Genomic DNA, 41,310 nt, shown 5'->3' on the forward strand with positions numbered 1-41,310 from the left:
GGTGAACGCGAAGCAGGTGACGGCGGAGTTCGTCGGCGGCGACACCGTGGCCGTCTCCGGCGACGGCCTGCGGTTCGCCGCGCCGGGCCTGCGCAGCAACGCGGCGGCGGCGCTGCGCGTCAAGGTCGGCTCGATCGTGCGCTTGACGAAGGACGCGAAGGACAACTGGCAGATCACGCAGTTGCCGCAGGTGGAAGGCGCGCTCGTCTCGCTCGTGCCGCAGGACGGCGCGATCCGTGCGCTCGTCGGCGGGTTCGACTTCAACAAGAACAAGTTCAACCACGTGACGCAGGCATGGCGCCAACCGGGTTCGAGCTTCAAGCCGTTCATCTATTCGGCGGCGCTCGACAAGGGGCTCGGACCGGCGACGATCATCAACGACGCGCCGCTCTATTTCCCGCCGACGACGCCAGGCGGGCAGGCCTGGGAGCCGAAGGACGACGACCAGCCCGACGGCCCGATGTCGATGCGCACCGGCTTGCAGCGCTCGAAGAACCTCGTGTCGATCCGCATCCTGTCGTACATCGGCACGACGTATGCGCAGGACTTCGTCACGAAGAACTTCGGCTTCGATGTCGACAAGACGCCGCCCTATCTGCCGCTCGCGCTCGGCGCCGGGCTCGTCACTCCGTTGCAGTTGAGCGGCGCGTATTCGGTGTTCGCGAACGGCGGCTATCGCATCAATCCGTATCTGATCGCCGATGTCGCCGATGCGCGCGGCACCGTGATTTCCCGCGCCGATCCGCTGACGGCGGGCCGCAACGCGCCGCAAACGCTCCAGCCGCGCAACGCGTACATGATGAACAGCCTGTTGCATACGGTCGCCACGCAGGGCACCGGCGCGGGCACCAACGCGCTCAAGCGCAACGACCTGCAGGGCAAGACCGGCACGACCAACGACGCGAAGGACGGCTGGTTCGCCGGCTACCAGCATTCGCTCGTCACCGTGGCGTGGATGGGCTACGACCAGCCCAAGTCGCTCGGCAGCAAGGAGTTCGGCGCCCAGCTTGCCTTGCCGATCTGGGTCGACTTCATGGGGCGCGCGCTGCGCAACGTACCGCAGCAGCAGATGCCGATGCCCGATGGCATCACCACCGTCGACGGCGAGCTTTTCTACGCCGACAGGACGCCGGGCAGCGGCTTCATCGCGAGCATCGGCATGGATGCGGCCGATCCGTCGGGCGCGGTGACCAATACGTCGGGCGGCGTCGGTCCGGGCGGCATGCAGGCGCCGAACGTGGACGCCGACGAGCGCAAGCAGATCATGGATCTCTTCAGCAAGCACTGATCGTTCTTGTACTCCTCATGAAAAAAGCGCGCCGCAGGTGACTGTGGCGCGCTTTGTTTTGTGCGCCCGGCATGGGCGCGATCGTGGTTTGCTTCAGCTTCGCCTCAGTTGCCGAGCGCCGATGCCGGCTTGACCGTGCAGGTCGTGCTCACCTTCGAATGATCGGCGAATGTGAGCGAGAGCGGAATCGTCGAGCCGACCTTGAGCGGCTTCGACGCGTCCTCGAGCATAAGGTGGTATCCCTTCGGCGCGAAGCGCAGCGTGCCGTGCGCGGGCACGTCGGCGGACTCGACGTGCGACATCGTCGCGGTGCTGCCGTTGTTTTCCGACTTGTGCAGCATCGCCATGCCGAAGGCGGGTGTCTCGGCGCCGACGAGCTTCGCGGGCGCGTTGCCATTGTTGGCGACGACGAAGTATCCCGACGAAGGCAGATTCGATGGCATCGAGCGAATCCAGCAGTCGCTCACCGAGAGCGTGGCCGCGTGAGCGAACGAGGCGCCAAGCAGCGTGCCGAGAAGGGTGCCGATGAGTACGGTGATCTTTTTCATGCGGGCCTCACTTGACCATGAAGTTGTATTGGCCGTGCGTGCGATGGCCGTCGTTGGCGACGGCTGTCCACTTCACGCGATACGAGCCGGACGCGAGATCGCCGAGTGCGACGCTCATGCGATTCTTGTGGTTCGCATCGACCTTCGATTTGGCGGTGTTCACCGCTTTGCCCGATGCATCGGTGACGACGAGCGTGCTGAACGACGGTTCGAGCGCTTCGCCGAAGTCGATCGCGACTCCATGCGGGGCGCTGACGGTCGAATCCGGAGCGGGGGATTGCTGTTTGGGCGTCGCGTGCGCAAAGGCGCATTGCGTGGCGACGGCGAGGGCCACGGCGAACACGCCGCGCTTCGTGAAGGATGGGTTCATATCGGTGTTGTCGCCCGATGGCGCAGACATTGGAACATGGGAGAGCCGCGCGCTTTGCACGACGTCGATGACGTGTTCATGCGCGCGCGGACAGATGAGCGATGTCAGGCGAACGAGGGCGGGGCGCGTGGCTGCGCGGCGATGATGGCCGCGCGGGGCGGCGCGATGGCGGTGACCGACGCGATCCGCGCCGGGGTCGCCTGCGATGCGACGCGATGCACAAGCGCCGGCGGCGCCATCAAGGGTGTGTGGGCGGCGAGGTTGCAATAGCCGCACGCCTGCAAGTGGGCCAGCGCCGGTTCGCTGTGGGTGTCCTTGGCTTGACCCGCTACATCAGCCGAACAGTACGACGCAAGCATCGATTCGATGCGCCCACGCTCGAGCATCTGCGATGCGGCGGGGGCGAGCGTCGTCATGAGGATCGCAAGCAATCCGACGATACCGCCGATCTTCCGTATCAGGGCGCTGCGCATGAACGCGTCGAGATGCATCGAGTGGGGGAAGGAGCCGGCGATTATGCCATGGGCGATGAAGGTTGCCCGAGTCTGAGGCAAAGGGTCCGATAAGATCCGAAGGGGTCGGAAAAGCAAAAAGCCCGGCTGAGTGAGCCGGGCTTTTTGCTTTGAATCGCTTCGAATCTTTGTTGGTTGCGGGGGAAGGATTTGAACCTTCGACCTTCGGGTTATGAGCCCGACGAGCTGCCAGACTGCTCCACCCCGCGTCCGTTGAAGAGAATATTATAGAGGATCGGCAACGGCGCCGCAAGCTTTTCAAGATTACGTCGGCTTGTCGCGAGATTGAAGCTTCTGCGTCGCGCCGAATTTCAGGAAAAGCCTGCGATGCTTTCGGGTCTGAACCCGACTCAGAACCCGAAAGCCACGCCGGCGCCGCCCGTCGTTTCCTCGCCCGTCGTCGATACGCCCAGCGTCATGACCGCATCGCGCATGAAGCGGCGCTGAAAGCCGACAGCGAGCGCGCTCTTGTCGCGATACACGCCGACGCCCGCCGCGAAGCGATTGTCCTTGTCGACGATGGCGGCCGCGCTGCCCGTCATCAGCGCCATCGCGCTGCTCATCGCGCCGACGCTTTCGAGGTGGTTGTTGGTCTTCGCGAGGCTGCTGTTCACGTCGCGGCGCAACGCATCGGTGTAGTTGTTCGCCTGCTTGACGCCCGTGTTCACCGACCGGTTCATCTGGTCGAGATTGACCGCGTCCGTACCGCTCGTGCCCGCTGCCACGTTGACGATCTGGCGCTGGCCGTTCGCTGCCGACGAGCCGACCGAAACCGTATTCGCGCGATCCGCGACCGAATTCGCGCCGAGTGCGACGGCGTTGTCGGCCTTGGCCGTGGCGCTCGAACCCACTGCGACCGAGCCCTTGCCGCTCGCGACCGAATCCGCGCCCGTCGCCACCGAGTTCGCGCCCGATGCGACGGCCTTCGCGCCCGCCGCCGTCGAGCGCGTGCCGCTCGACGTTGCCGCATCAATGTCGCGGCTGCCGTCTGCGCTGAAGAGCGGGTTGTACGCGTTGTTCGCGATGTTGGTCACGCGGCCGACCGCGTCGTTCAACTGCGCGACGTTGACGGCATCCGTGCTGGACGCGCCCGCGGCCACGTTGTGCAGCGTCGTGCCGTTTGCCGCCTTGCCGCCGCCGAGCGTCACGCTCGCGTAGTTCGACGAGCCGTCCGCGTTCGTGTCGTACTTGACGGCGCTGCTGTCGAGCGCGTTCACCGAGCTTGCAACCGACTTCAATTGCGCGACGTTGACGGCATCGGTTGCCGACGTGCCCGCCGCGACGTTGGCGATCTGGCGCTCGCTGCCAGCGGCGCCGACCGAGACGGTGTTTGCACGATCGGCGATCGAGTTGGAGCCGAGCGCGATCGCGTTGTCCGCCGATGCCTTCGCCGCGCCGCCGATCGCGACGGCGTTCTTGCCGGTGGCCGTGGAATCAGCGAGCGTCGAGTTGGTGTGGAAGTACTTGATGCCGCCGCCGTTATTGACGTTGTTGACGAAGCCGGAGAGGCCGGCGACGGTCTGGTTCGTCGCATAAAGTTGCGACCCGTTGACTGCGTCGGTGCTCGTCGCCGACAAGTCGCCGGCTTTGAGGTTCGTGATCGACACTGCGCTCGATGCGCCCGTGCCGCCGAGCGTGATCTTTTGCTTCGCGCTGTCGTCGTAGGAGACGAAGTTGTTCGTCACGTTGCCGTCCGTATCGACCATCATGCCGCCGTTCTTCAATTGCGCGACGTTGACGGCGTCGGTGTCGGAGGTGCCGCGCGCGACGTTGACGATCTGACGTTCACTGCCCGCCGCGCCGACTGAAAGCGTGTTCGCACGATCGGCGATCGAGTTCGAGCCGAGCGCGACGGCGTTGTTCGCAGAAGCATTGGCCGCGCCGCCGATTGCCACGGAGTCGGTGCCCGTCGCGGTGGAATCGGCGAGCTTCGAGTTCGTGTGGAAATACTTGATGCCGCCGCCGTTGTTGATGTTGTCGGCGAACGATTGCAGCGAGGTCACGTTCTTGTTGGTGGTGTTCAACTGCGAGCCGTTGACGGCGTCGGTGCTGGTGTCGGAGAGATTGCCCGCCGCGAGATTGGTGATCGAGACGGACTTCGACGCGCCCGTACCGCCGAGGCTGATGCGTTGCTTCGCGCTGTCGTCGTAGGAGACGAAGTTGTTCGTCACGTTGCCGTTCGTATCGACCATCATGCCGCCGTTCTTCAATTGCGCGACGTTGACGGCGTCGGTGTCGGAGGTGCCGCGCGCGACGTTGACGATCTGACGTTCGCTGCCTGTCGCGCCGACTGAAACTGTGTTCGCGCGACTGGCGATCGAGTTCGAGCCGAGCGCGACGGCGTTGTTAGCAGAAGCATTGGCCGCGCCGCCGATTGCCACGGAGTCGGTGCCCGTCGCGGTGGAGTCGGCGAGCTTCGAGTTCGTGTGGAAGTACTTGATGCCGCCGCCGTTGTTGATGTTGTCGGCGAACGATTGCAGCGAGGTCACGTTCTTGTTGGTCGTGTTCAACTGCGAGCCGTTGACGGCGTCGGTGCTGGTGTCGGAGAGGGCGGCTGCCTTCACGTTCGTCAGCGCGACCGGTGCGCTCGCCGTCGCGCCGCCGAGCGTGACCTTGTCATGCGAGGGGCTGTCATAGGCGACGCGATTCTGAATCGATGCGTCGAGGGCCGTGATGGCGGCCGACACGGTCTGAAGCGGCTGCGCGGCGCCCGTGACCGCGTAAGACGGTGCCTGCACCGTGCCGTCGGCCTTGATCTTCGCACCGCCGCCGAGGAGCGTCGTGACGTCCTGCAATTGCGTGACGTTGACGGCGTCGGTGGCGGCCGTGCCGCGCGCGACGTTGACAATCTGACGCTCGCTGCCCGCCGCGCCGACGGAAACCGTGTTCGCGCGATCGGCGACCGAGTTCGAACCGAGCGCGACGGATCCCGCAGCAGTCGTGGACGCGCGCGCGCCGATCGCGACTCCGTTTGCCGCCGTTATCGACGAGTTGGAGCCAACAGCCACCGCGCCCGGGGCGTTCGCCACGGTGCCTGACAGGTTGATCGAGTCGTTGGAGTTCGACGTCGTGGCGTTGGCGGCGTCGGCGGTGCCACCGGTGCCGTAAGGGTTGAAGACGAGCGAATGCGACGAGTCCACCACGGCGCCGCCGTTGGGCGCGATCAGCGCGCTGCCTTGCGAATTGGCGTCAAGCTTGAGGCCATTGCTGCCGAGCGCGAGCGAACCGACCGCTGCATTGTCGATTTGCGAACCGAGCGACAGGGCGTCGTTCGCCGTGCTCCGGACTTGCTCGCCGATTGCGATCGCGTTGTAGGTTCCGGCCGCTGCTGCAAGATGCCCGATCGCCACGTTGCCTTCTCCGCTTGCAGTCGAGCTTGCGCCGATGGCGACCGCCGAAAGACCGCTTGCCACCGACTCGGAGCCGAAACTGGCCGCGTTCTGTCCGCTTGCCGCCGACTTCGCACCCATGGCGACACTGTTCGTGCCCGTTGCCGTGGCGGCACGGCCGACGGCGATGGCGTCGTTGGCTTCGCCGCCAATGACGGCGGTGCCGACGAGCGCATCCTGGCCGAGCGCGATGCTGCCCGTGCCGTACTCTTTCGCGCCGTGGCCAATGGCGACGCCGCCGGATACGCCTGCCGGATTCGTACCGATTACGCCATCGGCGATGGTGTCCACGCCGATCGCAATGTTGCCGTTGTCGAACGCAGTGGCCGCACCGCCGATCGCGATCGATTCGCTGCCTGCGGCGCTCGAATCAGCGAGCGTCGAGTTGACGTGGAAGTATTTGATTCCGCCGCCATTGTTGATGTGGTCGGCGAATGTCTGAAGCGATGTCACGCTTTTGTTGGTCGCGTTCAGTTGCGAACCGTTGACGGCATCAGTGCTGGCGTCGGAAAGCGTGCCGGCAGCAACGCCGACGATCTTGTTTGCGGTACCCGATGTCGTGCCGTCGCTGAAAAGGCTCAGGCCGCCGTGAATATAGGCGGCCGGCAAGCCGCTGGACACGCCGGAACCGAAGACCTCGAGGCCGCCATTCACGAATGCGCCGTTGATGTTGGAGATCAGGTTCAGGCCTGTGGAAGGCGTCACTCCGTTCATGCCGAGGGCGGTCGCGCTTTTGGCACTGCCGAGACGCGCCCCGCAGGAGACTGGATTGGCGTCAGAGTGCCTAGTGTAGATTGAGCTGCCGTCGGCGACGGCCGTGCATGCGTCGTCGTCGAAGTCATTGAACAGGGCAGCATTGAAAGTGCCCGTCGGGATTGGCGCGGCAAGCGCCGACGTCGATGCCAGACCCGCACCGAGCAGGGCCGCGACAGAGAGCTTGCGCGACAGGCGCCGGCTTCGCGATGGAGCCTTGCCTCTCGCGCTCGCAGTCTCGGGCACTGCGACGCTCGCGCCACTGGTGGAGTTCGTGATCGAGCGGTGGATCTTGTTCATTCTTAAGTAGTCCCGGTTGGTCTTATGTTTTTCGTACGGAAATCGCTGCACATGAATCGTCATGAACGGCACACAGTTAGGATTCCGCTATAAAGAGGCCGGAAGTATAGGCAGCGACGATTTTCAGTTCCGCTAGAAAACTCCTAATGATTGCCCGAGTAGCCTTTAAACGACACGTCGCAGCATGTCGCTTGCGCGCGGTTCGGCCGCGGCGATCCCGACGGAAGGCGGGTGGCTGTGCACGCGCGGCGCCGCTCGTCTGACGGGCGCGTGCGATAAGCTGGGGCGACGCACCCGCCGCGCCTGTCGCTTTAAGCCAAGTTCGCGTTCAATGCAGGATGGAACCGTGCGGCCGGCGTGTCAAAATGACGCCTTGATTCTCCTTCGCGACGCGTGGGTGCATCCCGTGCTGCTCGCGCCCATTGACGACACTTCCCGAAACTCGCCTGCCATGGACATCCCCCACGACCTCCAAGCCATCGCTCATCAGGAAAAAACGCTCGTCTTCCCTCAGTTCGATTGCGATCGCGCGTGGCAGATCGGCTCGCAGTTGCGCGAGATGGCCTACGCGCGCGGTGCGGCCGTTGCCATCGACGTGCGCACGTTCGGCCGCAATCTCTTCTTCGCCGCGCTCGACGGCACGACGCCGAACAACGCGTCGTGGATCGAACGCAAGTCGCGAACCGTCGAGCACTTCCGGCGCAGTTCATACGCGATCGGGCTCCTGCTCGAACAGCAGGGCGCGACGCTCAGCGACAAATACGGTCTGTCCAACGCCGAGTTCGCGTCGCATGGCGGCGCATTCCCGCTATGTGTCGCGGGCGCGGGCGTGATCGGGTCGGTGGCGGTGTCGGGATTGCCGCAGCGCTCGGATCACCAGATGGTGGTCGAGGCGCTGTGCGCGGTGCTGGGCAAGGATTTCGGCGCGCTCGCGCTGACCCGGGAATAACGCGCATGCGTTCATTCGCGTTTGGGCTGCTCGCGGTGGCGATCGTCGCCGAGGTCGTGGCGACGTCCGCATTGCGCGCCTCCGACGGCTTCACGCGGCTCGTGCCGTCGTTGATCGTCGTGGCGGGGTACGGTCTGTCGTTCTATTTGTTGTCGCTCACGCTGCGCACGCTGCCGGTCGGCATCGTGTACGCGATCTGGTCGGGCGCGGGCATCGTGCTCATCACGGCCGTCGCCGCGTTTCTGTTCAAGCAGGTGCCCGACTTGCCGGCGGTGCTCGGCATGGGCCTGATCGTCGCGGGCGTCGTGGTGCTGAACGTGTTCTCGAAGGTCAGCGCGCATTGACACCGCACGCGCGGCGAGAGATGAAGGCCCGGCTTACTTGCAGCGCACGACCATCGAGCGGTTCTTGACGTTCGCGGAGACCACGTTGGTGATGCTGCCGCCCGTCGGGCCACCTTCCTCGTTGTCTTTCGAAACGATGTCGTAGCCCGTCGCGCCGCATGCCTTTCCGGCCAGCACGTAGCAGCTTCCCCAGCTCGACGACGCATCGGCGCCGCTGCAGTTGATTGCGTAGCCGGTTTGCCCGTCGGGCAGGTTGATTAGCGATGCGTTATTCGACGACGCGCAACTCGCGACACCGGCCGTGACGGTGGCGAGCAGGGCGGCGCAAAGCGGCAATCTCCACGACGTGCGGCGCACGCGCCGCGCAAATTCCTTCATTTCTACCTCATGGCTTGTCAAAACGGGATCGGGGGCAGTTTGCCCGATCGAACGCTGCATTTTCCCACACCGACGCGGCACGACGCGTAAGCGGTTGTTAGCGCGGCGCCATGCGGGCGCGCGGCTTGCGAGCGTGTAAGCAGGAGGTCGCAGCAGGACGTCGTCACGGCATTTGCCGGCAGGGTTTTCCGCACGAACGCGCCGATGACGCGAACTATTTGCCGAATCGCGAACCTTACAGAATTGGCAACGCACCGCGCAGCCGGCCGAACCAGGAGAACCAGATGGCAGAACGAGTGACCGGCCCCTATCGGGGCTATTACATCAGCGCATCGGCGAGGCTGACGCAACCCCACGACAACGCGACCGGCCAGGCCGAAGCGCCGATCTACATCGGCTCCGTGAGCCTCGCGCAACACGGACCGGACGATGCGCATCGCTTCGAGGCGCTCGTCGATCTCGGCGGCGAGCAGCGGTTTGCCACCGAGGACGAAGCGCTCGCGCAAGTCGAACAGGCTGCGCGCGACTATATCGACCGGCTGCTGCCCGTGCCCTGATGCGACAACTGAACGTCCGCCACCCGCTGTTGCACGAGATCGCGCAAGGTCTGCTCGATCTCTTTCCGAGCAACGCCGACGTGAGCGAGGTCGGACCCGAGCTGACGCCCTCGCTGTTCGTGAGCTGGCGCACGAGCGGCGTCGCCAATCATCCGGGCAACGTCGCGTGGGGCGTGCATTATCGGTTTGACCCGCAGTTGCTGCGCGCCGCGCCCGAATTCACCGACGAATCGCGCCTGAGCGCGTGCGACCGCGTGCGCGAGATGAGCCGCCACCTGCGTTTCGACTACGCCGATCCGCGCGCCATTTCGCTCTTCGTCGTCGACGTGCCCGCCGCCGTTTTCGACGCCTGATTGTTGTGATGGTTATGATCGTCGTGCCGGGCGCGCGCTGGACCGCGCGCCTCGCTCGCGAGTACCATAAGCGCCGGGCCGATCATGACGCGCCGTGTGCCCGCGAATCCGGCGTCACGGTCTTTTCCGTCGAGTCACGAGGTGATCATGAATATTCAGTTTCCCCCGGACGCTCCCGACTATCGCAGCGCCAACCTGACGATCGCCTTCGACGCGCTCGTCGACGGCGAGCGCGTGCCGTGTGCGATTTCGGTCGAGGCGCTCGAAGATCACTTCGACGCGCAGAGTTTCGACAGCGGCGGCTGGATTCGCGCCTTCGACGCTGGCCGTCCGCGCATCGAGGCGGTCGCCCGGGAGCATCTTCGCGTGAGCCAAGGCACCCCGGTTCTGCTCAAGAGCGGGCATTTCCCGCCCGGCAAGGTTATCGCCTGAGGCTTGGTCGCTGCTTCCGTCGACGTGCGCTTCGCTTAACCCATCCATGTCCTTGTAAGCCCTTCCTCCAGTCCGTGCTGCGGCCGTCGCGGCCGCCCCGGCCGTTCGAAACGCCCGCGCCGGAAAAGCCGCGCGCCAGGTCCACGCGCGGCGCTCGATTTGCGTTTACCATTCATCTGCGGCGAGCCGCGCAATGCGATTGGCGCGGCACGTCGCTTGCTCCCTGAAAAACGTTTTCACGGGAAGCAACACTATAAAAATCGCGCGGGGGTTGTCATGTTTCATACCTTGGTGAGTTCGCTCGTCGAATTCAATGCGTTCTGGCTGATCTGGGCAGCCGTCGGCGTGTTGATCCTGGCCGCTTGCATCGTGATCGCATCGGCGATCACGAGCGAGACGACAGAACCGTATTTCAGCGCCGCGCGGCGATCCGACGATGAGCGCAAAATGATCGTCTGAAGCGCCCGGCCGGGCTGAACGATCGTCAGTCCGGATTCACTTTCCAAGAGTGCCCGCATGGGAATCCAGGAACGACGGACGGAACAGCGGCAGGCGGTGCGCGAACGCATACTGGATGCGTCGCGCGAGATCGTCGGTCGCGAGGGCTTCGCCGCGCTTTCCATGCGCAAGATCGCGGAGGCGATCGACTATTCGCCCGCCGCCTTGTACCTGCATTTCAAGAGCCGCGCCGACATTGCCCACGCGCTCTGCGCCGAGGGCCACGCGCAATTGCTCGCGGCCTTCGCACCGCACGCGACCATCGTCGATGCCGCAGCGCGGCTGAAGGCGATGGGCCGCGCCTATGTCGAGTTCGGACTCGAGCACCGCGAGACCTATCGCCTGATGTTCATGGAGATGTCGAGCGCCGCCGATGCCGTCGATTCCGTCAGAGCCTTGTCGCTCATGACCGATGCTTTTGTCGAACTGCGCGCGGCCGGCCGCTTCGGCGCGCACGCGCCGGCGGCGGCCTACGCCGAGGCGCTGTGGGCGAACCTGCACGGCATCGTCGCGCTCACGCAATCCACGCATTCCGCTCTTTCAACGCATTCCACGAATTCCACGCATGGCGCGCTGCCGCAGATGCCGGCTGAAACGCTCGCCGAGCTGTCGCTCGACGCGTGGTTCGGCCATGACGGCGACGCGCGCATGAAACCCGAACAGAACCCCTTGCACCAATGAGAACCCACGACATCCATATCGAAACCGCCAACGGCATCGGCTTTATCGCGCTCGACCGGCCGCAGGCGCTCAACGCGCTCACGACCACGATGCTGCATGCGATCCGCAACGCGCTCGGCGACTGGCGCCACGATCACGCGATCCGCGCCGTCATCGTCTACAGCCCGCACCCGCGTGCGTTCTGCGCGGGCGGCGACATCCGCTTCCTGTACGAAGCGGCGAAGGCGGGCGAGCGCGCCGCGATCGACAAGTTCTTCACCGACGAATACCGGCTCAACCACATGGTCTTCACCTATTCGAAGCCGTATGTCGCGGTGACGAACGGTGTCGTGATGGGCGGGGGCGTCGGCATCTCGCAGGGCGCGCATCATACGGGCGGCCTGCGGGTCGTGACCGGATCGACCCGGATGGCGATGCCGGAGACGCGCATCGGCCTCTTTCCGGACGTCGGGTCGAGCTGGTTTCTCGCGCGCGCGCCGGGCGCGATCGGGCGCTATATGGCGGCGACCGGCGCCACGATCGGCGCCGCCGATGCGCTCTACGCGCGTCTCGCCGATGCGTATCTCGACGACGCCGCGTTGCCCGGCCTCATCGAGACGCTCAAGCGCGAGCGCTTCAACGACGCCGTCGAGGTGATGCGCTACATCGAGACCGAGTGCGTGAAGCACAAGGTGTCGCCGACGCCGGACGCCAGCGCGCTCGCCGCGGCCCGCGTGCAGATCGACAAGCATTTCGCCACGGGCGACGGGGCGGCGATTCTCGCCTCGCTTCAGAAGGAAGCCGACGGCGGCGCCGGTGCGGAGTGGGCTGCGCGTACGATCGCCGAATTGCGCGAGCGTTCGCCGCTGTCGATCGAGATTGCGCTGGAACTCGTCGACCGTGCGAAGCTTTCGACGATGGCCGACACGCTGCGGCGCGACCTCGACCTGACGCGCAATGTGTTCGAGCGCGGCGATGTGGTGGAGGGGATTCGCGCCCGCATCGTGGACAAGGACAACCTTCCGGCGTGGAAGGTGGCACGGGTGGAGGATGTCACGCGTGAGGAAGTGAAGCGGATGTTTGACAGTCCGTGGTCGCGGGATAGTCATCCGTTGAAGCAGTTGAGGGATTAGGAGGCGGGGTGGGGGATGTAACCCAAAACCCGCCCGACCTACTGCCCCACCTCCGGCGCCAGCAGCCCGCTAGCGCCGATCGCCCTCGGCCATGAACGCGCGCATGAACACGAGCGCCCCCCATCCCCACATCGCGTTGGCGACAAACCCGACCGCGAGGCGCGGCAGCAAGTTGCCGCTCGGCCAGATGCCGCGCACCGGATCGACCACGAACACGCCCGCCGCAGTCAGCACGATGCCGCCGAACACGAGCGCACCCACCCAGGGCGCACTGCGCTCAGGCGCGACGCGCAGGAGCCACGCCATCAGAATCCCGAAAACCGAACTCCACAGCGCGTTGGCGATGAACTCGGGGATGCCGAGCGGCAGGAACGGCGCGGTGGAGTAGCCAGCGAAATCGACGACGCCCGCCGCGTGCAGAAGCGCAATGGTCGCCTCGCGGAAGAACAGGGCGGCGAGAAAGCCCGAAACGAACGGCAGAATGACTTTTTGCATTGAGAACACCGCGTAAGGCGCGGAGCCATCGCTCGCGCCAGTTTTTCAAGATGAGCGCCATTATAGGGGCGCAAGCGGGCCGTTCCTTCCCGTTTCGGAGCAGCGCATAGCGACGCAGGAGCGCTCCCCGATGGATGCTTAAGCGTCGGCCTAATCACGAAAGTGGAAAACCTAAGCTCGAAAAAATCGTTCTAATCGATAGGGGGCATCCCTAGACTGTTTCACGAGGGAGACGGACGGGCCGTCTCACGCCAACGCGCAGCAACAGCGAAAAGCGCAGGGAAACAGCAGCGATGTCCTATGTAGTGTCGATTTCCGGTAGTCCCGCCGTCCAGTCGCGCAGCACATGGCTGCTCTCGCTTGCCGAAAACGCGTTGCGCGCGCGCGGTCTCACCGTCCGGCGCATCGATGCGCGCGCGCTGCCGCCCGCTGCGCTGATGCACGCCGACTTCGCGCATCCGGCGATCTGCGAGGCGCTGGAACTGATCGAACACGCGCAGGCCGTCGTGATCGCGACGCCGCTCTACAAGGCGTCCTACAGCGGCCTCGTCAAGACCCTGCTCGACCTGCTGCCGCAAGCCGGCCTCGCGGGCAAGATCGTGCTGCCGATCGCGACGGGCGGATCGCTCGCCCATCTGCTCGCGCTCGACTATGCGCTGAAACCGGTGCTGTCGTCGCTTGGCGCGCGACATCACCTGCCTAACGTGTTCGCATCCGACGCCGACCTGCCCGCAACCGAGGCAGGCTACACCGTGCTCGCCGAGACCGCGCAGCGCGTGACAGCCTCCGCCGATGCGCTCGCTCACGCGCTGCATGAGCAGGCGCAACTGCGCGAACTGCGCACGAAAGCCGCGGGTGTCGCGCTGGCCGGGGCGCCTCGTCAGAGCCAGATTCAAGGTCAAAGTCAGAGCGCGGCGGCGGCCGCGCTGGTCCGCTGCGCGACCTGACGCGCGCCGTTTCACCCCCACGTTTTTTCAGGCCCGCTCGACGTCTCGTCCCGCCGCGCCGCATGGCCTCATTCCAATATTGACCAGCCCGCAGGAGCGCTCCGATGAATGTTTTCTGGTTCATTCCAACCCACGGCGACAGCCGCTATCTCGGCACGACGCAAGGCGCGCGTGCCGCCGACGCCGATTACTTTCGCCAGATCGCCGTCGCCGCCGACACGCTCGGCTACGAAGGCGTGCTGCTGCCGACCGGCCGCTCATGCGAGGACGCATGGGTCGTCGCGTCGAGCCTGATTCCGGCGACCAGGCGCCTCAAGTTCCTCGTCGCGATCCGGCCGGGGCTGTCGGCGCCGGGATTGTCGGCGCGCATGGCGGCCACGTTCGACCGGCTCTCGGGCGGCCGCTTGCTGATCAATGTCGTGACGGGCGGCGACCAGGCGGAACTCGAAGGCGACGGCGTGTTCCTCGATCACGACAAGCGCTACGAAGTCACCGACGAGTTCCTGCATATCTGGAAGCAACTCCTCGAAGCGTCGCATTCGAACGATTCGATCAACTTCGAAGGCAAGCACCTCACGTCGAAGGGCGGCAAGGTGCTTTATCCGCCGGTGCAGGACCCGCATCCGCCGCTGTGGTTCGGCGGGTCGTCGGCGGCGGCGCACGAGATCGTCGGCGATCACATCGATACGTACCTGACCTGGGGCGAACCGCCCGCCGATGTCGAGAAAAAGCTCGCCGACGTCAGGAAGCGCGTCGCGGAGAAGGGCCGCCAGATCAAGTTCGGCATTCGCCTGCACGTGATCGTGCGCGAGACCGAGGAAGAAGCCTGGGCCGACGCCGACAAGCTCATCAGCAAGCTCGACGACGAAACCATCCAGCGCGCGCAGGCGAGCTTCGCGAAGATGGATTCCGAAGGCCAGCGACGCATGGCCGCGCTCCACGGCGGACGGCGCGACAAGCTCGAGGTCTATCCGCATCTGTGGGCGGGCGTCGGCCTCGTGCGCGGCGGAGCGGGCACGGCGCTCGTCGGCAATCCGGAGCAGGTCGCGGGGCTGATGAAGGAGTACGCGGCGCTCGGCATCGATACGTTCATTCTCTCGGGCTACCCGCATCTCGAAGAGTCGTACCGGTTCGCCGAACTGGTCTTTCCGCTCTTGCCGCGCGAGCAGAAGGAGCGCGTCTCGGGGCCGCTATCGGGTCCGTTTGGCGAGGTCGTCGGCAATTCGTATCTGCCGCGCGCGTCGCAAAGCTGAAAACGCCGGAAGGAATCCGAACATGGCTCATATCGATATCGCCCGGCCGGCCGCTTCGCGTGACGCCGGTCATGCCGCCCAGCTTCTCAAGCGCGTTGCCGCGGACGCCGCGCCGTGGCTCGTGCCGCTCGCGGTGCTTATCGCTTGGGAGCTTGCCGCGCGCACCGGCGGACTGTCGGCGCGTGTCTTGCCCGAACCGCTCGCCGTCGTGAAGGCGGCGTGGTCGCTCGTGCAGTCCGGTGACATGTGGGCGAACGTCAAGGTCAGCTCGTGGCGCGCGGTGACGGGGTTCGCGCTCGGCGGCGGCATCGGCTTCGTGCTCGGCCTCGCGACGGGTCTCTTCAGGCCCGCCGAGACCGCGCTCGATTCGACGATCCAGATGATCCGCAACATCCCCGCGCTCGCGATGATTCCGCTCGTGATCCTGTGGTTCGGCATCGGCGAGGAGGCGAAGCTTTTTCTGGTCGCGATCGGCGTGTTTTTCCCGGTCTACGTGAATACGTTTCATGGCATCCGTTCCGTCGATGCGAACCTGATCGAGATGGCGAGGAGCTATGGGCTGTCGGGCTTCGCGCTCTATCGCGACGTGATCCTGCCGGGAGCGCTGCCGTCGATTCTCGTCGGCGTGCGCTTTGCGCTCGGGCTGATGTGGGTGATGCTGATCGTGGCGGAGACGATCTCGGCGCAATCGGGCATCGGCTACATGACGATGAACGCGCGCGAGTTCCTGCAGACGGATGTGGTCGTGGTCGGCATCCTGCTCTATGCGCTGCTCGGCAAGCTCGCCGACATGCTCGCGAAGGGCATCGAGCGGGTCACGCTGCGCTGGCATCCGGCCTATCAGAAGAGAGGGGCGAAGCGATGAACGCGATCACTTCCTTGGGGATCGCAGGCATCGCCGGCGACGATCTCGAAGCCGAGTTGCGGCGCGCCCCGGCCGAGGTGGCCGACGTGACCGGCGATGCGCCCTCGCATGGACGCACGCGCACGGTCGGCGACAGGCAAGCGGCGCCGCTCGGACGCGAGGCCGCACGCGCAGACGACGCCGATTTCGCGATCGAACTGCGCAACGTCGACAAGCGCTACGGCGAGCGCCACGTATTGTCGAACTTCGATTTCTCGATCGAGCGCGGCAGTTTCGTGTCGATCGTCGGACGCAGCGGCTGCGGGAAGTCGACGCTGCTGCGTCTGATCGCAGGTCTGGAGGCGGTGAGCGGCGGCACGCTCGCTCGCCGATCCGCACGCGAGCACAGCGCGTTGCAGACCCGCATCATGTTCCAGGACGCGCGACTCCTGCCGTGGAAAACCGTGCTGCAGAACGTGATGCTCGGACTGCCGAAGTCGTCGCGCGACGCTGCACGCGCCGTGCTCGCCGAGGTCGGTCTGAGCGAGCGCGAAGGCGACTGGCCCGCGCAGCTTTCCGGCGGCCAGCGGCAGCGCGTCGCGCTGGCGCGGGCGCTGGTGCATCGGCCGGACCTGCTGCTGCTCGACGAACCGCTCGGCGCGCTCGATGCGCTCACGCGCATCGAAATGCACGCGCTGATCGAGCGCCTCTGGCGCGAGCATCGCTTCACGGCGCTGCTCGTCACGCACGACGTGCAGGAAGCCGTGGCGCTCGGCGACCGCATCGTGCTGATCGAGGAAGGCCGCATTTCCTTCGATGCCCCGATCGGTCTCGCGCGGCCGCGCTCGCGTGCGTCGGCCGCGTTCGCGGCGCTGGAGGGCGCGGTCCTCACGCGGGTGCTCGGCAATGCGCCCGGCGAATCCGTTCGCGATGAGGCTGCTTCACAAGAGGTCCATCCGCTGTCGATCCGCTGGGCCGTCTGACAATCTCACAAGCAACCCGCGCACTCAAGCGCTCACCAGGAGCTACGAAATGGGCATCACCGCAATCAACGTGCGCAATCAGTTCAAGGGCAAGGTCAAGGAGATCATCCGTGGGCCGGTGGTGTCGGAAGTGGACGTCGATACGCCGTTCGGCATCGTGACGTCCGTCATCACGACACGCTCCATCGACGAGCTGGAGCTCAAGGTCGGCGCGGAAGTGGTCGCGCTCGTGAAGTCGACGGAGGTGTCGATCGCGCGGCTTTGAACGCGCGCTGCTAGTTGGCGATCATCAGGCGATTATTTGGCGATCGCGTCGCTCGCCGGGCTATTGTGCAGCATGCGGTCGCTGGCGGGTGGGGGCGTCGGGCGCTTCACCGGCATGTTGTCGGGATTGTCGGGGCGCGTCGTGCTCGCGCCGGCGGCGCCCGGCGGCTTGACCATCGACGCGCCGGCGTCGCCCGGCAGCGCTTTTTGGGCCAGGACGACCGTGCTTGCGGTCGCGGTCAAGGTCGAGCAAACGAGCAGGGCGGCTGCGGTGAATGTCTTCGTGGTCATGTTTCGCTCCCGGAATCGGCGCCGCCGCGGGTTATCGCGTGTGCCGGTTTCTTCGTGTGACCGGCGCGCGGCGGGAAGATTCGTTTCCTCCGGCCGCGCGAAGGAGCCGCAAAACCCGTTCCTATTGCCGAAACCGCTTGGACCCCGCACGAACTCCTCGACGAACAACTGCGGCTGTTCCCAGGCCGCGAAAGTCGAAGGGTGACTCCCAATCAAAGCGCAAGGCGAAAATTCCCGTGTTGGTCAGCCAGTCGAGCATAACGATACAAGACGCCGGTTCCAACGCCAGGATGAAACCCGGTGAAGCGACCGATTTTTTGGTCTGACGATATTGATTATGGGTTTTCTTTGCTCGGATAACCACTTGATACTCCGGGAAAGCGACATCCTTATGCGCTTGCGTTCCTCCGCCTATTGGACCAAAGTCTGATGGCGTCAAATTGTCGGCCAAGTCGATTCATCGCATCGATTCATCGAAGGACCAAACGCGGCGGCCAATGCCTGCTCCTCAGCGCGAGAACCGGCATAGCCGCGGCACTTCAGGATTTTTAAACGATCTAGCCTGACTCACCAATACTGGAGCGTGTAATGAACTCAATCAAGACACTCAAGTTGACTGGCGGCGCATTGATCATATTGGCGTCCATCAATGCGTGGTCACAAACGAGCGAGTCAGCGGCCGCGTCGGCTTCGACCGGCGCGACGACGTCAAGCGAAGGAAGTTCGAAGTCGAGCATCAGAAAGGCGAATCGGGCACTCAGCAAGAAAGTGCTGCAGTCGCTCACGAAGGGCGGTGTCAATACCGCCGGCATCAACGTACTGGTGAAAGGCAGTGCGGTGACGCTCGCGGGACACGTTGCGGACCCCGCCGACATCGACAAGGCCGGCACGATAGCGAAGGGTGTGAGCGGCGTAACGTCGGTGAAGAATGCACTGACGATCAACCAAGGGGGGCAATGATTCCTCCCGGGTGATCGATGCCGGCCGACATGATGGTGCACGACGTTGATTGATGTGCTGAACGGTAGCGCCAGGGCTTCCGGGCATTCATCGGCGCTGCTGTGCGTCGACTTTCCAAGAGCACCGGCCGCGTTGGAACCGCGCGGCGACCGGCCCGGTCGACGAAGGTCTTCAGTCGTTCGACGGCCGTCCCGTCTTTACCGTTTCGAGCTCCTTGACGGTGGCAAGTAGCTGCTCGGCGGGCGCGGCGTCGAGCATCGCCAACGCGGCACGAAGCAGTTCGCTCTTTTTGACGCGCACGCCATTCTCGTGGCATTTCTGCTTGAGCGAAGCAATCTTCGCGTAGTCCGATTTCGGCATGGTGAAGCTGTCGCGCACGACCTTTTCCTTCTTTGGTCGTTTGCCTTTTCCTTCGTTCGATGCCGGCAGCGCAACTGCTTCGGAGGTTGCGGCCTGCTTCGATCGCGCGGACTTGGAAGCGCTCGGCTGGGTGCTCTTTGAAGCGGGAGTCTTCTTCCGTGGGGGCGCTTTCGATTTCGCCTTGGCGACCGGCTTTGTCTCGACCGTGCCCTTTCCTGCGGCGCTCTTGGGGAAATGGAAAGCCTTCTTAGTCGGCGCCTTGATATCGGGTGTGGCCATGTGTTTCTCCTGTTCTTGTATGCGAAAACAGTATATACGGTTTCGGACGGCCGGATGCAATGGTCAGGACGGCTTCTACGGTCTCTGGCGGAGACCTGGGGCGGTCGCAACGGGGAGCGCTTTCAAGCGGAAGCCGACAGTCGTGAATGGCGACTGATAAGGACCACGTGGCTATCGACAACGGCCGTCAAGTCCTTGGTCAGTCTGGATGTCAGGACGTCCGTTCCATCGTCTGGTCCGCCATTCGCGCAAGGGGACGTTGTCGGTCCGACGCGGCCGGAATGGGCCGAGCCGTTAGCGTCGGTCGCTCATGAAGCATGAGGAGGAGCGCGCTTATCGCCCGTCGACGCGCAGACGGTGTTCGAAGCGGCTTCGCTTTTCATTGCGGATTCGCGTCCGGACGTATGCGGAACGCATGCCGCTCGGTTCCCAATACGGGAATTTCGACGGGATTCGATGCTGGAGATTTAACGAGGGTGCGCCGGAAACGCTGACGGGAATTTGGGGTGGCTGATGGGACTCGAACCCACGACGACAGGAATCACAATCCTCTTAGAGTTCCATAGCCTCGCATGGCGGGGGATGCGAGCCGACTTATAAATTCATAAAAAACAATGGTTTAACGCCTTTCGTGTTCTTCAGAACGATGGCGTTTGATGGCGCGATATGGATATAATGCGCTTACACCAGCACTTACACGAAACCAAGGGGGAGCGGGTAAGCAGCCGGGGGAGCGAACATGGCAAGGGTCAAACTGACGGCGGCGCGGGTACGCGATTTCCAATGTGGATCGGGCAAAGCGCAATCTTTTCTCTGGGACACGGTAGAAGAACAGATGGCGGTGCGCGCCACGGCGAAGGGCGCGAAAGCTTACATATTTCAGGCCCCACTGGGCGACGGGCGCGAGTTGCGTATGACTATCGGCAGCCCTGCCGACTGGGACATTGCCCACGCCCGCGAACGTGCGCGCGAACTGCAACGGATGATTGACGAGGGCCGCGACCCCCGCGAGGAAAAGCGGGCGACGATGGAAGCCGACCGCGCCGCCGCCGAGGCGCGCCGCCATGCAGCGCAGCGGGAAGCTGTGACCTTGCGTGACGCATGGGACGTGTATGTTGCAGAGCGCCGCCCCAAATGGAGCGAACTGCATTATCGCGACCATGTCACGCTTGCCAGCGCTGGCGGCGAACCGAAAAAACGCGGGAAGGGCCTAACAGAGCCGGGACCGCTCGCCGCGCTGCTGGGCCTGCGACTGGCGGACCTCAGTGCCGACTGTATGGCCGAATGGCTGGCCGTGGAAGCCGAAAAGCGCCCAGCGCGCGCGCGCCTTGCCTTTAACCTGCTGCGCATTTTCGCGGCGTGGTGCGAATCAAAGGCGGACTATCGCGGCCTGATTGACCCGCAAGCTGTCTCAACGCGGCTATCCAAAGACGCACTGCCGAAACGAGGGACCAAAACCGACGCCCTGCAACGGGAACAGTTGGCTGGATGGTTTGCCGCCGTCCGCCAGCTTGAAAACCCGATGATGGAAGCGTATCTGATTGGTCTGTTGGTAACGGGCGCGCGCCGGGAAGAACTGGCCGGGCTGCGCTGGGACGACGTGGATTTTCGCTGGCGCAGCCTGCATCTGGCGGACAAAGTGGAGACCGAAAGCGGGCGCAGGATTCCCCTGACGCCTTATTTCGGCTCGCTGCTGCGGGAACTCAAACGCATAAACGAGACCCCCCCGAACGTGCGGCAGATGCGCCGCCTTGCCGCAAAGGGCGAAACGTGGAAGTCGTCCGACTGGGTGTTTTCCAGTAAGACTGCCGCCGATGGCCGACTGGCGGCCCCAAACAATGCCCTGCATCGCGTTTGCACGGCGGCTGGCATTCCGGCTGTAACCTTGCACGGCCTGCGCCGCTCGTTTTCCAGCCTTGCCGAGTGGACGGAGACGCCAACCGGCGTAGTCGCGCAAATCATGGGGCACAAGCCCAGCGCGACCGCCGAGCGGCATTACAAGGTGCGCCCGCTCGACCTGCTGCGTGCTTGGGCGGACAAACTGGAGGCGTGGATTCTGGCTGAGGCCGGAATCGACTTCAAGCCCGAGCAGGCGACGCCGGGCCTGCATGCTGTGAAATAATCGCGTGAAGCGGCGGCGCGTCTAGTTCGCGCTGGGCGCGCCGCCTAGCCCATCCAACCCCCGTCTGTTTGGGAGACGCGGCAAATGGCTGCTGACGATGATACCGCGCGCCCTGACGTAACGCCGGCGTTGACATTCACGAAAGCGATGCGTCGCGCGACCTGCGTGCATGAGGCTGCGCACGCGGTTTTCTACGCGTTGGGCGGAGTATCCGTTTACCGGATGGCTGTTGCTCCTGAAGGATGCACCGACTGGAGTATCGAATCCTGGAAAGGTGACCTTTGCGGATGGTGCGAGGCGTCGGAGTTCTTCGGCCTGGACTACCTGAGTTGGTGCCCAGATGAATACGGCGGGGCCTATCGCCCGAGTCTTAACGCTTGGCGCTCACTTCAATCGCAGATTCCGCTGAGCGGTCGCCACGAGTCCAACCGCATAACGCGCGCGCACATCTGCGCGTTGCTCGCTGGGCCGATAGCCGGAGGCATATTGGACAACGCAGTTGACGGCGACGAGTTTGAGGCCGTGGACTACGACGATTTCGAGGCTGTGGACTACATCGGTGGCTACGTGCTTGCGGGTGGGCTACGGCGCGGTAACGATATCGCCATAGCGGAGGGATTGGCGACTCTGCTTTATTCGCGCAACGAATATGACCATCTGGCTACGCTGACACTCGCCACGCTACGCCGTCCAGACGTGTGGGCGATGGTGTTGCGTCTGGCTGGCAAACTGGAGCGGCTGGGCGATATCGTGGAATTTCCCGGACTGCTGCCCGAAGCGGTACCCCACTGGCCGCCCTCACCACGAGCAAAGCGACGCAATTTCGCGCTGGTGGCAGTGTAAGTACGATTGAAGGCGATTCATGAAAGCGGCGGCGCGTACCGTTGAAGCGGTTAGCGCGCCGCCTGACCAATACCCTGTCTTCGGGAGACACGGCGATGGCTGCCGACGATGATAGCGCGCACCCTGATGCATCTGCGGACAATGCACCCCGAAAAAAACGTTGGTGGAAGCGGCTGCCGCCTTCTGATGTCTATCCACCGCGTCGCGCGCGCCTTCTGGTGCTGCCGGGCGAAGTTGAAATGCTTACCATCCGCGAGGCAGCGGACTGGCTCGCCCGTGTCGCTGCTGAGGAAGCAGACCCGGAGCAACGACAAACCTTGCGCGGCAAATACCGGTTCATGTATGGGCATGCGTTGTGTGAGCTAATCCGGTCCGGCGACTTTCAGTTGGTCAAGCCGCACACAGTGTCGCGCGAGACATTCGAGCATTTCGCGCGCTGGTACGGCTACCACCTGAACTGCGACCCGGACGAAAGCCTGCCGCAGGAATCCGGCGTTATCGTGCCCGAGGGACGGACGCAGGCATTCGGCCTGGGTGAGCCGGGTACGCGCAGGCTCTATCTGCCAGCCGGGGCTAAGGTTGTGGAGCTTTTCGCAGTCCCTGAGCTTCTGGCACGAGCCGTTAATAACGATGCGCCGCCAGAGATGCACGACGATACCGCGTTACTGGCTGAAACGTTCGAACGCCGCCTGCGCGACGAACTGAGCGCCGGTCGCATTGTGACGCTCTGCTGGGACTCGCGGGACTCACGCGAACCGATGCCGGGCTCGTCTGCGTGGGCGGTGCTGACGAAGGCAGCAGTTATCACCCGCGCCCACCTAGAACAGTTCGCAGCGCTATGCGGCGTTCCGGTACTCGATTTCCCTGCTGGCGACGACGCGCAGGCGATGTCTGCGACTGCGAACGACGGAGCCAAGCCCGTGCAACGGCAGGCCGCGCAGGAAGCCCGCATCCTCGAAGAGATACGCAAGCTCGGTTATGACCCGCTAGCGCTACCGCCGAATCCTCGTGGCAAGGCGGGAGTAAAGGCCGAAGTGCGCGCTATTTGCGAACGGGACCAGAGTCTGTTTCCCCCGGGGAAGAAGGGTAAAAAAAGCAAGACGTTTGACCTTGCGTGGGAGCGGTTGAGCGCGGCCAAAAGCATAAAGTACAGGAAACAGCAGTGTCCCTCGCCGGGTATCCCTCAAACTGAGGGATAGAGGGAGGGTTGCGGCGAGGGATAGTTGCGGGCGCTTAATCGTTTGTGACGCCATCACTTGCGATGGCGCAGGAGCGACGAACGATGCAGACCTGCCATCCCCCCGAAGTTGCCGCGCTTGCCGCGACCCTGCGTTCCACGTTGCCCGCTATGCCGGACGGCGTGCCGCGTGCGCTGGTGCAACTGGCTCTGGCCGTGCTGGCCGACACGGAAGCGCGTACCAGTCGCGTCGCGACGCCCGAAACGTACGCGCTGCACGCCAAGCCTAAGCCGTTGACTACTGCCGAACTGGCCGCCGCGCTGAGCCGCGAGCAAAGCACAATCCGTCGCCGCCTCTGCGATACCGGCAGCTATTTCGGTCTGACGCCGACGAAACTTCCGTCCGGGCGTTTGCTCTGGCCTGCGGACTCGCTAGAGCAACTGACAGCAGCAGGCAGTGCGAAATGAAAAAAACGCCCGACCCCCTTGACGGCGAATCAGCAGGCGCACTCGTTACACTCGCTGCCCATCCTACAGAAGTCCTGCCGAGTCCGCGCGCCGCTTTTGCCGGAAGTGACAACCCCCGCCATCTGCGCGCGATAGCCCGCCTACGCGTGCGTTCGCAAACGCGCGAAGCCATCGACCGCGCGACGGGCTGCTCGAACGGTCCTGACCTTGTGGCCGAACTGCGCCGCCACCATCTCGGCATTCCCTGTACGAGCATTCCCTGTTACGACCGCGACGGGCGCGAGGTCCAGCGCGGCGTCTATCACCTGATGTACGCCGACCGCCGCAAGCTGGCGCGCTGGCTGTCGCGCGTCTGCATCCAGGGAAGCAAGGGGTTATCGTGAGCTTCGAAGCGCTTCGCTCCGTCGCAGCGATGACAGCGCGCCTGGGCACGGCGCTGCCCGTCGCCGTAATACTGGCCGACCTTGCCGACAGGAGTGGCTGCGCCTACCCCTCGATTCCGTATCTGTGCGAGCGCAGCGGGCTCTGCCGTAGCACGGTCAAGCAGGCGTTGCGCGAGCTACGCGTCAGCGGATTGCTTGTCGATACGGGGGAACGCGTTGGACGTACCGGGCAAATCCCCGTCTACCGCCTATCACTGCCATCGTATGACGCATTGCGGAAAGAAACCGGAATGCGCAACGGCAACGGGCACCCAGAGCACCATGACGCAGCCGCTTCAAAGAGGGCAGCCAGCCGACCCGTTAAGGATACCAAAAGAGGTCGGCGCGCTGCCCCCTTGAACGGGGCCAAAGGGGGCAGTTTCATTGACGGAAAGGGGGCAGTTTCACTGACAAAAATAGGGCAGCCCGCCGACCCCGGAATCAGTAAAGGCACACAGGAAAATCACACAGGGGCCTGTGGCATAACAGCAGCCGATGGCGCGAAAGTTACGCCTGCATCGAAAAGTGCAATCCTGGGCAGCGAAGATTCACGGGCTGAAGTGGCAAGAATGATTGCGATATTGCAACGCAAGGTGAAGCCATGAGCCAATCGCCGCCCGGTCTGCAATGTGTCGCCAACGGCTGTCCCGCACCGGCTGCCTACCGCAGCGGTGGCGGGTGGATTTGCGCTGCGCACCGGGACGCGCCGCCCGACAAGTGGGGTGCCGTCACGACATGGTTGCATGAGCACCATTGGGGCTTTCGTGCTGCTGCACGCGCCGAGGGCCTGTCCAGTTTCGACTGGGTCGCGGAAGCACCGATAGCCGCAGAACTCTGCAGGCGGCGCGGCTATCTGCAGTGGGCACCGGCGGTCCAGCGAGTCGAGCAATGCGTGCACGACCGCATTACCGGCAAGGCGATTCGTGCGGTACGCGAGATTGATGAACGCGCGCGCAACAGGGCATGGGCCTGTCGCCTGCGCAACCTGTTGTACACGGAATGCCTGCGTGCATGCGGGTGTGTATCTGCGCGCGACGACAGAGCGCATGCCATCAAAAGGCAATACGAAGTCGACGTACCAAACGGGTTCACGCCGCGGGCGAAATTCGTTGCTGCTGGTTTGCAGACGGGCTGCCGGTCTGTTCCGTTGGGCCACGGCGACGAGGCCGTTGGTGGACCAACCGCGCCATCCTTTTGCAAGGTTTCCGACGACGGCGAAGCGACCCTGAACCGTGACCCTTGAGCACGGAGGCCGAAACGTGGGTGCGATGCAGCGGCGAAAAGGCGGCGACGGCGAGCGCGAGCTTGCGGCGTTGGTGCGCGAACTGACCGGCTGGGACGTGCGGCGGCGCGTGCGCCAGCACGAAGGCGACAGCGACGTCGAGGGCATTCCCGGCTGGTGCTGCGAGGTCAAACGCCATGCGCGGGCGACGCGCGCGGACCTGCGCTGCTGGTGGGCCCAGACCGCGCGGCAGGCGGCGGCGTGTGCCCAGCGGCCCGTGCTGTTCTACCGGCTCGACCGGGACTGCTGGCGCGCGCTCTGGCCGGTTGCGGTGCTGGCCGACGTCTATGTCGCGGGCGGCTGGCTCGATTACGACATGACGTGCGAGGGCAGCGTGTCCGCATGGGCTGCTGTGGCTCGCGAATGCGAATCCGCGACTCTGGAGGCGACGCCGTGATTGACGCATTCGTAGCAGGCAAGCTGATCGCTGAGTCGGTAGCGCTGCTGGTGGCGGCGAACTACGGCGCGACGCCCTAACATGGTTGGGCTCCGGTTTGACAACAATGCGCCACGTGCGTTTTGGCGTTGCAAAAAACCGACTCCGTAGCCGCTCACAGGACCGTTTGGCAATAGGAGATCTCACTTTTAACGGCGCCCTCACTAGCTGCAGAGAGCGCGACGCCGCGTCCGCGATAGACGGTAGTCGGCCAGGAACGGACCTTCGAGAATCACGTCAAGATCGTCGACAATTCGCATGCCCACCTTGAGCGTGAAGTATGGGCGTTCGTTAGCCTTGGAGCAGACGTCGATTGCTTCATTCACCTGGCGCTTATGAAACCGACCCGTCTAGCATGCAGGGATATTCCACGCGAATTCCGCCGCGACACTCTCGTACGTCTGTCCTTCCGGGTTCATCTTCGCCCCCGCTATTAAAGTAACTCGGTGGTTAGTCCTGAAGCCCCTTAGGCGCTTCGTAGCGGGCGAATCCGTTGTATTCGGTGATTCGCTCAGCGCTGGCGAGCGGCCATGAATGTCGGGCGTTCGGAACGCCGCCGTCCACACGGATCACTGTTCCATTAATGAAAGCCGACGCCTCCGAGAGTAGGAAAACTGCGGCGCTCGCGAGCTCAGATTCAGTACCGAAACGTTGCAGCGGCACTTTATGCTTCAGCTGTCGGAGCAATGCCAGGTAATCTTCGTTATAGCTATTCATGCCTGCGGAGGCGATCCACCCCGGCGCCACAGCGTTCACCCGGACGCCGGCGTGCCCCCATTCACAGGCTGCCGTCTCCGTCAGATTCCAAACGCCCGCTCTTGCGGCGCCCGAATGCGCCATGCCGGGCATTCCCCCCCAAATATCCGCGAGCATATTCACGATCGCACCACCGTGACTGGCCATCCACTGGTTAAAGCACTCGCGCGACATGAGGAATGTCCCGTGCAAGTTGTTACGGACCACAGCGTCCCAGCCATTCAGTGAAATATTTTCCAGCTTTGCCGGGAATTGTCCGCCTGCGCAGTTGAATAGGCCATCGATGCGACCGAAGTCTGCGAGAGCCGCAGCTACCGTCTGTTTTACGCTGGCTTCATCGCGAATATCACAGGCATATAAACCGATTCGATCCGCACTTTCCGGATAGTCCGCGTTGAGCTCGTCGCGAACCGAAGCCAATTTGTCCGGATTCCGCCCGACCATGATCAGCGTCGCGCCCAGCGAGGTAAGTTCATGCGCCGTGCAGCGACCAAGGCCACTTCCAGCACCGGTCACCATCACAACTTTTTGATCGAACAGGCCAGGCCGAAACACCGAACGGTAGTGATCCCTGGCTGATTCATTTACGCGGTCCTTCACATCGTCTCTCCGAATTGGCGACGCATTGATCGCGCCGGGGTGCGACGGGGCTTCCCTGTCACATTCCTCTTGCTGTTATAAATTGAGTGTTACTCAATAAACTGTGTAAAATATAGCACAAAGTTGAGGCGTATTCAACTTAGGGGCTGCGGCGGGCTCGCGACGCAGCGAGTAACGCCGACGCCTGACGTCAATAGGAGGTCCATGCAGCGCCCGCTAGCAGCTTGCTACACTGATGCCGAGTTACTGATCAATTCCTCCCGACATGAATATCGCAAAGCGCGCCAGCGTTCGACGGACACCTTCTTCTGTGAAGTCCGAAGAACGCATTAAAAACATCCTGAAGGTTGCGCGTGAAGTGTTCTCCGAAGTTGGCTACGCGGCGGCAACAACCATTGAGATGGCCCGCCGACTTGGCGTGTCCGAGGCCACGGTATTCACGTATTTCAACGGCAAACGCGACCTTTGCGTCCGTGTGATCTGCGACTGGTATGACGAGATCATTGGTGAAATAGAGGCGAGTTTGCCGTCAATTTCAGGGACTCGCGAGAAATTGAATTTCCTGATTCACGCGCATCTTTATCACCTGATGATCGACGGCCCAGGCCTTTGTGCGCTGATTCTTTCCGAAGGACGTGCGAAAGACGATGCCTTCGGGGACGAGATAGTGCGTCTCCAAAGGCGTTACACCGCTCCGATGATGACCGTGCTGGCGGACGGCGTCGCGGCTGGCGATATCCGTGGCGACCTGCCTCTCAGCCTGTTGAGATCCTCTATCTACGGTCCAATGGAGCATGTCCTCTGGGACGCAATAAGCAAGAAAGGCGTAGACATTGACGCGGTCTCGCGGCATTTGTCGGAGTTTTTATGGCAAGGGCTTCAACCGCCCAACCCACGGCTGGCCGCACTCGGACGCCTGCACCGCGACGTTTCGGCGGCACTTCAGAGATTTGAGACCCCATCTTCTACGAAGGCGAAGTCGTTCCAGTGAGGGCAATATCCTCGCGACCCTATTCGCAGCTACATGGACGAGAACTTTCAACGGCGAGCGGCCGTTATCGGCAAAGCTGAGTGTCTCTTCCGGGTCGACTTCTGCCCTACGCGGACCGATCAATGGCGGAGCACTCGGCTGGTTCAACGTCGGACCGGATTCGGCCAGTTCCTGCCATTCGCTGGCGTTCGTGGACGGTCGCTCGAATGGCCGCTCTGCCCGTCTAACGGACCCTCGTTCGCCGACCATGTCCTTCGAATCGTCGGTCGAAGCTGCGCTGACAGGGCTATCAGGGCGGGGGGCGAACGTCCGTCATCAAGGCAGCCGGACGGCTCCTTCTCGCCCGCGCGGTCATTAATCGCAAGTACGGGCTTTTCGCATAGGACTCGATCGGAGGGTTGAGAGCAAGAATTGCGCACATCGCCGTTGTTCGCGACTGCGTCTATATACTCGCCGCCCCACGCGCGCGACGGAACCGATCGCAAGAACGGCGGCAGTGAATGCCTGCGGCGTGCCAGCCGGCGCAACCCGGCCGACTGCCGAGAAACCGTTACTGGCCCATCATTTTAAGAGATAGTGCATTTTTCACCGACGTAACTCCCGGCACACTCTTCGCTACCTCGCTGGCTTTATTGATTTGGGTTGACTCGGGGACGTGTCCGGCAAGCACAACCGCACCACCTTTAGCGGTTACGTTGATTCCGGACGTGTTGACACCTCCATTCGAGAGTGCATGAAGCACCTTCTTGCTCAGGGCGCGATTCGCCTGTTTGGTCGCCTTCGCACTTGGCTCATTTGCTGGCGCCATGCTGGACTGAGCAGGCGTGGCAGCAGGTTCGCTGGTCTGCGACCATGCAGCAACGGATGCCGCAGCCATCAATGCGCCGCCAACCAGCCTGAGTGTTCTGATAACTTTCATTGCTCGCTCCAGTTGTCAAGAGTCATGGCAGATCCCGACAGGGATCTGGTCCGCTAAGACGGTAAGACCGTTCGCGCTTGTGGGTGGTCGTTTGCTACCTCCCTTGTTCATAACGAAACGACATCGAATACGGTTGACAGCTTCGTAAGCACCAGCAGGAGTATGTACGGTCCTCAATCAACTGCCCGATTTTTCTGGACTGCAGTCCAGGAGATTTGCACAGTGTTTTCTTTAAACAAAACAATCAGAAAGTCGCGACACTTCGCAGTGGCGACGCAGAGCTATCGTTGAATCTGGTGTATGCGGCGTAGGGAAGCAGGAGAAGGCGGTGGCGATTGAAGGAGAATGTTGCTTACCAAGGTAACACTTCCCCAATCGGACTCCACCGCCATGGCGAAACGTACGCAAGAGACGAACAGCAGTCAAGCAGCAGAAGTCGAAATCAAGGGTGCGCCCGGTCTGGACGATCTGATCCAGCAAGGCGCGCGGCGTATCATCCAGCAGGCCATAGAGGCGGAACTGGCAGCAATGTTCGAGCAATATTCGAATGTGAAGACGATCGATGGCCGTCGGGCCGTTGTGCGCAACGGCTACCTGCCGGAGCGCGAGATCGTCACGGCTGTTGGCCCTGTGCCAGTCCAGGTGCCGAAGGTGCGCGACCGTTCGGGCTCGGGCATCAAGTTCAATTCGGCGATCGTGCCGCCCTATGTGCGCAAGTCGCCGCGCGTGTCGTCGTCGCTGCCGTGGCTGTACCTGCGCGGCGTGTCCACAAGTGACATGGGCGAGGCCCTGTCGGAGCTGCTCGGTGAGCACGCCAAAGGGTTGTCTGCGGGCGTTGTGAGCCGCCTGAAGGCCGTCTGGGCCGACGAGTATGAGCAGTGGAAAAAACGCGACCTGTCGAGCTCGCGCTGGGTCTACTGGTGGGCAGACGGCATCCATACACAGGCGCGTACCGAGGATTCCGACGGCCAGTGCCTGCTCGTGATCATCGGTGTAAAGCCGGACGGCGAGAAGGAGCGCGTCGCGCTCAGTGACGGCTATCGCGAATCGAAAGAGTCGTGGATCGAGCTGCTGCTCGATCTGAAGGCGCGCGGCCTGCAGGCGCCGCCGTTGCTGGCCGTTGGCGATGGCGCGATGGGGCTGTGGGCGGCGCTCGAGGAGGTGTTCCCGCAGGTTCGCCATCAACGCTGCTGGTTTCATAAAATCGGAAACATACTCAACGCCTTGCCCAAGTCGCAGCACGGGCGTGCCAAGGCGGCGCTCGGAGAAATCTGGAATGCCGCGACACGCGCTGACGCGATCGTCGCGTTCAACCAGTTCGTCGACACCTACGCGGCTAAGTATCCAAAGGCCGTCGAGAAGCTCACCAAAGATCGCGACGAGCTACTCGCGTTCTATGACTTTCCTGCCGAACACTGGCAGCATGTGCGGACCACGAATCCGATCGAATCGACCTTCGCGACGGTGCGTCATCGCACCGGGCGCACACGCAACTGCCTGTCGCGCGCAACGTTCCTCGGTATGGCATTCAAACTGATCGAAGCAGCTGAGCAATCCTGGAAGAAAATCCGTGGCGCCGACAAGATCGGGCCACTCCTGCAAGGCATCCCCTTCAAAGACGGAACCCCGGTGATTGAAAGCACACCGGCTCCTCAAGCGCTGGCCGCCTGATTATGCCGACCGCCCCGCGTACACCACTCTTGACGATTTCTCGGCGACGCAGCCGTCGTCGTGAAACTGGCAACGTTCGTAAGGACTTCCGCAGTCTCGTGTCATCTCTCTCCGCGCAAGTGACGCACGCCAATCAACAAGACGACCGCGTACGCGACACTGGCGAGTGGCAACAGTTGCAAGGTGGGCGTGAGCCCCAGTCGATCCGCCAATATTCCCGTCACAACGGAACCTAGCGCCAACCCAAGCGGGTTGAAGGCCAAGGCGAGCGTTCCGACTGTCGCAAAAATGACCCATGCATAAACGCGAATGCGCTGCGACCGCTCGCCGTCATAGCACGCCGTTTTGCATATTCACTGCCACAATTCTGTCTCCTGTTATTGCTGCTGCTGCTGGTGCCTCCTGTGCGCAGCGCTCTCTTTTCATCTCGGGCGTCCACGGGGGCGTGTGCCAAGTTTTCCCTCGGCCACTCATTCATCCTGGAGGCTCTCAGGGAAGTGAAACTTGCCCTTTGCTCAAGCTGTCATGTCGCTGGACGCCCCGATCTGGGCAGCGCAGCCGGACAACCTGGACGCTAGCTCTTGAACTGCCCGAGAAATTCCAGGAGCAATTCGTTAACCTGATCAACGCTTTCTTCCGCCGCAGCGTGGCCCACGCCGGGGAGCAACACCTTCTTCTGCAGTCCGGGTAGATAGCTATCGAGTCCGTCGTAGACACGGCGGATTTCGACCGGCTCGAGGGAAGGGTCGGCGGCGCCACCGATGAACATGCTCGGCTGGCGGACCACCGCACCATCCAGAAACGAAGTGATTTCCCAGTTCCGGTCGCGACAGCGGTAGTAGTTAATGGCGCCGGTAAATCCCGTGCGCGTGTATTCGTCGACGTAGTAGTCGATCGCCCGTGCGCTCAACCATGACGGGAACTCCTTCGGCTCAGTGAAGGCGTTGAGAATGGGCTCGCCGGCTTCGACGAACAGGCGCCAGCGTTCGGCGCCGACGGCGCTACCGGAGACCGAGTAGAAGACGCTGCGCAATGTCTTGCGCGGATCACTGGCGAACTCGCGATCCGGCTTGTCGATCTGCTGGAAGTACAGGTGGTGGTACACCCGGCCCTTCGCCATTTCCCGCAAGCCGATGGTCGGCTGGACCTTTCCGCGCGGTGGCACCGGAGTATTGAGCATCACGAGGCCGCGGAACAGATCCGGCCTTAGCATGGCCGCCGCTTGAGCCACCCATGCACCCAGGTCGTGTCCGACGATCACCGCAGACGTCTCACCCAGAGCCTTCATCAAGCCAACCATGTCTCCGACTGACTGGCCAATGTCGTAGGCTTCGATGGAATCTGGCCGATCGCTTTGCCCAAATCCTCGTTGATCGGGGACGACGACTCGAAAGCCGGCTGCGGCCAAGGCTCCGATCTGGCGCCTCCACATGTACCACAGGTATGGAAAACCATGCAGCAGAATAACGAGCGGGCCCTGCCCCTCGTCGATGTAATGCATGCGAATGCCGTTGACTTCGGCAAAGCAGTGGTTGAATGCGGTGGGGTCGTCGGCATCCACTTGCCCCAATGCGGCGGGAGGTTGACCGACGTGCATTGCAGCGTTGGTGTCCATTGTCTGTCTCCATCTGTTGAAGTTCTCGGCCTCTAAGGTAGCCCTGATAGGCAACTTGCACTAAGCTTGTCAGGACATACTCTTATGAAATTGGGACAGTCCGTGCATACCCTGACGCGAAGTGCCAGCCTTACCGACTATGAGCACGTGGCCCGTTCGGTGGGACTCGACCCGTTTCGTATGCTGCGGATGGCCAGACTGCCGGCCCGGGTCCTCGACGATCCAAATCTGATGATCAGTGCCGATTCGGTGGGGTATCTGCTGGCGGAGTCGGCCCGCCTGTCCGGCCAGGAGGCTTTCGGACTGTTGCTTGCGGAGACGAGAAGCCTGGCCAACCTGGGCATGCTGGCGCTGGTTCTCCGGGAAGAACCAACGTTGCGCGCAGCAATGAAATCTTGCGTCCGCTATATGCGACTGCACAACGCCGGGGTGCAATTACGGCTCGACGATGCAGGCGACGCCGTGCTGCTGCATGTGGGCGCGAATATCCAGGGGGGTCTGGCGTCTGGCGTCAAACTATCGAAATGTCGACCGGGATCGGATTGCGGATGTTTAGCATGCTGAGTCGCAATACCTTCCGGCCGTTAAGGATCAGTTTCACCCATGAACGGCCCGCCAGCCTTGAAGTGCATCACCGCGTGCTGGGCACGGCTATCGAGTTTTCACAGGAATGCAATGCCATTGTCTGCCGCGGCCCGCGATCTAAATATGCCAATCCCTGCCGCAGATCCGACGCTGAATCGCGAGGTGAAGCGATCGCTGGACATGCAGCTGGCCCACGTCGACGACGAGCCGGCGCAGCGGGCGCGCCAGATCGCCAGGATGCTGCTACCAAGCGGACTTTGTTCCGTCGACCAGGTCGCCCAGCATCTTGGCATGCATCGACGCACTCTTAACCGGCACCTCGCGGCGAACGGTGAGAGTGTCACCACGATCATCAATGCGGCACGTGCTGAACTCGCCGAGGAGTATCTGGCCAGCAGCAAACGCAGGTTGTATGAGGTCGCCGAACTCCTCGGCTTTTCCTCTGCCGGTGACTTTTCGCGCTGGTTCCGAGGCCAGTTTGGCGAGACACCGTCGGAGTGGGCCGCCCATTACCGAGAGAGCAAGGCGACCGCCGGACCCGTCTCGCGTAACTAGGAGAGGCAGGTCCCGGGGGTCGGTCGGCTCACGCGCCCCTCCGTCATCCGGTCGGCCGCACCGCCTGAACCAGCCGCACCCACACGTTCCAGACGCTACAAATCTCCAATCCCGCGATTGCCGGCGTTGCCGCTTGGACTGCGCGGGAGCTGTTGCCACCGGCCTTCCCGTCGACCTCGCGGCCTCAAGGCCCAACATGCTAATAAATTGTCCCGTAAAGCGAATGGTGTCGCGGCCGCAACACGTACTATCAATTCCGTTGTCCGACGGGACAGTGCGCTGCTCCGCTGACAGGGCCAGCTACATCCGCCGGATGCATATATTGTTCGCCGCCGCACAGGCACAGATTGGAGACATCAATGACAGCAACCACCCTCACCCAAGACACCACTTCCCAAACCACGCCCATGGCACCGGCCATTATCCGACCATCGGTACGCCAGCACTCGATCACGGTGGAGATTTGCACGCCCGCCATCGGCGCCGAACTCAGCAACATCAGCCTGGCTGATGCCGCCCAGGACCCTGACGCCATTGCCGAAATCCGGGCGCTGTGGCTGAAGCATAAAGTCTTGTTCTTCCGCGATCAGAACATTACGCCGATGGAGCAACAGAACTTCGCCGCGCAATTCGCCGAACTGGAAGCCCATCCGCTTGCCCCGAGTCATCCGGAGGCAGACAAGCTGCTGATGCTGTACCGCAATCTCGACCCGAGCAAGCCCAACTTCGTCGAAAAGACCAGTCGCGAAAACGCCTGGCATGTCGATGTCACCTACAAGAAGGCGCCGCCCCGCGGCGCGGTGTTGCGCTGCGAAATGGGGCCGGAGACCGGCGGCGACACCATGTGGTCCAACATGGTGATGGCCTATGAAAAGCTGCCCGACACCATCAAGCAACGAATCGACGGCCTGTACGCAAAGCACAGTGCCGAACACATCTTTCTCGCCCAGATGCCGATCGAAGAACGTCACGCGATGGCCGCGAAGAACCCCGGCGCTGAGCACCCGGTTGTGCTTATCCATCCCGAGACGGGCGAAAAGGTCCTGTTCGTCAACTCTGCGTTCACGACCCATTTCGCGAATTTCTTCAACTTCGAGGACATCCGGTACGGCCAGGACTTCATGCCAGAGTCGCATCACCTGATGAACTATCTGACCTCGCAGGCCGCGATTCCGGAATACCAGGTACGTCTGAAATGGAGAACCAACACGGTTGCCATGTGGGACAACCTGCAGGTTCAGCACTACGCAGTGGCGGACTACGGCAACGCGCCACGAAAGATGCTGCGCGCCACCCTCGCGGGCACCCCGCTGGTTTAAACCGAACGGGTCGCTCCGCCAAATCCAGGCTTCCACCAGTCTCTGATAGCGGCCAGCCCTGGCACGTTTTTCGACCACATCACACAAACTAATGGAAACAACTATGCTCTACGAACAAATCGACACCGCAGTCATCGCTGGCGAATCGCTGCCGTGGGTACCATTGATGCCCTATTCAGAAGACATCCTGCTGAAGTATTTCAAACTTGACCCGATCCGGGGTGAATGGATCGTATTGATGAAAGTACCGCGCGGCGCACAATTGCCCAAGCACCACCACACCGGTACGGTCATGGTCTACACGATCGAAGGGAAGTGGAAATACAAGGAGCACGACTGGGTCGCCGGACCCGGCAGCATCGTGTACGAGACCGCCGCATCGACCCACACGTTTGAAGTTGTCGCGGAAGGCGAAACCGGATATGTGCTCACACTGGTTACGGTGACCGGCGATCTCTTGTTCCTCGACGATAAGGACAAAGTCGTCGCGCTCGAAAACTGGAAGACCGGGCTGCAGCGCTATCTTGCCTATTGCGAGCAGCATGGACTCAAGCCGAAGGACCTCACGGCATTCAACTGATCTGAGTTTCATGCGGACTCTCGATATCCGGGGGCCCGTGTCTTTCCACTTCACCCGCAAGACGCTGGAAAAGGCACGGCCATGTCAACGCTTGGGCACCACGCCGAGTCATCGCAAGTCAATGGCGCTGAGAAGCAGGCTGCGTGCTCCGTGACCACGCAACCCACTTCACATCGCGCGCTTTCGCTCCCGTCGCCAGAATTGTTGCCTGATCACAAAGACCCAGCAAAGCGGAAACACGCGGTCTCAGTTCGCGCCCTTGAAGCGGAACCTGACAGAGGGGGCGGCCATGTGCCCGCTCCCCGATCACAGACATTACGAACGGAACGACGCCATGAACGGCTTGATGATGTGCAAAAGCAGTTGTTGATCTCCTCACTCATTGTGCATGCCGACCGCCATCATGGCGATACGGAGATCGTGTCCCGGCGGGTGGAGGTCGATATCCATCGCTACATTTTCCGTGACAGCTACCGTCGCGCGCGGCAGATGGCCAACGCGCTGACCAGCCTCGATGTCAAGCCCTCCGACCGGATCGGCACGCTGGCATGGAATGGCTACCGTCACCTGGAGTTGTACTACGGCGTCTCCGGTATGGGTGCCATTCTGCATACGATCAACCCTCGCCTGCATGAAGACCAAGTCGCTTACATCGCGAATCATGCCGAAGACCAGTACATCTTCTTCGACTTGACCTTCCTGCCGTTGATCAAGGCCCTCGCCGGCCGCTGCAAGACGGTCAAGGCGTTCATCGCCATGACCGACCACGCTCACATGCCCAACGACGCCGGCATTGACAACCTGCTGTGCTATGAAGATCTGATCCAGCAGAGTTCGTCCGTTTACTCTTGGCCGATCCTTGACGAGGACGCCGCCAGTACGCTCTGCTACACCTCTGGCACAACGGGCAATCCGAAAGGAGCCTTTACGGCCATCGATCGTCGATGCTGCACGCCTATGCGGCCGCGCTGCCTGATGCGCTGAACTGTTCGGCGCGCGACGTGATTCTGCCCGTTGTGCCGATGTTTCATGTCAATGCCTGGGGACTTCCGTACATCGCGTGCATGGTCGGGGCCAAACTTGTATTCCCGGGGCCGGGTTCTGGACGGGAAATCGCTGCATGTCACGATGTGCTTTAGCCGCCTTGCCCAAGCCTTAAGTGATGGCAGCATCTAGCGATTGGAGGCAATTGCGCCCGGTGGTCTGCTACCACCACTAAAACCAAATCAGCGAGTGGCGCACGTTCTGCACCCGGGAGATTGGCCTGGGGGGGCCGCAATGCTGCTGATCGGTCTATGCAATTACCGGCCACGCTCCTCACCACCCCGGCGGTGTCGAGGGTCGATGCCAGTGGTGCTGGTCAGAGGGCCTTGCGGCAGCGTCACCGGCGGGGTGCGCGTTTTGGATTAGAGTAAAGGCCAATTGACGCTACGACGGATTTCGTTCACCGTAATTCGGTTCGAAGCAGCATTCGATATCAGGTGTGGTTTGGGGGACACCCATGGCTCGCTGACTCGCGGTCGCGAGACCTGGCGTGAATCGGAGGCCAGGGCGAATCCTGATTCGAGCCTAGACTGCCTGTGAATCCGAGAACGACCGCGACGATATGCGCCGCCACGGCATCGATGGCACTTGCTTGAAGCCGCTGATCCGTGGGGGTCGTCACGCTGCTGGCGGCATTGATGGCGTCGTCCGGGACCGCGCGCATGATGCAATGACTTGGCCCAGGCAAGGCGCCACGTCGCGCGCTTGGAAACGCTGGTGTCTCTCTAATCTTATCCACATTCGTGTCTGCGGAGAACGGGGTGATCAACGTTCGAAGCCTCGTGGCCGCATTAGTCGTCGTCCTGCTGACTTCATGCGCAAGCCTTCCATCGCAGGTCGGCCGCGCGCCCACCCACGCGCTCACCGATACAGAAACCACGCGCCTCGGCGCAGCGTTTACACCGCGAGAGCAGCAACATCCGGACGACAGCGCGTTCCACCTATTGCCCGATTCCGTCGACGCACTCGTCGCACGCATGGTGCTGATAGAATCTGCTGACCGCTCGCTCGACCTGCAGTACTACATCTGGCACAACGACCTGACTGGCCACGCACTCGCCGCGGCCTTGCTGAGAGCGGCGGACCGCGGAGTGCGCGTGCGCGTCCTACTCGACGATCTGGGCGCGAGTGCGGACGACCAATTGCTGCTTACGCTCAGTTCGCATCCGAACATGGAAATCCGGATCTTCAATCCTGTCGCGAACCGCAGGTTCAAGTTTTTCGGTATGGCCACTGAGTTTTCTCGCGTCAACCGCCGTATGCATAACAAGGCTCTGATCGCCGACAACCAGGGCGCAATTCTCGGCGGGCGCAACATCGGCGACGAATACTTCGGCGCGGAGAGTACCGTTACGTTCGGCGATCTGGACGTGCTGGTGCACGGACCCATCGTGCGTAAGGTTTCGACGGCATTCGACGAGTACTGGAACTCCAGCGCGTCGTACCCAATCGAGACCCTGCTTGGCCACCAAGCCGATCCGTCGGCGCTCGCGTCGCTCCGCGCGAAACGGGAGGCTTGGTTTGAGTCTCAAGAAAATAGTGCATATGTGCAGCAGGTGAGAGCGCGCCTGACGCAGGCGATCCACTCACGCGATGCCGAGTTCTCGTGGGGTAAGGCGACGCTGCTCTACGACGACCCGTCAAAGATCACGCGTGCACCCAGTGACGCCGAAGGGAATCTCATCTCGCAGTTGAGGGCGTTGAGCTTGCAACCAACCCAGCAAATGTTGGTCGTTTCGCCGTATTTCGTTCCCGGGAAACGCGGAGTCGCGTGGTTGAGCGGCCTCACACAGCACGGCGTGCATGTGACGGTGCTGACGAATTCGCTGGCGGCAACGGATGTTACCGCGGTGCACGCCGGCTATCAGCGCTACCGGAAAGCATTGCTGGAAGCGGGCGTGCAACTGTACGAACTGAAACCTGGTGCCACAGCCAGCGGCACCGACGAAAAGAAGAAGTCGGTGTTCGGTTCGTCAAAGGCGTCGTTGCATGCGAAAACGTACGTGTTCGACCGCAAGAGCATCTTTATCGGCTCGATGAATCTCGATCCGCGTTCGGTCGAGCTGAACACTGAGATCGGCGTCTACTGCGAAAGTCAGAGTGCAGCCCAGCAAGTGACCGACCGTGTCGAGTCGAACCTAAACCGTGTTGCGTGGCGGCTTGAGCTACGCACCGATCCGAACGGCACAAGCCATATCGTCTGGATGGAGACGGCCACGGACGGCACGATGACGGTATTTGATTCCGAGCCGGAAGTGTCGGCGCTGCGCAATATAGGCATCTGGTTTCTTGGCATTCTGCCGATCGAATCGCAGCTGTGAACCCAGCAGTCCCGCCTTGCAGAGCGCGCTTCCAAAAAACATTCTCCAACGTCAATTGCCCGATCTTCGCATGCAGCACCTTCACGTCGACTGGCGGTGCGCATCGTGAACAGATCGCCCGGATGGGTCGAGGCAAGCCGGTCCGGCACAACCCGGCTGTCCGAGCACGTGATGAAGAGCGCATCAGGTGTCTGCGCGAGCGCGAGTTTGCTGAACTGCTGCGCGTATTGCGGCAGCATTTTCTCGCGGAATTCAACGATGCCGATTATGAGTTTGTCCATGACTCGCGTCCGAAAGGGCTAGTCGTTTGCTGTCGAAGTTGCCGAACCTCCAAGCCCTTGCGAGTCGGGGATACGGGCCAACGCCAGGTCCTCGGGAAATGGGTGCATCGAGACGATCGCGCGATCGAGCAGTGCCAACTCGACGCGCAATGCGTCATGACGATGTTCCGGCAGGGCCTGGATGAGGTTCTCTATCGCCGCGCGTAGACGCCGCGCGATTTGAATGCTGTCCGCGCCGTACTGTCGTATCTCGCGAAAACTGATATGTACGAAGTCTGCCCAATTGGGCGTCCGCAAGATCACGCGCACCCGCCCCGAGCGATCCACAATCTCTTCGATATGCAGAGATCGCTTGCCCACCACACGCAATAGCCGGTGCACCTGGTCGATCGCAAGCACGGCCGTGGTCGGATCGTTGATCGCCGCCGACAGCGCTTTCAGCGCAATATCGACCAGGATGCGAAACGCGAACATAGGGTCCTGCTCCATCGTGCGTTCCGTCCCAAAAGCGACCAGCGTGCGCAGCCTGCGCTCATCGACTGCGCCAGCGTTTCCGTACAAATAGAACAAGGGTTCGTCCACCGCGACGAAATCACCGACTTGCGGCACGAATTCGATAACCGAGTCAGTGCGCCGCGCCTTGGCCACCAGCCTTTCCAGATTCACGGCCAGAACAATGCCGGATCTGCCGCCGTGACGAACAATGCGATCAGGGGCGCCTCGCTCGTTGTCACGTTCCGGCGGGGTAGCCACCCCTCTGGTGGGAGCGGGATACACGCTCTCTATGACCGCCAGCCCGTGCTTCCCAACGCCTGCTACGAGGCTTACGGGACGTAGAGATTTCGCGGCGTAGTCAATCAGGAAAAGAAACGCGACGACGGAAGCGAATCCGAATAGCGCGGCAAGGAACACTTGAAGCTGGTGTACCTCATTCTCACCCATCCAGCCCAGCGTTCTATCGGCGAACAGCATGGTGAAGACGAACAATCCCGAGACGCCACGGATGATGTTATCGCGCAGCAGTGTCGTCGCGATGATCCGCGGGGTGTACTGCCCGCCAGCGATCTGGATTGCGACGAGCAGCGAACCGAACGTAAACACCAGGAACGTCATGTCTGCGGAAACGATGTCACCAAGTAACGACCGCGCCCCAGTCATGGACAGTCCAAGAAAACCGGTTTTCGGATCAAGGATCGCTTGCCTGATCATCCACCTTCCTAGCATTTCAGTCAGAGGTTTCACCACGGCATAGATCGCGACTGCGATGAGCGGCACAGTCCACAGCGAAGATCTTAGGTAGCTCTTTAAGCTGTACCAGCGATTCCAGTCCATGTTTGCTCTCTCCCTACGATCCATATTGCAGCGGAGAACCAACGTCTTCGTGGTTCGCCAGGTGGCATGCAAAGGAAGCCCCCCGACCGGGCGCGCGCACGGCCGCGCTTACCCCACGATCGCTTCCTTCGGCCGTAGTCTTGATGTCCGTCGGCGTTCAGGCCAGCGCCGCTGAAACGTCCAAAACCACCTGCTCTTGCGGGGATGCACGAACTGCAGCGGCGCTGGGTTGACAGCATCGCCTCTCAACACCCTCGACATCGCAGGGCCAGCGCTGCCAGCAGTTGGGTTGATCTGCCATCCAGTACGGTCTGATTACGCGGGTTGAGGCCGGATTGGAACGAAGCGAACGTGATTGTCAGCCCCGACACGTCCAGCCGTCGATTAAGCCGTTGTCATAGTGATACTCCATGCTGGCCCGGAAGGTTCCGTATCCGGGTTTCCCCCGATCCAGCACGGGCACGGCGCATTGCAATCGCACACTTCCAGAATGCTGCCCTTCAGTTGATAGCCGATCTCCGCCTCCGCCATCGGTTGACACCGAAAACGCCGCGCGGTCGTCGACATTGCGCTTCGCTCCGACCGCCGCGGCATCGCCACGACGCGTCACGAACGAAAGCCGCTCACTATCGTTGTAGGCGTTCGGCCGCCGGAAGGGAAGCATCCTGTATTCCTGTGCTGGCTGAAAGGCGAAACACGCCCGCCCCCTCGACCCCTCTCGCTGAGAGGGGCGCGCCCAAGGATGGCATTTCCTAGACCGAACTTTGAGCGCCCGCGCGCATAATCCTTTGATTTATCAGGATTATTCTTTTGCGAGTGAGACGATTACTGGGTACAAGGGGTGGGGTTGA

44 protein-coding genes, 1 tRNA gene and 2 pseudogenes are annotated in these 41,310 nt (G+C 62.4%); 32 read left to right on the forward strand and 15 right to left on the reverse strand.

Annotated features, from left to right (window positions below; translation table 11 throughout):
- On the forward strand, positions 1 to 1,288 hold a 1,288-nt coding region (locus tag AWB68_RS25045; RefSeq protein ID WP_268810937.1), incomplete at its 5' end, for a penicillin-binding transpeptidase domain-containing protein.
- Positions 1,289 to 1,392: 104 nt separating this feature from the next.
- Here the strand turns inward: AWB68_RS25045 and AWB68_RS25050 are convergent.
- The 5 genes from AWB68_RS25050 to AWB68_RS25070 form a co-directional block, all read right to left on the reverse strand.
- Positions 1,393 to 1,836 carry a copper chaperone PCu(A)C gene (locus tag AWB68_RS25050; RefSeq protein ID WP_087647038.1) on the reverse strand — a complete coding sequence of 148 codons (444 nt, stop codon included), beginning with the start codon at positions 1,834 to 1,836 and terminating at the stop codon, positions 1,393 to 1,395.
- A gap of 7 nt (positions 1,837 to 1,843) precedes the next feature.
- The gene (copC, locus tag AWB68_RS25055) at positions 1,844 to 2,206 is read right to left on the reverse strand and encodes a copper homeostasis periplasmic binding protein CopC (protein WP_087647070.1); all 363 of its coding nucleotides are present in this window, start codon (positions 2,204 to 2,206) and stop codon (positions 1,844 to 1,846) included.
- 104 nt (positions 2,207 to 2,310) lie between these two features.
- Complete coding sequence (locus tag AWB68_RS25060; RefSeq protein WP_235028489.1) at positions 2,311 to 2,679, reverse strand: DUF2946 domain-containing protein; 369 nt, start codon at positions 2,677 to 2,679, stop codon at positions 2,311 to 2,313.
- 171 nt (positions 2,680 to 2,850) lie between these two features.
- Positions 2,851 to 2,927, reverse strand: a tRNA-Met gene (locus AWB68_RS25065).
- A gap of 141 nt (positions 2,928 to 3,068) precedes the next feature.
- The gene (locus tag AWB68_RS25070) at positions 3,069 to 7,160 is read right to left on the reverse strand and encodes a YadA-like family protein (protein WP_160110063.1); all 4,092 of its coding nucleotides are present in this window, start codon (positions 7,158 to 7,160) and stop codon (positions 3,069 to 3,071) included.
- A gap of 451 nt (positions 7,161 to 7,611) precedes the next feature.
- Between AWB68_RS25070 and AWB68_RS25075 the strand changes: the two genes are divergently transcribed.
- A complete protein-coding gene (locus AWB68_RS25075; RefSeq protein ID WP_087647071.1) occupies positions 7,612 to 8,109 on the forward strand; it encodes a heme-degrading domain-containing protein in 498 nt (165 codons plus the stop codon).
- Positions 8,110 to 8,114: 5 nt separating this feature from the next.
- Entirely contained in the window at positions 8,115 to 8,453 is a 339-nt protein-coding gene (locus tag AWB68_RS25080; protein ID WP_087647041.1) for a DMT family transporter, read from the forward strand.
- 33 nt (positions 8,454 to 8,486) lie between these two features.
- Here AWB68_RS25080 and AWB68_RS25085 read toward each other — a convergent pair whose 3' ends face one another.
- On the reverse strand, positions 8,487 to 8,831 hold the full coding sequence (locus AWB68_RS25085) for a hypothetical protein (protein WP_087647042.1): 345 nt from the start codon (positions 8,829 to 8,831) through the stop codon (positions 8,487 to 8,489).
- Between the two features lie 284 nt (positions 8,832 to 9,115).
- Here AWB68_RS25085 and AWB68_RS25090 point away from each other — a divergent pair, with 284 nt between their 5' ends.
- From AWB68_RS25090 to AWB68_RS25115, 6 genes are all read left to right on the forward strand, one after another.
- Positions 9,116 to 9,388, forward strand: coding sequence for a hypothetical protein (locus AWB68_RS25090; protein ID WP_087647072.1), 273 nt, complete (start codon positions 9,116 to 9,118; stop codon positions 9,386 to 9,388).
- Entirely contained in the window at positions 9,388 to 9,741 is a 354-nt protein-coding gene (locus tag AWB68_RS25095) for a hypothetical protein (protein ID WP_235028490.1), read from the forward strand. Before AWB68_RS25090 ends, AWB68_RS25095 begins: the two co-directional genes overlap by 1 nt.
- A gap of 147 nt (positions 9,742 to 9,888) precedes the next feature.
- Positions 9,889 to 10,173 carry a DUF1488 family protein gene (locus AWB68_RS25100; RefSeq protein ID WP_087647044.1) on the forward strand — a complete coding sequence of 95 codons (285 nt, stop codon included), beginning with the start codon at positions 9,889 to 9,891 and terminating at the stop codon, positions 10,171 to 10,173.
- Between the two features lie 276 nt (positions 10,174 to 10,449).
- Complete coding sequence (locus AWB68_RS25105; RefSeq protein ID WP_087647045.1) at positions 10,450 to 10,632, forward strand: hypothetical protein; 183 nt, start codon at positions 10,450 to 10,452, stop codon at positions 10,630 to 10,632.
- A gap of 57 nt (positions 10,633 to 10,689) precedes the next feature.
- Entirely contained in the window at positions 10,690 to 11,352 is a 663-nt protein-coding gene (locus AWB68_RS25110; protein ID WP_087647046.1) for a TetR/AcrR family transcriptional regulator, read from the forward strand.
- Entirely contained in the window at positions 11,349 to 12,464 is a 1,116-nt protein-coding gene (locus AWB68_RS25115; protein WP_087647047.1) for an enoyl-CoA hydratase/isomerase family protein, read from the forward strand. The genes AWB68_RS25110 and AWB68_RS25115 overlap by 4 nt, the downstream gene beginning before the upstream one ends.
- A gap of 69 nt (positions 12,465 to 12,533) precedes the next feature.
- Here AWB68_RS25115 and AWB68_RS25120 read toward each other — a convergent pair whose 3' ends face one another.
- The gene (locus AWB68_RS25120; protein WP_087647048.1) at positions 12,534 to 12,959 is read right to left on the reverse strand and encodes a hypothetical protein; all 426 of its coding nucleotides are present in this window, start codon (positions 12,957 to 12,959) and stop codon (positions 12,534 to 12,536) included.
- Positions 12,960 to 13,252: 293 nt separating this feature from the next.
- On the opposite strand from AWB68_RS25120, the gene ssuE reads away from it, so the two are divergent.
- The 5 genes from ssuE to AWB68_RS25145 all read left to right on the forward strand — a co-directional run bounded on the left by ssuE (position 13,253) and on the right by AWB68_RS25145 (position 17,251).
- The gene (gene ssuE / locus AWB68_RS25125; protein ID WP_087647049.1) at positions 13,253 to 13,906 is read left to right on the forward strand and encodes an NADPH-dependent FMN reductase; all 654 of its coding nucleotides are present in this window, start codon (positions 13,253 to 13,255) and stop codon (positions 13,904 to 13,906) included.
- A 104-nt stretch (positions 13,907 to 14,010) separates the two neighbouring features.
- On the forward strand, positions 14,011 to 15,159 hold the full coding sequence (gene ssuD, locus AWB68_RS25130) for an FMNH2-dependent alkanesulfonate monooxygenase (protein WP_087647050.1): 1,149 nt from the start codon (positions 14,011 to 14,013) through the stop codon (positions 15,157 to 15,159).
- Between the two features lie 22 nt (positions 15,160 to 15,181).
- The gene (ssuC, locus tag AWB68_RS25135) at positions 15,182 to 16,024 is read left to right on the forward strand and encodes an aliphatic sulfonate ABC transporter permease SsuC (RefSeq protein WP_087647051.1); all 843 of its coding nucleotides are present in this window, start codon (positions 15,182 to 15,184) and stop codon (positions 16,022 to 16,024) included.
- Positions 16,021 to 16,986: an ATP-binding cassette domain-containing protein gene (locus tag AWB68_RS25140; RefSeq protein ID WP_087647052.1), complete on the forward strand. Its 966-nt coding sequence runs from the start codon at positions 16,021 to 16,023 to the stop codon at positions 16,984 to 16,986. Before ssuC ends, AWB68_RS25140 begins: the two co-directional genes overlap by 4 nt.
- Before the next feature lie 49 nt (positions 16,987 to 17,035).
- Complete coding sequence (locus AWB68_RS25145) at positions 17,036 to 17,251, forward strand: TOBE domain-containing protein (RefSeq protein ID WP_087647053.1); 216 nt, start codon at positions 17,036 to 17,038, stop codon at positions 17,249 to 17,251.
- Positions 17,252 to 17,283: 32 nt separating this feature from the next.
- Here AWB68_RS25145 and AWB68_RS25150 read toward each other — a convergent pair whose 3' ends face one another.
- Positions 17,284 to 17,541 carry a hypothetical protein gene (locus AWB68_RS25150; RefSeq protein ID WP_087647054.1) on the reverse strand — a complete coding sequence of 86 codons (258 nt, stop codon included), beginning with the start codon at positions 17,539 to 17,541 and terminating at the stop codon, positions 17,284 to 17,286.
- Between the two features lie 121 nt (positions 17,542 to 17,662).
- Positions 17,663 to 17,992, reverse strand: coding sequence for a hypothetical protein (locus tag AWB68_RS46830; protein ID WP_125483031.1), 330 nt, complete (start codon positions 17,990 to 17,992; stop codon positions 17,663 to 17,665).
- Positions 17,993 to 18,129: 137 nt separating this feature from the next.
- On the opposite strand from AWB68_RS46830, the gene AWB68_RS25155 reads away from it, so the two are divergent.
- The gene (locus AWB68_RS25155; RefSeq protein WP_087647055.1) at positions 18,130 to 18,501 is read left to right on the forward strand and encodes a BON domain-containing protein; all 372 of its coding nucleotides are present in this window, start codon (positions 18,130 to 18,132) and stop codon (positions 18,499 to 18,501) included.
- Positions 18,502 to 18,672: 171 nt separating this feature from the next.
- Here AWB68_RS25155 and AWB68_RS25160 read toward each other — a convergent pair whose 3' ends face one another.
- Positions 18,673 to 19,200 carry a hypothetical protein gene (locus AWB68_RS25160; protein WP_327383220.1) on the reverse strand — a complete coding sequence of 176 codons (528 nt, stop codon included), beginning with the start codon at positions 19,198 to 19,200 and terminating at the stop codon, positions 18,673 to 18,675.
- Positions 19,201 to 19,879: 679 nt separating this feature from the next.
- Between AWB68_RS25160 and AWB68_RS25165 the strand changes: the two genes are divergently transcribed.
- From AWB68_RS25165 to AWB68_RS25195, 8 genes are all read left to right on the forward strand, one after another.
- Complete coding sequence (locus AWB68_RS25165; protein WP_087647057.1) at positions 19,880 to 21,262, forward strand: integrase family protein; 1,383 nt, start codon at positions 19,880 to 19,882, stop codon at positions 21,260 to 21,262.
- Positions 21,263 to 21,346: 84 nt separating this feature from the next.
- Positions 21,347 to 22,105, forward strand: a complete 759-nt coding sequence (locus AWB68_RS25170; protein ID WP_087647058.1) for a hypothetical protein — start codon at positions 21,347 to 21,349, stop codon at positions 22,103 to 22,105.
- Positions 22,106 to 22,200: 95 nt separating this feature from the next.
- Positions 22,201 to 23,304, forward strand: a complete 1,104-nt coding sequence (locus AWB68_RS25175; protein WP_125483032.1) for a hypothetical protein — start codon at positions 22,201 to 22,203, stop codon at positions 23,302 to 23,304.
- Positions 23,305 to 23,387: 83 nt separating this feature from the next.
- Entirely contained in the window at positions 23,388 to 23,750 is a 363-nt protein-coding gene (locus AWB68_RS25180) for a hypothetical protein (protein WP_087647060.1), read from the forward strand.
- Positions 23,747 to 24,133 (forward strand): hypothetical protein, encoded by a 387-nt coding sequence (locus AWB68_RS25185; protein ID WP_235028491.1) that lies wholly within the window; start codon positions 23,747 to 23,749, stop codon positions 24,131 to 24,133. The genes AWB68_RS25180 and AWB68_RS25185 overlap by 4 nt, the downstream gene beginning before the upstream one ends.
- The gene (locus AWB68_RS25190) at positions 24,130 to 24,777 is read left to right on the forward strand and encodes a helix-turn-helix domain-containing protein (protein WP_125483033.1); all 648 of its coding nucleotides are present in this window, start codon (positions 24,130 to 24,132) and stop codon (positions 24,775 to 24,777) included. Before AWB68_RS25185 ends, AWB68_RS25190 begins: the two co-directional genes overlap by 4 nt.
- On the forward strand, positions 24,774 to 25,415 hold the full coding sequence (locus AWB68_RS46835) for a hypothetical protein (RefSeq protein WP_125483034.1): 642 nt from the start codon (positions 24,774 to 24,776) through the stop codon (positions 25,413 to 25,415). The genes AWB68_RS25190 and AWB68_RS46835 overlap by 4 nt, the downstream gene beginning before the upstream one ends.
- A gap of 25 nt (positions 25,416 to 25,440) precedes the next feature.
- Complete coding sequence (locus tag AWB68_RS25195; protein WP_087647061.1) at positions 25,441 to 25,851, forward strand: putative PDDEXK endonuclease; 411 nt, start codon at positions 25,441 to 25,443, stop codon at positions 25,849 to 25,851.
- Between the two features lie 489 nt (positions 25,852 to 26,340).
- On the opposite strand, the gene AWB68_RS25200 is transcribed toward AWB68_RS25195, so the two are convergent.
- Entirely contained in the window at positions 26,341 to 27,165 is an 825-nt protein-coding gene (locus tag AWB68_RS25200) for an SDR family oxidoreductase (protein WP_087647075.1), read from the reverse strand.
- A gap of 391 nt (positions 27,166 to 27,556) precedes the next feature.
- Between AWB68_RS25200 and AWB68_RS25205 the strand changes: the two genes are divergently transcribed.
- Positions 27,557 to 28,237 (forward strand): TetR/AcrR family transcriptional regulator, encoded by a 681-nt coding sequence (locus AWB68_RS25205; RefSeq protein WP_374729604.1) that lies wholly within the window; start codon positions 27,557 to 27,559, stop codon positions 28,235 to 28,237.
- Between the two features lie 550 nt (positions 28,238 to 28,787).
- On the opposite strand, the gene AWB68_RS25210 is transcribed toward AWB68_RS25205, so the two are convergent.
- A complete protein-coding gene (locus tag AWB68_RS25210; protein ID WP_087647063.1) occupies positions 28,788 to 29,156 on the reverse strand; it encodes a BON domain-containing protein in 369 nt (122 codons plus the stop codon).
- Between the two features lie 390 nt (positions 29,157 to 29,546).
- Between AWB68_RS25210 and AWB68_RS25215 the strand changes: the two genes are divergently transcribed.
- Positions 29,547 to 30,827, forward strand: coding sequence for an IS256 family transposase (locus tag AWB68_RS25215; protein ID WP_374729605.1), 1,281 nt, complete (start codon positions 29,547 to 29,549; stop codon positions 30,825 to 30,827).
- A 574-nt stretch (positions 30,828 to 31,401) separates the two neighbouring features.
- On the opposite strand, the gene AWB68_RS25230 is transcribed toward AWB68_RS25215, so the two are convergent.
- Positions 31,402 to 32,442, reverse strand: coding sequence for an alpha/beta fold hydrolase (locus AWB68_RS25230; protein WP_235028492.1), 1,041 nt, complete (start codon positions 32,440 to 32,442; stop codon positions 31,402 to 31,404).
- 84 nt (positions 32,443 to 32,526) lie between these two features.
- Between AWB68_RS25230 and AWB68_RS50845 the strand changes: the two genes are divergently transcribed.
- The 7 genes and pseudogenes from AWB68_RS50845 to AWB68_RS25255 all read left to right on the forward strand — a co-directional run bounded on the left by AWB68_RS50845 (position 32,527) and on the right by AWB68_RS25255 (position 38,846).
- Positions 32,527 to 33,006 (forward strand): AraC family transcriptional regulator ligand-binding domain-containing protein, encoded by a 480-nt coding sequence (locus AWB68_RS50845; protein ID WP_268810938.1) that lies wholly within the window; start codon positions 32,527 to 32,529, stop codon positions 33,004 to 33,006.
- Positions 33,000 to 33,338: an AraC family transcriptional regulator ligand-binding domain-containing protein gene (locus AWB68_RS50850; protein ID WP_268810939.1), complete on the forward strand. Its 339-nt coding sequence runs from the start codon at positions 33,000 to 33,002 to the stop codon at positions 33,336 to 33,338. Before AWB68_RS50845 ends, AWB68_RS50850 begins: the two co-directional genes overlap by 7 nt.
- The gene (locus AWB68_RS49645) at positions 33,265 to 33,582 is read left to right on the forward strand and encodes a helix-turn-helix transcriptional regulator (RefSeq protein WP_268810940.1); all 318 of its coding nucleotides are present in this window, start codon (positions 33,265 to 33,267) and stop codon (positions 33,580 to 33,582) included. Before AWB68_RS50850 ends, AWB68_RS49645 begins: the two co-directional genes overlap by 74 nt.
- A 359-nt stretch (positions 33,583 to 33,941) precedes the next feature.
- Positions 33,942 to 34,901 (forward strand): TauD/TfdA dioxygenase family protein, encoded by a 960-nt coding sequence (locus AWB68_RS25240; protein WP_087647065.1) that lies wholly within the window; start codon positions 33,942 to 33,944, stop codon positions 34,899 to 34,901.
- Positions 34,902 to 35,004: 103 nt separating this feature from the next.
- Positions 35,005 to 35,481: a 2,4'-dihydroxyacetophenone dioxygenase family protein gene (locus AWB68_RS25245; RefSeq protein WP_087647066.1), complete on the forward strand. Its 477-nt coding sequence runs from the start codon at positions 35,005 to 35,007 to the stop codon at positions 35,479 to 35,481.
- A gap of 334 nt (positions 35,482 to 35,815) precedes the next feature.
- A pseudogene (locus tag AWB68_RS25250) lies at positions 35,816 to 36,603 on the forward strand (AMP-binding protein); the annotation flags it as partial.
- Positions 36,604 to 37,286: 683 nt separating this feature from the next.
- On the forward strand, positions 37,287 to 38,846 hold the full coding sequence (locus tag AWB68_RS25255; RefSeq protein ID WP_087647067.1) for a phospholipase D family protein: 1,560 nt from the start codon (positions 37,287 to 37,289) through the stop codon (positions 38,844 to 38,846).
- Positions 38,847 to 38,944: 98 nt separating this feature from the next.
- Here AWB68_RS25255 and AWB68_RS51120 read toward each other — a convergent pair.
- Both AWB68_RS51120 and AWB68_RS25265 read right to left on the reverse strand, forming a co-directional pair.
- Positions 38,945 to 39,127, reverse strand: a pseudogene (locus AWB68_RS51120) (carbonic anhydrase); the annotation flags it as partial.
- Between the two features lie 18 nt (positions 39,128 to 39,145).
- Positions 39,146 to 40,459, reverse strand: a complete 1,314-nt coding sequence (locus AWB68_RS25265; protein ID WP_087647068.1) for a DUF2254 domain-containing protein — start codon at positions 40,457 to 40,459, stop codon at positions 39,146 to 39,148.
- Positions 40,460 to 41,310 lie beyond the last annotated feature (851 nt).

This window comes from Caballeronia choica, from assembly GCF_001544535.1.
Lineage (GTDB): Bacteria > Pseudomonadota > Gammaproteobacteria > Burkholderiales > Burkholderiaceae > Caballeronia > Caballeronia choica.

What these genes read in the sequence shown, in the direction of transcription:
- AWB68_RS25110 (WP_087647046.1), top strand. Translation starts at nt 10,690, where the DNA reads ATGGGAATCCAGGAACGACGGACGGAACAGCGGCAGGCGGTGCGCGAA.
- AWB68_RS25265 (WP_087647068.1), bottom strand. Translation starts at nt 40,459, where the DNA reads ATGGACTGGAATCGCTGGTACAGCTTAAAGAGCTACCTAAGATCTTCG.
- AWB68_RS25180 (WP_087647060.1), top strand. Translation starts at nt 23,388, where the DNA reads ATGCAGACCTGCCATCCCCCCGAAGTTGCCGCGCTTGCCGCGACCCTG.
- AWB68_RS25050 (WP_087647038.1), bottom strand. Translation starts at nt 1,836, where the DNA reads ATGAAAAAGATCACCGTACTCATCGGCACCCTTCTCGGCACGCTGCTT.
- AWB68_RS46835 (WP_125483034.1), top strand. Translation starts at nt 24,774, where the DNA reads ATGAGCCAATCGCCGCCCGGTCTGCAATGTGTCGCCAACGGCTGTCCC.
- AWB68_RS25215 (WP_374729605.1), top strand. Translation starts at nt 29,547, where the DNA reads ATGGCGAAACGTACGCAAGAGACGAACAGCAGTCAAGCAGCAGAAGTC.
- AWB68_RS25075 (WP_087647071.1), top strand. Translation starts at nt 7,612, where the DNA reads ATGGACATCCCCCACGACCTCCAAGCCATCGCTCATCAGGAAAAAACG.
- AWB68_RS25085 (WP_087647042.1), bottom strand. Translation starts at nt 8,831, where the DNA reads ATGAAGGAATTTGCGCGGCGCGTGCGCCGCACGTCGTGGAGATTGCCG.
- AWB68_RS25060 (WP_235028489.1), bottom strand. Translation starts at nt 2,679, where the DNA reads ATGCGCAGCGCCCTGATACGGAAGATCGGCGGTATCGTCGGATTGCTT.
- AWB68_RS25145 (WP_087647053.1), top strand. Translation starts at nt 17,036, where the DNA reads ATGGGCATCACCGCAATCAACGTGCGCAATCAGTTCAAGGGCAAGGTC.
- AWB68_RS25090 (WP_087647072.1), top strand. Translation starts at nt 9,116, where the DNA reads ATGGCAGAACGAGTGACCGGCCCCTATCGGGGCTATTACATCAGCGCA.
- AWB68_RS25210 (WP_087647063.1), bottom strand. Translation starts at nt 29,156, where the DNA reads ATGAAAGTTATCAGAACACTCAGGCTGGTTGGCGGCGCATTGATGGCT.
- AWB68_RS25200 (WP_087647075.1), bottom strand. Translation starts at nt 27,165, where the DNA reads ATGGTGACCGGTGCTGGAAGTGGCCTTGGTCGCTGCACGGCGCATGAA.
- AWB68_RS25185 (WP_235028491.1), top strand. Translation starts at nt 23,747, where the DNA reads ATGAAAAAAACGCCCGACCCCCTTGACGGCGAATCAGCAGGCGCACTC.
- AWB68_RS25100 (WP_087647044.1), top strand. Translation starts at nt 9,889, where the DNA reads ATGAATATTCAGTTTCCCCCGGACGCTCCCGACTATCGCAGCGCCAAC.
- AWB68_RS25195 (WP_087647061.1), top strand. Translation starts at nt 25,441, where the DNA reads ATGCAGCGGCGAAAAGGCGGCGACGGCGAGCGCGAGCTTGCGGCGTTG.
- AWB68_RS25230 (WP_235028492.1), bottom strand. Translation starts at nt 32,442, where the DNA reads ATGGACACCAACGCTGCAATGCACGTCGGTCAACCTCCCGCCGCATTG.
- AWB68_RS25175 (WP_125483032.1), top strand. Translation starts at nt 22,201, where the DNA reads ATGGCTGCCGACGATGATAGCGCGCACCCTGATGCATCTGCGGACAAT.
- AWB68_RS25165 (WP_087647057.1), top strand. Translation starts at nt 19,880, where the DNA reads ATGGCAAGGGTCAAACTGACGGCGGCGCGGGTACGCGATTTCCAATGT.
- AWB68_RS25095 (WP_235028490.1), top strand. Translation starts at nt 9,388, where the DNA reads ATGCGACAACTGAACGTCCGCCACCCGCTGTTGCACGAGATCGCGCAA.
- copC (WP_087647070.1), bottom strand. Translation starts at nt 2,206, where the DNA reads ATGAACCCATCCTTCACGAAGCGCGGCGTGTTCGCCGTGGCCCTCGCC.
- AWB68_RS25080 (WP_087647041.1), top strand. Translation starts at nt 8,115, where the DNA reads ATGCGTTCATTCGCGTTTGGGCTGCTCGCGGTGGCGATCGTCGCCGAG.
- ssuC (WP_087647051.1), top strand. Translation starts at nt 15,182, where the DNA reads ATGGCTCATATCGATATCGCCCGGCCGGCCGCTTCGCGTGACGCCGGT.
- AWB68_RS25105 (WP_087647045.1), top strand. Translation starts at nt 10,450, where the DNA reads ATGTTTCATACCTTGGTGAGTTCGCTCGTCGAATTCAATGCGTTCTGG.
- AWB68_RS25155 (WP_087647055.1), top strand. Translation starts at nt 18,130, where the DNA reads ATGAACTCAATCAAGACACTCAAGTTGACTGGCGGCGCATTGATCATA.
- ssuD (WP_087647050.1), top strand. Translation starts at nt 14,011, where the DNA reads ATGAATGTTTTCTGGTTCATTCCAACCCACGGCGACAGCCGCTATCTC.
- AWB68_RS25240 (WP_087647065.1), top strand. Translation starts at nt 33,942, where the DNA reads ATGACAGCAACCACCCTCACCCAAGACACCACTTCCCAAACCACGCCC.
- AWB68_RS25170 (WP_087647058.1), top strand. Translation starts at nt 21,347, where the DNA reads ATGGCTGCTGACGATGATACCGCGCGCCCTGACGTAACGCCGGCGTTG.
- AWB68_RS50850 (WP_268810939.1), top strand. Translation starts at nt 33,000, where the DNA reads ATGCTGAGTCGCAATACCTTCCGGCCGTTAAGGATCAGTTTCACCCAT.
- AWB68_RS50845 (WP_268810938.1), top strand. Translation starts at nt 32,527, where the DNA reads ATGAAATTGGGACAGTCCGTGCATACCCTGACGCGAAGTGCCAGCCTT.
- AWB68_RS25245 (WP_087647066.1), top strand. Translation starts at nt 35,005, where the DNA reads ATGCTCTACGAACAAATCGACACCGCAGTCATCGCTGGCGAATCGCTG.
- AWB68_RS25120 (WP_087647048.1), bottom strand. Translation starts at nt 12,959, where the DNA reads ATGCAAAAAGTCATTCTGCCGTTCGTTTCGGGCTTTCTCGCCGCCCTG.
- AWB68_RS25140 (WP_087647052.1), top strand. Translation starts at nt 16,021, where the DNA reads ATGAACGCGATCACTTCCTTGGGGATCGCAGGCATCGCCGGCGACGAT.
- ssuE (WP_087647049.1), top strand. Translation starts at nt 13,253, where the DNA reads ATGTCCTATGTAGTGTCGATTTCCGGTAGTCCCGCCGTCCAGTCGCGC.
- AWB68_RS25150 (WP_087647054.1), bottom strand. Translation starts at nt 17,541, where the DNA reads ATGACCACGAAGACATTCACCGCAGCCGCCCTGCTCGTTTGCTCGACC.
- AWB68_RS25070 (WP_160110063.1), bottom strand. Translation starts at nt 7,160, where the DNA reads ATGAACAAGATCCACCGCTCGATCACGAACTCCACCAGTGGCGCGAGC.
- AWB68_RS49645 (WP_268810940.1), top strand. Translation starts at nt 33,265, where the DNA reads ATGCTGCTACCAAGCGGACTTTGTTCCGTCGACCAGGTCGCCCAGCAT.
- AWB68_RS25115 (WP_087647047.1), top strand. Translation starts at nt 11,349, where the DNA reads ATGAGAACCCACGACATCCATATCGAAACCGCCAACGGCATCGGCTTT.